At 56.1% G+C, this 57,671-nt stretch carries 54 protein-coding genes and 1 riboswitch (1 of these 55 running past the window's edge); of the genes, 37 read left to right on the forward strand and 17 right to left on the reverse strand.

Annotated features, from left to right (window positions below):
• Positions 1–347 precede the first annotated feature (347 nt).
• Both K8V32_RS08915 and K8V32_RS08920 read left to right on the forward strand, forming a co-directional pair.
• Positions 348–644: a hypothetical protein gene (locus tag K8V32_RS08915; protein WP_303906033.1), complete on the forward strand. Its 297-nt coding sequence runs from the start codon at positions 348–350 to the stop codon at positions 642–644.
• Between the two features lie 53 nt (positions 645–697).
• Positions 698–2,140, forward strand: coding sequence for an aldehyde dehydrogenase family protein (locus K8V32_RS08920; protein ID WP_303906036.1), 1,443 nt, complete (start codon positions 698–700; stop codon positions 2,138–2,140).
• A 494-nt stretch (positions 2,141–2,634) separates the two neighbouring features.
• Here the strand turns inward: K8V32_RS08920 and K8V32_RS08925 are convergent, their stop codons facing one another.
• Together K8V32_RS08925 and K8V32_RS08930 are read right to left on the reverse strand one after the other, a co-directional pair.
• On the reverse strand, positions 2,635–3,411 hold the full coding sequence (locus K8V32_RS08925) for an amino acid ABC transporter ATP-binding protein (RefSeq protein ID WP_303906039.1): 777 nt from the start codon (positions 3,409–3,411) through the stop codon (positions 2,635–2,637).
• Complete coding sequence (locus K8V32_RS08930; RefSeq protein ID WP_303906043.1) at positions 3,411–4,871, reverse strand: ABC transporter substrate-binding protein/permease; 1,461 nt, start codon at positions 4,869–4,871, stop codon at positions 3,411–3,413. Before K8V32_RS08930 ends, K8V32_RS08925 begins: the two co-directional genes overlap by 1 nt.
• Positions 4,872–5,594: 723 nt before the next feature.
• Between K8V32_RS08930 and glmM the strand changes: the two genes are divergently transcribed.
• Together glmM and K8V32_RS08940 are read left to right on the forward strand one after the other, a co-directional pair.
• Positions 5,595–6,938: a phosphoglucosamine mutase gene (glmM, locus tag K8V32_RS08935; RefSeq protein WP_303906045.1), complete on the forward strand. Its 1,344-nt coding sequence runs from the start codon at positions 5,595–5,597 to the stop codon at positions 6,936–6,938.
• Entirely contained in the window at positions 6,935–7,222 is a 288-nt protein-coding gene (locus K8V32_RS08940; protein ID WP_303906047.1) for a hypothetical protein, read from the forward strand. The genes glmM and K8V32_RS08940 overlap by 4 nt, the downstream gene beginning before the upstream one ends.
• A 67-nt stretch (positions 7,223–7,289) precedes the next feature.
• Here K8V32_RS08940 and mscL read toward each other — a convergent pair whose 3' ends face one another.
• Genes mscL through coaA form a run of 3 tightly spaced genes read right to left on the reverse strand, consistent with a single transcriptional unit; the run spans position 7,290 to position 9,894 of the window.
• Positions 7,290–7,679, reverse strand: coding sequence for a large conductance mechanosensitive channel protein MscL (gene mscL / locus K8V32_RS08945; RefSeq protein ID WP_303906050.1), 390 nt, complete (start codon positions 7,677–7,679; stop codon positions 7,290–7,292).
• Between the two features lie 59 nt (positions 7,680–7,738).
• The gene (locus K8V32_RS08950) at positions 7,739–8,788 is read right to left on the reverse strand and encodes a M15 family metallopeptidase (RefSeq protein ID WP_303906052.1); all 1,050 of its coding nucleotides are present in this window, start codon (positions 8,786–8,788) and stop codon (positions 7,739–7,741) included.
• A gap of 2 nt (positions 8,789–8,790) precedes the next feature.
• Positions 8,791–9,894, reverse strand: coding sequence for a type I pantothenate kinase (gene coaA, locus K8V32_RS08955; RefSeq protein ID WP_303906054.1), 1,104 nt, complete (start codon positions 9,892–9,894; stop codon positions 8,791–8,793).
• Positions 9,895–9,948: 54 nt separating this feature from the next.
• Between coaA and rarD the strand changes: the two genes are divergently transcribed.
• Genes rarD through tsaD form a run of 8 tightly spaced genes read left to right on the forward strand, consistent with a single transcriptional unit; the run spans position 9,949 to position 16,711 of the window.
• Positions 9,949–10,941 (forward strand): EamA family transporter RarD, encoded by a 993-nt coding sequence (rarD, locus tag K8V32_RS08960; protein WP_303906057.1) that lies wholly within the window; start codon positions 9,949–9,951, stop codon positions 10,939–10,941.
• A complete protein-coding gene (locus K8V32_RS08965) occupies positions 10,938–11,288 on the forward strand; it encodes a holo-ACP synthase (RefSeq protein WP_043058709.1) in 351 nt (116 codons plus the stop codon). Before rarD ends, K8V32_RS08965 begins: the two co-directional genes overlap by 4 nt.
• Positions 11,288–12,784: a bifunctional ADP-dependent NAD(P)H-hydrate dehydratase/NAD(P)H-hydrate epimerase gene (locus K8V32_RS08970; RefSeq protein ID WP_303906062.1), complete on the forward strand. Its 1,497-nt coding sequence runs from the start codon at positions 11,288–11,290 to the stop codon at positions 12,782–12,784. Before K8V32_RS08965 ends, K8V32_RS08970 begins: the two co-directional genes overlap by 1 nt.
• A gap of 47 nt (positions 12,785–12,831) precedes the next feature.
• On the forward strand, positions 12,832–13,947 hold the full coding sequence (gene alr / locus K8V32_RS08975) for an alanine racemase (RefSeq protein WP_303906065.1): 1,116 nt from the start codon (positions 12,832–12,834) through the stop codon (positions 13,945–13,947).
• A complete protein-coding gene (gene tsaE, locus K8V32_RS08980) occupies positions 13,947–14,450 on the forward strand; it encodes a tRNA (adenosine(37)-N6)-threonylcarbamoyltransferase complex ATPase subunit type 1 TsaE (RefSeq protein WP_303906068.1) in 504 nt (167 codons plus the stop codon). Before alr ends, tsaE begins: the two co-directional genes overlap by 1 nt.
• On the forward strand, positions 14,447–15,121 hold the full coding sequence (gene tsaB / locus K8V32_RS08985) for a tRNA (adenosine(37)-N6)-threonylcarbamoyltransferase complex dimerization subunit type 1 TsaB (protein WP_303906071.1): 675 nt from the start codon (positions 14,447–14,449) through the stop codon (positions 15,119–15,121). The genes tsaE and tsaB overlap by 4 nt, the downstream gene beginning before the upstream one ends.
• Positions 15,118–15,636 carry a GNAT family N-acetyltransferase gene (locus tag K8V32_RS08990; protein ID WP_303906074.1) on the forward strand — a complete coding sequence of 173 codons (519 nt, stop codon included), beginning with the start codon at positions 15,118–15,120 and terminating at the stop codon, positions 15,634–15,636. The genes tsaB and K8V32_RS08990 overlap by 4 nt, the downstream gene beginning before the upstream one ends.
• Position 15,637: 1 nt before the next feature.
• The gene (gene tsaD / locus K8V32_RS08995) at positions 15,638–16,711 is read left to right on the forward strand and encodes a tRNA (adenosine(37)-N6)-threonylcarbamoyltransferase complex transferase subunit TsaD (RefSeq protein ID WP_303906077.1); all 1,074 of its coding nucleotides are present in this window, start codon (positions 15,638–15,640) and stop codon (positions 16,709–16,711) included.
• Positions 16,712–16,752: 41 nt separating this feature from the next.
• Here the strand turns inward: tsaD and K8V32_RS09000 are convergent, their stop codons facing one another.
• The gene (locus K8V32_RS09000) at positions 16,753–17,928 is read right to left on the reverse strand and encodes a glutamate--cysteine ligase (protein ID WP_303906080.1); all 1,176 of its coding nucleotides are present in this window, start codon (positions 17,926–17,928) and stop codon (positions 16,753–16,755) included.
• A gap of 482 nt (positions 17,929–18,410) precedes the next feature.
• Between K8V32_RS09000 and K8V32_RS09005 the strand changes: the two genes are divergently transcribed.
• Genes K8V32_RS09005 through K8V32_RS09020 form a run of 4 tightly spaced genes read left to right on the forward strand, consistent with a single transcriptional unit; the run spans position 18,411 to position 22,223 of the window.
• The gene (locus K8V32_RS09005; RefSeq protein WP_303906082.1) at positions 18,411–19,421 is read left to right on the forward strand and encodes a siderophore ABC transporter substrate-binding protein; all 1,011 of its coding nucleotides are present in this window, start codon (positions 18,411–18,413) and stop codon (positions 19,419–19,421) included.
• A 54-nt stretch (positions 19,422–19,475) separates the two neighbouring features.
• On the forward strand, positions 19,476–20,453 hold the full coding sequence (locus K8V32_RS09010) for an ABC transporter permease (RefSeq protein ID WP_524536724.1): 978 nt from the start codon (positions 19,476–19,478) through the stop codon (positions 20,451–20,453).
• Positions 20,446–21,471, forward strand: a complete 1,026-nt coding sequence (locus K8V32_RS09015) for an iron chelate uptake ABC transporter family permease subunit (protein WP_303906085.1) — start codon at positions 20,446–20,448, stop codon at positions 21,469–21,471. Before K8V32_RS09010 ends, K8V32_RS09015 begins: the two co-directional genes overlap by 8 nt.
• Positions 21,468–22,223 (forward strand): iron ABC transporter ATP-binding protein, encoded by a 756-nt coding sequence (locus tag K8V32_RS09020; protein ID WP_303906089.1) that lies wholly within the window; start codon positions 21,468–21,470, stop codon positions 22,221–22,223. The genes K8V32_RS09015 and K8V32_RS09020 overlap by 4 nt, the downstream gene beginning before the upstream one ends.
• Before the next feature lie 38 nt (positions 22,224–22,261).
• Here K8V32_RS09020 and K8V32_RS09025 read toward each other — a convergent pair whose 3' ends face one another.
• Genes K8V32_RS09025 through K8V32_RS09045 form a run of 5 tightly spaced genes read right to left on the reverse strand, consistent with a single transcriptional unit; the run spans position 22,262 to position 26,374 of the window.
• Entirely contained in the window at positions 22,262–23,245 is a 984-nt protein-coding gene (locus K8V32_RS09025; protein ID WP_303906093.1) for a universal stress protein, read from the reverse strand.
• A gap of 29 nt (positions 23,246–23,274) precedes the next feature.
• Entirely contained in the window at positions 23,275–24,567 is a 1,293-nt protein-coding gene (locus tag K8V32_RS09030) for a THUMP-like domain-containing protein (protein ID WP_303906096.1), read from the reverse strand.
• Positions 24,568–24,588: 21 nt separating this feature from the next.
• Positions 24,589–25,326, reverse strand: a complete 738-nt coding sequence (locus K8V32_RS09035; RefSeq protein ID WP_303906099.1) for an MFS transporter — start codon at positions 25,324–25,326, stop codon at positions 24,589–24,591.
• Positions 25,326–25,850 (reverse strand): MFS transporter, encoded by a 525-nt coding sequence (locus tag K8V32_RS09040; RefSeq protein WP_303906102.1) that lies wholly within the window; start codon positions 25,848–25,850, stop codon positions 25,326–25,328. Before K8V32_RS09040 ends, K8V32_RS09035 begins: the two co-directional genes overlap by 1 nt.
• Positions 25,851–25,873: 23 nt before the next feature.
• Positions 25,874–26,374, reverse strand: a complete 501-nt coding sequence (locus K8V32_RS09045) for a MarR family winged helix-turn-helix transcriptional regulator (protein ID WP_303906105.1) — start codon at positions 26,372–26,374, stop codon at positions 25,874–25,876.
• Between the two features lie 215 nt (positions 26,375–26,589).
• On the opposite strand from K8V32_RS09045, the gene groES reads away from it, so the two are divergent.
• The 4 genes from groES (at position 26,590) to K8V32_RS09065 (ending at position 30,083) form a co-directional block, all read left to right on the forward strand.
• A complete protein-coding gene (gene groES / locus K8V32_RS09050) occupies positions 26,590–26,886 on the forward strand; it encodes a co-chaperone GroES (RefSeq protein WP_303906107.1) in 297 nt (98 codons plus the stop codon).
• A gap of 50 nt (positions 26,887–26,936) precedes the next feature.
• On the forward strand, positions 26,937–28,529 hold the full coding sequence (gene groL, locus K8V32_RS09055; RefSeq protein ID WP_303906108.1) for a chaperonin GroEL: 1,593 nt from the start codon (positions 26,937–26,939) through the stop codon (positions 28,527–28,529).
• 138 nt (positions 28,530–28,667) lie between these two features.
• A complete protein-coding gene (locus tag K8V32_RS09060) occupies positions 28,668–29,138 on the forward strand; it encodes a Cpe/LpqF family protein (protein ID WP_303906111.1) in 471 nt (156 codons plus the stop codon).
• Between the two features lie 108 nt (positions 29,139–29,246).
• On the forward strand, positions 29,247–30,083 hold the full coding sequence (locus tag K8V32_RS09065; RefSeq protein WP_303906114.1) for a serine hydrolase: 837 nt from the start codon (positions 29,247–29,249) through the stop codon (positions 30,081–30,083).
• Positions 30,084–30,256: 173 nt separating this feature from the next.
• Here the strand turns inward: K8V32_RS09065 and K8V32_RS09070 are convergent, their stop codons facing one another.
• Complete coding sequence (locus K8V32_RS09070) at positions 30,257–31,576, reverse strand: HNH endonuclease (RefSeq protein WP_303906117.1); 1,320 nt, start codon at positions 31,574–31,576, stop codon at positions 30,257–30,259.
• 365 nt (positions 31,577–31,941) lie between these two features.
• Positions 31,942–32,033: riboswitch (glycine riboswitch) on the forward strand.
• 130 nt (positions 32,034–32,163) lie between these two features.
• On the opposite strand from K8V32_RS09070, the gene gcvP reads away from it, so the two are divergent.
• The 10 genes from gcvP to K8V32_RS09120 all read left to right on the forward strand — a co-directional run bounded on the left by gcvP (position 32,164) and on the right by K8V32_RS09120 (position 46,812).
• The gene (gene gcvP / locus K8V32_RS09075; protein WP_303906120.1) at positions 32,164–34,998 is read left to right on the forward strand and encodes an aminomethyl-transferring glycine dehydrogenase; all 2,835 of its coding nucleotides are present in this window, start codon (positions 32,164–32,166) and stop codon (positions 34,996–34,998) included.
• Between the two features lie 12 nt (positions 34,999–35,010).
• On the forward strand, positions 35,011–36,111 hold the full coding sequence (gcvT, locus tag K8V32_RS09080) for a glycine cleavage system aminomethyltransferase GcvT (protein WP_303906122.1): 1,101 nt from the start codon (positions 35,011–35,013) through the stop codon (positions 36,109–36,111).
• 21 nt (positions 36,112–36,132) lie between these two features.
• Positions 36,133–36,513 (forward strand): glycine cleavage system protein GcvH, encoded by a 381-nt coding sequence (gcvH, locus tag K8V32_RS09085; RefSeq protein ID WP_303906125.1) that lies wholly within the window; start codon positions 36,133–36,135, stop codon positions 36,511–36,513.
• Positions 36,514–36,643: 130 nt separating this feature from the next.
• Positions 36,644–38,185, forward strand: a complete 1,542-nt coding sequence (gene guaB / locus K8V32_RS09090) for an IMP dehydrogenase (protein ID WP_303906128.1) — start codon at positions 36,644–36,646, stop codon at positions 38,183–38,185.
• A 64-nt stretch (positions 38,186–38,249) separates the two neighbouring features.
• Complete coding sequence (locus K8V32_RS09095; RefSeq protein ID WP_303906132.1) at positions 38,250–39,386, forward strand: GuaB3 family IMP dehydrogenase-related protein; 1,137 nt, start codon at positions 38,250–38,252, stop codon at positions 39,384–39,386.
• A gap of 7 nt (positions 39,387–39,393) precedes the next feature.
• On the forward strand, positions 39,394–40,326 hold the full coding sequence (locus tag K8V32_RS09100) for an SURF1 family protein (RefSeq protein WP_303906135.1): 933 nt from the start codon (positions 39,394–39,396) through the stop codon (positions 40,324–40,326).
• Positions 40,327–40,332: 6 nt separating this feature from the next.
• Entirely contained in the window at positions 40,333–40,881 is a 549-nt protein-coding gene (locus K8V32_RS09105; protein WP_303906138.1) for a DUF3817 domain-containing protein, read from the forward strand.
• A gap of 54 nt (positions 40,882–40,935) precedes the next feature.
• Positions 40,936–42,528: a glutamine-hydrolyzing GMP synthase gene (guaA, locus tag K8V32_RS09110; RefSeq protein WP_303906223.1), complete on the forward strand. Its 1,593-nt coding sequence runs from the start codon at positions 40,936–40,938 to the stop codon at positions 42,526–42,528.
• Between the two features lie 152 nt (positions 42,529–42,680).
• Positions 42,681–46,595, forward strand: a complete 3,915-nt coding sequence (locus K8V32_RS09115; RefSeq protein ID WP_303906141.1) for a DUF4011 domain-containing protein — start codon at positions 42,681–42,683, stop codon at positions 46,593–46,595.
• Complete coding sequence (locus K8V32_RS09120; RefSeq protein ID WP_303906144.1) at positions 46,588–46,812, forward strand: hypothetical protein; 225 nt, start codon at positions 46,588–46,590, stop codon at positions 46,810–46,812. Before K8V32_RS09115 ends, K8V32_RS09120 begins: the two co-directional genes overlap by 8 nt.
• Here the strand turns inward: K8V32_RS09120 and K8V32_RS09125 are convergent.
• Positions 46,809–47,426: a 5-formyltetrahydrofolate cyclo-ligase gene (locus K8V32_RS09125; protein WP_303906147.1), complete on the reverse strand. Its 618-nt coding sequence runs from the start codon at positions 47,424–47,426 to the stop codon at positions 46,809–46,811. The genes K8V32_RS09120 and K8V32_RS09125 overlap by 4 nt on opposite strands.
• Before the next feature lie 74 nt (positions 47,427–47,500).
• Here K8V32_RS09125 and K8V32_RS09130 point away from each other — a divergent pair, with 74 nt between their 5' ends.
• From K8V32_RS09130 to K8V32_RS09140, 3 genes are all read left to right on the forward strand, one after another.
• Positions 47,501–48,121: a GNAT family N-acetyltransferase gene (locus K8V32_RS09130; protein ID WP_303906150.1), complete on the forward strand. Its 621-nt coding sequence runs from the start codon at positions 47,501–47,503 to the stop codon at positions 48,119–48,121.
• A 78-nt stretch (positions 48,122–48,199) separates the two neighbouring features.
• Positions 48,200–49,033: a hypothetical protein gene (locus K8V32_RS09135; protein ID WP_303906153.1), complete on the forward strand. Its 834-nt coding sequence runs from the start codon at positions 48,200–48,202 to the stop codon at positions 49,031–49,033.
• Positions 49,034–49,047: 14 nt separating this feature from the next.
• A complete protein-coding gene (locus K8V32_RS09140; RefSeq protein WP_303906156.1) occupies positions 49,048–50,241 on the forward strand; it encodes a phosphotransferase in 1,194 nt (397 codons plus the stop codon).
• On the opposite strand, the gene K8V32_RS09145 is transcribed toward K8V32_RS09140, so the two are convergent.
• Positions 50,238–52,088: a tetratricopeptide repeat protein gene (locus K8V32_RS09145; protein WP_303906159.1), complete on the reverse strand. Its 1,851-nt coding sequence runs from the start codon at positions 52,086–52,088 to the stop codon at positions 50,238–50,240. The two genes, K8V32_RS09140 and K8V32_RS09145, sit on opposite strands and share 4 nt — an antisense overlap.
• 55 nt (positions 52,089–52,143) lie before the next feature.
• On the opposite strand from K8V32_RS09145, the gene K8V32_RS09150 reads away from it, so the two are divergent.
• From K8V32_RS09150 to K8V32_RS09160, 3 genes are read left to right on the forward strand one after another with little or no spacing between them, the layout of a single operon-like run.
• Positions 52,144–52,608 (forward strand): NUDIX hydrolase, encoded by a 465-nt coding sequence (locus K8V32_RS09150; protein WP_303906161.1) that lies wholly within the window; start codon positions 52,144–52,146, stop codon positions 52,606–52,608.
• Positions 52,609–52,612: 4 nt separating this feature from the next.
• Positions 52,613–53,554 (forward strand): hypothetical protein, encoded by a 942-nt coding sequence (locus tag K8V32_RS09155; RefSeq protein ID WP_303906162.1) that lies wholly within the window; start codon positions 52,613–52,615, stop codon positions 53,552–53,554.
• A 44-nt stretch (positions 53,555–53,598) separates the two neighbouring features.
• Positions 53,599–54,840 carry a pyridoxal phosphate-dependent aminotransferase gene (locus tag K8V32_RS09160; protein WP_303906165.1) on the forward strand — a complete coding sequence of 414 codons (1,242 nt, stop codon included), beginning with the start codon at positions 53,599–53,601 and terminating at the stop codon, positions 54,838–54,840.
• Positions 54,841–54,936: 96 nt separating this feature from the next.
• Here K8V32_RS09160 and K8V32_RS09165 read toward each other — a convergent pair whose 3' ends face one another.
• Together K8V32_RS09165 and xseA are read right to left on the reverse strand one after the other, a co-directional pair.
• Positions 54,937–55,224 (reverse strand): exodeoxyribonuclease VII small subunit, encoded by a 288-nt coding sequence (locus tag K8V32_RS09165; RefSeq protein WP_303906168.1) that lies wholly within the window; start codon positions 55,222–55,224, stop codon positions 54,937–54,939.
• A gap of 4 nt (positions 55,225–55,228) precedes the next feature.
• A complete protein-coding gene (gene xseA, locus K8V32_RS09170; RefSeq protein WP_303906172.1) occupies positions 55,229–56,497 on the reverse strand; it encodes an exodeoxyribonuclease VII large subunit in 1,269 nt (422 codons plus the stop codon).
• 77 nt (positions 56,498–56,574) lie between these two features.
• Here xseA and K8V32_RS09175 point away from each other — a divergent pair, with 77 nt between their 5' ends.
• On the forward strand, positions 56,575–57,501 hold the full coding sequence (locus K8V32_RS09175; protein ID WP_303906175.1) for a Link domain-containing protein: 927 nt from the start codon (positions 56,575–56,577) through the stop codon (positions 57,499–57,501).
• Here K8V32_RS09175 and K8V32_RS09180 read toward each other — a convergent pair.
• Positions 57,498–57,671: the end of an SgcJ/EcaC family oxidoreductase gene (locus tag K8V32_RS09180; RefSeq protein WP_303906179.1), read on the reverse strand. The gene runs 297 nt beyond the window's last position; the window shows 174 of its 471 coding nt (coding positions 298–471); its start codon lies off the right edge, out of view; it ends in the stop codon at positions 57,498–57,500. The two genes, K8V32_RS09175 and K8V32_RS09180, sit on opposite strands and share 4 nt — an antisense overlap.

A 57,671-nucleotide genomic window follows, 5' to 3' on the forward strand; every position in this document is an offset into this window, starting at 1 on the left:
CACGCCAGGCCATGTTGTCCGCCATGGTGCCGACGGCGATGAACCACGAGCATCCATGACCAGGTTCGAAGTCCATGCCGGTGAAGGCATCACCATTCAAACCGCCGGTGGTGGCGGTTACGGGAAACCACAGTAGCTGCGATTTGACCCTCCCGTAACGGGAGGCTGGATCATGGAGATACCGTCACCTATGAAAGGATCAAATCCATGATGACTATCGGCGAATTTCCGCAGCCGACCAGGCAGCATTTCATGATGTCATACAAGACCTTGTCCACCAGGATATTCAGGTCACCGGTCCACTGTGGACCGAATTTCGGATTCATCCAGACTCAGCAATGCCACTGATGTGCCAAGCAGCCGGGATCAGTGCTGCGGTGGCACCCACGTTGCACCGACCCGAGTGCATTGAAACCGGGACCCTGGCACCACGGATCGAAAAATATATTCGGCTTGCCCCAGTGTTTGCGATGAGCTCCGAACTGTCCGCACCACACCCTGCGGTCGTAGCATTATTTAGCAACGTCAACGCACACCAGGTGCAACGCTACCGGCAGGTCAGACCGGTAACCTTTGAAGATTCCGAGATGGAGCTGGTCGTCGATCTACCTCTGGCTACCGACAGCACGGCACCAGCGCATTGATTGTTGTTACCGTAGAGTAACAGTAGGGTGCCAGATGATCAGAAAGGTAGGCCATGACCGCTGCACAGACCCTTGCCGAAGTCCAACACGTCTACAGAACCGGACGAACCCGCAGCGTCGAATGGCGCTTAGGCCAGCTCTCCGCACTACAACAACTGTTGGAAGACCACACCGACGCCATCGAAATAGCCCTGCAAACCGACCTTGGCAAGAACGGTTTTGAATCCTGGGTAGCTGAAATTGGTCAGGTCCTCCACGAAATCAAAGTCCTGCGGAAACAGGTCTCCTCCTGGGCCAAACCGCAACGCGTCCGAACACCGGTTGCCCTCTGGCCCGCGTCATCAAAGATTCAACACGAACCCCGTGGCACCGTGCTGGTCATCTCCCCGTGGAACTATCCGATCCTGCTCAGTCTGTCCCCGCTGGCCGGGGCGGTGGCCGCAGGCAACGCGGTGGTAATGAAACCCTCTGAGATCGCCACCGCGGTCGAAACCCTCCTGGCCGAACTCATTCCGCAATATCTCGATCCACACGCCGTTCGGGTCGTGACAGGCGGCCCCAACGTCGTCCACCAGATGCTCAGCGCCGGCCCAGACTACGTGTTTTTCACCGGCTCACCACGCGTAGGATCCATCATCGCCCAGACTTGTGCGCAACACCATATTGATTACACGCTCGAGCTTGGTGGCCAATCCCCGGTCTATGTGCACGACGACGCCAATATTGACACGACCGCGACCCGATTAGTCTGGGGAAAATTTTTCAACGCCGGGCAGACCTGCGTGGCGCCCAACCACATCTATGTCCATCAAGCGGTCGCTGAGAAATTCCAAGTTGCAGTGCTGGCTAAGCTCTCTGAGCAATTCGGGCCAGATCCGCAGAACCATCCAGACTATCCACGCATGATCACCCCCGATCACACCGCCAGCCTCGCTGAGCTACTCGCAGCCTCTACCGGCACAACACTGCACGGCGGAACCATTGACGCCGAACAACGCTTCATCGAACCGACAATCATCACCGACATCTCTGAAGACGACGCCTTGATGTCACGAGAACTCTTCGGCCCGGTTCTACCTATCATCCAGGTCACCGGGATCGACGACGCCGTGCACCGCATCAATCAACGAGCCCACCCACTGGCCGCATACGTATTCACAGAGTCCAATGCCATCAAAGACACCTTTTGCGATCATGTCGTCGCCGGAGCCATCGGCATCAACATTGCGGTCCTGCACGTTGCCAACCCACACCTGCCATTCGGTGGGGTAGGAGCATCAGGTCGCGGCCAATACCACGGCCGGTGGTCACTAGAAAGATTCACCCACCAACGCGCGGTCTTCGACAAGCCCACGAACTATGACACGATCAAATTTCTGGCACAACCGGTACCGGGTTGGGCCAATCGACTGGTTCGACGGCTCTTGTCGGCGGGCAAGAATCCACCCGCCGACAAACGAGCGGCGCAGTACTACCGTACCCGGCCACCGCAATAACCTTCGCCACGGACACCAGTTTGCAATTTCTTCCACGCGGGGAGCCACTAGTTGGGCAACAACATCACAGGCTCGATGTCCCCGGCCACGTCTTTGACGCCCCGCTGGCCTTCCACAGGTGAGGTCTTGGCCAATTGGCAAGCATGAAACGACCGGGACTTCGTCGTGTTCTGGTGTGGTGCGATGCGAAGGTCAGACCAAAACTTCCCAGCGATTCCCGAGTTAAGTTCGCAGCCCATCGCTGGTGCAGTGCGCCCAAAATTTGGCCACTGACGAGCTGGTGTCAAACGGCGGTCTGACGCGCTGATCAGTCAGCTCGGACGCGGCTACCGTGGCTGGCCCCCGGCACGCAACCAAAACAAGACCTGAGCGTGGGCAGTGCTTCTCCGTTCGAGAGTCGATCGGTGGTGTGTCTGAAGATTGAAGTGCTTAAACCTGATGCGGGGTGCACACCGGAATCGATGTGCACCCCGCTGAGTCAAGCACCAAGGTTCTCAGAGTACCTTGGACAAGAAGTCCTTGAGCCGATCTGATGTCGGGTTGCCAAAGATCTGCTCTGGCGGACCGTATTCTTGGATCACGCCGGCATCGATGAAGGCCACTCGGTCAGCCACTTCCCGAGCAAAACCCATTTCGTGTGTCACCAACACCATGGTCATGCCCTCATCGGCAAGACTGCGAATAACACCCAGCACTTCACCGACCATTTCGGGATCCAGCGCTGAGGTCGCTTCATCAAAAAGCATAATCTCAGGATTCATCGCCAGAGCCCTGGCGATGGCCACACGCTGTTTCTGTCCGCCCGACAGGGATGCTGGTCGTGCGTCAGCTTTTTCTTCGAGACCAACGCGGCGTAGTAATTCCAGAGCTTCTGTGCGTGCTCGTTCTTGAGTATATTTTTTAACCTGGGTCGGCGCTAACGTAATGTTTTCAGCCACGGTCATGTTGGGGAACAAGTTGAAGTGCTGGAACACCATGCCAACGTGTTTACGGACTTCATTGAGGTCAATCTTTTCGTCGGACAGGTTGAAGCCACCCAACCAAATATTGCCTGAGGTAATGGACTCCAACCCGTTGATGCAGCGTAGCAGGGTAGATTTTCCCGAGCCGGATGGGCCAATAATACACACGACCTCACCGGTTTTGACATTGGCATTGATCCCGCGCAGTACCTCATGTTCGCCGAATGATTTGTGGAGATCCTCGATACGAATGACGTTGGTCTCGTCATCGGAGATCAATGGGATTGTGGAAGTTTCTGGACTCGACATTAATTATTCACCCTTCTATCCACAAAGTTTGCCAGAGCGGTCAACAACCAGACCGCCACGAAGTAGATGGCCGCAACGATCAACAACACCTCGGTGGTACGGAAATTCGCCGCATAGATTTGCTGAGCCTGGTACAGCAACTCGCCAAAACCAATGGCCAGCAGCAATGAGGAGTCCTTGAGCATGATGACCAACTGGTTGATCAGCGACGGTGTCATGATCTTGAACGCTTGGGGGAGGACGACCTTACGCATGGCCTGACCTTGTGTCAGTGCCAGGGACCGGGCCGCTTCGGTTTGTCCGGGATCGACTGATTGCACAGAACCACGGACGATTTCCGCGATGTACGCCGCTCCGTTGAGTGACAAGGTTAAAGCACCAGCGACCCAGATGGAGATTGGGACGCTGATCAACTGTGGCAGACCGAAATAAAAGAAGAACGCCCAGACCAGAATTGGTGTGCCACGGAAGACGGCGATAAAGGCTGTGGAAATCCCACGCAGCACAATATTCGACGAGATCTTCATGAAACCAAACATCAAGCCCAGTGCCATGGCAATGGCAAATGAGACGCCGGTGATGAGCAAAGTATTGCGCAGTCCCACCATCAACGCTGGCATCGAGGTTGCTAACAAACCGAAGAAGGTTGACGGATCCGGACCGGATTCCCCACCGATGTAATGGTCAAGAATCTCTTGGTATTCACCGGATTCCTGCAGGTTGGCCAGGCCCTCGTTAAACATTGCTAACAGTTCTCGGTTCTGGTCCTTATTCACCAGAAAACCGTAGTCACCGGTTGGCTCGGGTTCTGATACCAGCTCCAGCCCCGAGCCTTGTTGGATCCCGTAGGCAATAATTGGCAGGTCATCAACAAGTGCTGCATCGTGCCCAGACTTGACCGATTCCACCATGGTGGTAGTTTGATCAAGCGCGTTGATCTCGAAGTCGTAGTCTTGTTGCATCTCGCGAGCCCACTCTTCGGAAAGTGACCCGGTCTTGACCGCCACGGATTCGCCCTCAAGGTCTTCCCAACCAGAAATGCCGGAGTCTTCCAGGGTTGCGATGGTCAATTCACCAGTGAAATATGGTTCTGAGAAGTCATAGACTTGTTGACGTTCTTCCGTGATCCCTGCACCGGCAATCACCCCGTCCACCTGATTGGCGGTCAATGCCTGCAGCGCCGCATTGAACCCCATGGACCGAAATTCGACACGGAAGCCTTGATCCTCGGCGATAGCCTTCATCAGGTCGATATCGATCCCCACCAGTTCGCCGGCAGGGTCGCGAAATTCAAATGGCGCAAATGTTGTGTCTGTACCAATGACATACAGCTGGCCTTCTGGATCGCCGCCTTCAGCATCGGGTGCAGTATCTGCTAGTGCAGATGGCACCATCAAGAAGCTGAAGAGTGCCACGAGCCCGGCGAAGACCCATGACACAAAGGTCTTATTTTGCCTCATCTCATCACTCCAATTAGTTAGTCAGGCATAAAATCATAGCTAATCAGAGCACGATACAGTTGTACAATCTTCGTCTGCGCTAAGTTACTGAAGTACAAGACGAATCTTCGATATCAAGCTGTTATGGGTAATATAGGAGAATCTTCGTACTGTCATAGGAGAAGGGGCGCGACGAAATATGCGCATCGACAACGATTCTCAGCGCTGGTTGCAACACCACCATCAGACTCAGGCCGTTCCATGACAGATCCACATAACCACAGTGTGCCATATCGAGTGAATGCTGATGTCGGCAATCATTGGAGAAATATTTTTCAACGAGAACATCCTGACGATTTGCCTATGCGAGCTGTCAATTCACTTCGGCCGCGGCAAGACCCAAGGATCCTCTCAGCTGCAATCGCCAAACGCATATATTCAGCCGGATGCCCCAAACGTATTGCAGCCATTAAGTGGCATGCCGCATGAACGCCAGGGCGATCGCATGATAAATCTCGGGCTGGCAATGTATCAATGCAAGATGTCTAGAACATCGTGTTTTACCCTAGTAAGAACACTTTCTCGGCGCACACTCCGGAATCGCGCATTTTGTGGCCCGGGGTCTGTGCTCAGGGAGTATAGCGACGACTTAGGCGGTAGCTCCCCGCTTGTTCGATAAGATCTATAACTGAATCATCCCGATCCCGCACCGGGTGATTCGCCGGTCACACAGAATTGGTAACAATGTCACAATTATTTGGTACTGACGGTGTTCGAGGCATAGCCAACGAAAAAATTACCGTCGAACTCGCAATTGAACTTGCCCAAGCCGGGGCAGCTGTCCTCGGATTCGAGAATTCCAACGGAGCACGCCCCAAAGCCGTGGTGGCAAGGGACCCGCGTATTTCTTCGGAATTTATCACCGCCGCCGTGTCAGCCGGTCTGGCATCATCGGGCGTTGACGTCTATGACGCCGGTGTCATGCCAACCCCAGCAGCCGCCTATCTGGTAGATGACATCAATGCTGATTTTGGTGTCATGATCTCCGCGTCACACAACCCAGCTCCAGACAACGGCATCAAATTTCTAGCACGCGGTGGCGATAAACTCACCGATGCACAAGAAGCCCGTATTGAAGCGCAACTGAGCCAACCTCCCTTACGTCCCATTGGTGCCGAAGTCGGCCGTGTGCGCAGGTTTTCCGATGCGGAAGACCGTTATGTCATCCATCTACTGAAATCACTGCCGAACCGACTGGATGGGCTCAAAGTCGTCATCGACGCCGCCCACGGAGCAGGTTCTGCAGTGGCACCGCAGGTTTTTGCAGACGCTGGCGCCGAGGTCGCACTGATCGGGGCCGACCCAGATGGTCTGAATATTAACCAAAACTATGGCTCCACCCATATGGAAAACCTTCAGGCTGCCGTACTTGAACACGGTGCTGATCTTGGCATCGCATTGGACGGGGACGCTGACCGGTTCTTAGCTGTAGATCACAGCGGCACCGTCGTCGACGGCGATCAGATCATGGCGATCATGGCGTTGGCTCTGAAAGAACAAGGCAAACTCAAAGATGACACCTTGGTTGTCACGGTTATGAGTAATCTCGGGTTGAAGCTGGCAATGCAAGCACACGGGGTCAATGTCGTGGAAACCAAGGTGGGAGATCGGTACGTGCTAGAGGCTATGCACCAGAAAGACTATTCTCTGGGTGGCGAGCAATCCGGCCATATCATCTTCTCTGAATGGGCCACGACCGGCGACGGGATTTTGACCGGGCTACACCTTGCCGCGCGATTAAAAGAAACCAAGAAGACCCTGGCTGAGATGTCAGAAGTCATGACGCGACTGCCACAAGTGTTGATCAACGTCAAAGACGTCGATAAAGATGGGGTCGGCAAGAACGGTATCGTTGCCGAGGCGGTTGCCAAAGTCGAGACCCAACTTGGCGAAACGGGACGCGTACTGCTACGCCCATCGGGCACCGAGCCAGTGGTTCGCGTCATGGTCGAAGCAGCTGACAAAGACACCGCAGAATCCCAGGCCCAACTGCTGGCGAGTGTGGTGTCGGAAAACCTCTCACTGTGAGTGCACCTAACGAGCACCCCGCCGAGGAAGAGTCACCGAAAGCCGAAGGATATTTCCGTCGCGACGTCGATGAGTTCCATCGGGAAGCCAACGTGCTTGCCGGGCATGACCCGCAGGATGTTTCAGCAGACCCACCAAAAAACCTGACAACTCGACGGCTCCTAGTCTTTGGCATTCTAGTAGTAGCTGGTGTGCTTGCCGCCGCATTAGCCATGGGTCTGATGGCTATTCCGGTCTGTGAAAATCCACCGTACAACTGGATGCCGTGCATCCCGAATTTCTAGGGGACGATACATCAGCCCTCCGATAAGGCACCGGAGGGCTGATGTGTCTTTTTTCGTGTGAGAAGTTTTAGACGCGTGGCCGATTTGTCAAAGCATCGCGAATTTCACGCAGCAGCGCAATTTCTTCTGGAGTTTCTTCTTCGTCTTCTTCTTCGCGCTTACGCATTGCGATGAGCTTATTCATCGGGGTCACGATGAAGAAATACACGGCAGCTGCAACCAGTAAGAAGTTCACCAGGGCGGTGAGCAGGACACCAAATGCGATTTCGTTGCCGTTGAGGGTGATTTTGGCGAAATCGTCGAAATTCGGCGAACCGACGAGCGCGGAGATCAGCGGCATTAAGACTGAGTCTGTTAGAGCCGTCACGACCTGTGTAAAGGCGGCACCAATAATTACAGCAACGGCAAGGTCCATAACATTACCCTGCGCTAAGAAGTCTCTAAATCCCTTGAACATAACTCATAGTATAAGGTCAAACCCCATCATTACAGTATGAGATATGCGTCACGATGGGTCTATTCTTGGTAATCTGGCGCTGGATCTAATTCAAATTCGCGTTCTGCAACGCCAGAATGCTCGACAATATGCTGTGCATATTGTTCACCGAAGTAGCGTAAGTGCCATGGTTCGTAGGAAAAACCCGTGTATTCGTCCTCGTCTTCAGGGTAGCGAATAACAAACCCAAACTCGTGAGCCCGCTCAACCAGCCACTGTCCGGCTGGGGTATCACCAAAGCTTTGTTTTAGGGTGTGCTGACCTCCTGGTGTATCAACATCAAGTGCCAATCCCGTTTGGTGCTCGGAAAATCCTGGTCGAGCCGACATTTCATCGGTATTCGTCGTGCCGTATCGGCGAACGTAGTTGTCATACAGTTGGGTCTGGTAATCATACGATCGATACGCTGAGATGACCGTCAGGTTGATGCCGTCCTGATGGGCAGCTTCAAACATCGCTTGTGTTGCTTCGGCGGCTTCTTTTCGCAGCATGGGAGCACTTGTCCCGAACTGGCTGGGTAACTCCACCAGATCTGTCGGTTCGTAGTCAGCCGGCAGGGGGCGTAGTTTATTGACGATAACCGTTATCGAATCCGGGGACTCCAGATCCTCGGGGATGTGCGATGCATCCTGCGTCTCCTGGTCTGTTGAGTCAGGCGTCGTTGACTCGGGCAGGGCTACTTCAATTTTGGGTAGAGCAGGTGTGCTCATGGTCGGCGACGGCGTGCTGTTCGTGTTTGCGCGTTCCTCCTGGGCCGTCACCGGGGTGAGTGTGACCTCATCGACCTGCCGGGGGACAGGCTCTGATGACTGTGGTGATGACGGTAACGACTCCGAAGACGTTGAAGACTTGGTGGCACTTGACTGTTTTCGACCAGGGGCAACTGTCAGCTTCATATCGCTGTCATCGCTTGAAGTCACTGGATACGTTTCTGGTTTCAGCGGCGAAAATTCTTGCACCTGGCGTCCCATGGTCTCAGCAACAACGGGCGGGGAGACATAAATACTTGCTCCAAGACACGCCAACGTGACCGCAGCAGCGGTCACAGTCACCGTTGTGTTTCGTGGCATGCTCAGATTTTCCTCATCAGGACGCGTCTGACGTAGTGGTCTGCGTTCTTGGTCAATACTAGTTTAGCTCTGCCCCGAGTAGGCAAGACGTTTTGGATCAGATTCGGTCCGTTGATCCGATCCCAAATACCGGTGGCAGTTTTAATGGCTTCCGTATCGGTCAGGGCCGCATAGCGGTGAAAGTAGGAATCTGGGTTGGCAAAGGCCCCCGAACGCAGTTTCATAAAGCGCTTGACATACCAGTTGCGAACTGCTTCGTGCGGGGCATCAACATAGATGGAATAGTCGAAAAAGTCAGACACCGATAGACCAGAGGTGCCATCGGAACGTGGCCGCGGCGGGGCCAACACGTTGAGCCCTTCGACAATCAACACATCTGGACGCCGCACCACAATTTGTTGATTGGGCACAATGTCATAGGTCAGATGCGAATACATCGGGGCCCGCACTTCCGGGACCCCAGCTTTGACATCTGAGACAAAACGCAGCAAACGGCGGCGGTCGAATGACTCGGGAAAGCCTTTGCGCTCCATCAGACCCCGCCGTCGCAGCTCAGCATTGGGATAGAGGAAACCATCGGTGGTCACCAACTCCACCCGTGGGGTGTTGGGCCAGCGACGCAACATTTCCTGCAACACGCGGGCAATCGTCGACTTGCCGACTGCCACCGAACCTGCAACACCAATGACAAATGGGGTGCGGCGCGTGGTCTCACCCAGAAATTTATTGGAAGCTTCCCGGAGTTTGGCAGAGGCTTCGACGTAGATGCTCAGCAGGCGGGATAGCGGCAGATAGACCTCAGCCACTTCGGTTAGGGACAGTTGATCTCCCAGCCCCCGCAGCCTCTCGACGTCAGACTGGTCGAAAGGTTGTTCTAGCTCGTGGGCTAGTCTTGACCATGTAGCACGGTCAAGTTCAATAAATGGCGAGTACGACTGCTGTGGCTCGACCGGGGGTGAGCCCACGAAATTGATGGGCTCAGTTACCGGACTCACCGGAGTGTTTGGTGAATCGGGGGCTCCTGCAGCAGAGCTGGTCGCATCACGAATGTGGAAATTCACCTCCTCATTATGGCTCATCAAACCGGACAGAAGACAATTATTCATACCCAGCTTAGCTACCGGCAAGGGTAATTAACAGAGTTTAGAATCAGGAGATCGGTGAAACAGCCACAAGAGCAGCCGACCATACCCACGGGCAACAGCGGATATATCCAAGCGTTCTTGGCATATTTGCTGTGGGGCGTTCTGCCGATCGTGTTCGCCTATTACATGACAAGCCATCCGGTTGACCTACTGGCATGGCGCATTATTTTTGCGCTCGGCGTCACACTGGCTGCTATCTCGTGTATGCGTGGGGCATGGAAACGGTTGGGTACCGCGATGAAGACCCGACGTGACCATTTATTGCTCATCTTGGCCGGACACCTCATCTTGATTAACTGGGCCATATATATTTATGCGGTGGCAACCAACCGCGTGCTGGAAGCCTCGTTAGGCTATTTTATCAACCCCGTGGTGACTATCGTGCTGGGGGTTGTGCTTCTCAAAGAACGGTTGCGAGGCTTGCAGTGGACAGCGGTGATCGTGTCATGTATCGCCGTGATCGTGTTGACCGTAGAACATGGCCACTTGCCGTGGATTTCCCTGACACTGGCCTGCTCATTTGCGCTTTATAGCCTGGTCAAAAATAAAACCGGCCCGTCGGTAGACTCGCTGACCGGACTGACCGTCGAAACCCTATGGTTAGCAGTGCCATCAACGGTGTGGTTGGTCTTGGCTTCAATGGGACTACTGGGTACCGCCGCAGGTATAGGCGTCTTTGAAACATTCGATACCGTACAAAGTGTCACTCTGCCGGTGGTGGGGTTCGTCACCGTTATCCCGTTGGTGTTATTTGCCGCAGCTGCCGCACGATTGCCGCTATCAACGGTGGGCATGTTCCAATACATTGCACCTATTGCGCAATTCCTCTTTGGGTATTTCGTATTCCATGAGGCCATGTCAACGGGCCGTTGGATCGGGTTTATTTTGGTCTGGGTGGCGGTGATTATTCTTATTGCAGATGTTCTACGACAGATACGACAGAACCCGAAGTTACGAATCACAACATCGCAAACTGCCCGAGAAGAACCGGTAGACTACACATCATGATCATTGGCATAGGTGTGGACATGGTTGACATTGCGCGCTTTGAGCGACAGCTGGAACGGACTCCGAAACTTCGTGAGCGTCTATTTACTCCGGCTGAACGCGAATTAAGCCTGCAGTCGCTGGCGGCCCGATTCGCCGCCAAAGAGGCCGTTGCCAAAGCCCTTTCCGCTCCAGCCGGCATGAACTGGCAGCACTGCCAAATCGGTCGCGAAGCATCCGGTGTGCCCTACGTGGTGGTCACTGGAACCGTTGCCGACATCGCCGAAGCCAAAGGTGTCCGACGCTGGCATCTGTCCTTATCCCACGACGGCGGCTGGGCCACCGCCATGGTTGTGGCCGAGGGCTAATGCGTCGCTGCTATACCGGAACCCAGATTCGCGCGGCCGAGACGCCGCGACTGGAAGCTGGTGACGGTCCGGTCCTGATGCGTCGCGCCGCATGGGGACTCGCACACCACACCCTTCAACTATTGGCAACCCGCGGCCGAACCTACGGCAGCCGAGTCATCGGACTGATCGGGAAAGGCAATAACGGCGGCGATACACTGTGGGCACTCAGTTTTCTCGCCAAACGCGGCATTGCCATTGCGGCCATCCCCATCAATACGACCACAACCGATCTGCATCCGGAGGGCCTGGTCGCATTTCGCCGTGCAGGTGGTCGCATCGTCGATGAGATTGCTCCCGATACTGCCGCCATCCTAGACGGGGTGTTCGGTACCGGATTTTCTGGCAGCTTTGATCTGCCCGGCTACCTAGCGACGAATGATCTTAGCCTTCCGACAACGGCCGCCGTCATTGCCTGTGACATTCCATCGGGCATCTTGGCCGATACCGGCCAGATACCCGGGGCAGCGTTGGCAGCTGATTTGACTGTGACCTTTGCCGCACCCAAGGTGGGACTGTTGGCTGAAGCCGGAAGTCAACACAGCGGTATGATCCGCGTCGTCGACATCGGCATTAACGACCACCTGACAGCCATTGAGCACCCATGGTGGATTGCAGAAATCCCTGACGTAGCTCAAAGCTATGGGACACCTGCCTGGGATGTGCATAAATATTCGCGCGGTGTGCTCGGTGTAGTGGCCGGATCAGCAGAATATCCTGGCGCGGCCGTACTGGTGGTCAATGCTGCAGCCGCGACCGGGGTCGGGTACATTAGCCTGGTTGCTGAACCGCCACGTGGCAAAACGGTTGCAGATAAAGTTATCAGCGCCAACCCGCAGGCTGTTGTTGCAGACCACCTTACGGATAAAGCGACCTGCGTTGTGGTTGGGCCTGGGCTTGGGCAAACCAGACGAGCCAAAGAGGCCACCGGTGCAGCACTCCAAGCAGCACTACGACTACAAATTCCAGTCTTAGTCGACGCCTCAGCACTCGACGTCTTGCAAGCCGAGGTATTCGAGCGGGGATTTGCGGCCCTGGTGTTGACGCCCCACGTAGGGGAGATGCGACGTCTCACACAACGACTAGCCCCGGATCTTGCTGAGCATTCGGTTGTCGACCAGGCTGAAGAATTCGCGCGACGCTTTGGAGCGTGGATCGTGTTGAAATCAGCCACCACTTATGTGTTTGGTCCCCACGGCGTCCGCGGTCTGCACCCGGGGCGCACCGCAGAACTGGCGACCGCAGGAACCGGCGACACGTTGGCAGGAATACTGGGGGCCGGGCTGTCGCGACTGCGACCCGAAGACCACGACTTTAGCCAACAGCTCTTTAACACGCTCAGTGCCGGCGTGCGATTACACTCAATGGCCGGTGAACTGGCAGCCCGCGACGGCGGCGTCGTCGTGAGCACGCTGGAAGATTACATTCGTCAAGCAAAACGTCAAGGTCTGGAATAATAAACGTCACTATGGCTACATGTTGGAGTTCAGAACCGGAACGCTGGGTGACCATCGATCACTCGGCGTTGGCGCATAATATTCACACCATCGCCCAGTGGGTCAAACCTGCCCAGGTGATGGCCGTGGTCAAAGCCGATGGCTACGGCCACGGCGCGGTAGAAGTCGCCCAAACTGCAATAGCCGCCGGAGCCACCTGGCTGGGCACCGCCCATATTACCGAAGCCCTGAGGTTGCGCGAAGCCGGTATTACCGCGCCCCTGCTGGCCTGGTTGCACACGATTAACACACCATTTCAAGCGGCCATCGAACACAACATTGACATTGGGGTCTCTGGCCCAGAACTTGAAGCCGTGGCGGAGGCCGCGGGCAATGCCGATCTGCCTGCTCGCGTTCACCTGAAAATTGACACCGGCCTATCCCGCAACGGGGCGGTACCAGAAATCTGGGATGACCTGTGCAAGCGTGCCTCCGAACTTCAACAAGCCGGAACCCTGCGGGTTGTGGGCGTCTTCACCCACTTTGCCAACGCCGATGACCCAGAAGGCGACGCCGACGTCGATGCTCAACTGAGCCTCTACCATGAGTCAGTAGAAATCGCTCGCAAGCACGGTCTGACCGTTGATGTGCGACACGTGGCCAACTCACCGGCCTTGCTATCACGCCCCGATACCCACCTGGACATGGTCCGGGCCGGGGTGGCCATCTACGGGCTGAGCCCATTTCCCGACCGTACTGCCCAGGACCTCGGGCTGCGCCCGGTCATGAGCTTTGGGACCACCGTAGCCAATAATAAACCCGCCGATGTGGGCACCGGGGTGTCCTATGGTTATGCTTACCGTTGCGAACTGCCCACCCGACTGGCCCTGATACCCGCCGGATATGCCGACGGAGTGCCGCGTACCGCCGTGGGAGCACCGGTATGGATTCAGGGCAAGTTCTACCGCGTTGCCGGTACGATCGCCATGGACCAATTTGTCGTCGATCTACAAACCGAGCGCAATGATGTAACCACCGCACCCGTTGGTGCTGAAGTCGAATTATTCGGCGAAAAATCTGGGATCTCTTCGGACGCCTGGGCTCTTGCCGCCGGCACCATCAACTACGAGCTGGTCACTCGCATCGGGTGCAGGGTGCCCCGGGTGCATAAACAGTGGGTGTAATGATGCACCAGGAAATAGAACTTGCCGACCTTGCAGCCACCCAACGCCTAGCCGTTGCCGTTGGCCAACAGGTACGCGCCGGTGACGTCATTATTTTGACCGGCGAACTCGGCGCCGGTAAAACCACTTTCACTCAGTCACTGGCCAGGGCACTGGGCATCACCGCGCCTATTACGTCGCCAACCTTTGTCCTGGCCCGTCACCATCATCATCCCGACGACGGCCTGAACCTCGTTCACGTCGATGCCTACCGCATCACCGGCGCCGACGAACTCGCCAGCCTCGATTTAGAATCTTGGCTAGCAGACTCCGTGGTCGTCGTGGAATGGGGCCGCGGCACTGCCGAAGCCCTGACCGATGCCTACCTGGACATTGAACTCCTTCGCCCCGATGCGCCCTACGACGAACTCATCACGGATTTTTCAGACGACGACATCCAAGAGCCCCGCACGGCGATTATCACCGGGCACGGGCAACGTTGGGAAGGAATCCAGCTGATATGAGCCAAATATTCTTAGCGCTCGATACCTCCGCCACCGCCTCGGCGGCCATCCTGCGCGACGAGCAGATCGTGGCACACCGGGCCACCGATTCCCAACGGAACCACTCAGAAGTCTTAGCCGGCTTTATCACCCGGGTGCTCACCGACGCCGGACTCGACCCGACGGCACCACAGGGCCTGGACGGCTTATTCGTTGGTGTCGGCCCCGGCCCCTTTACCGGACTACGCGCAGGGATTGTCACCGCCCAAACCCTGGCCCACACCTGGGATATCCCGGCCCACGGCGTCCTCAGCCTGGATGGGCTGGCCCACCGAGTGGCGCCAGAAGCCTTGCGCAGCGGGGTCGATGAATTCATCGTCGCCACCGATGCCCGCCGCAAAGAGGTCTATTGGGCCCACTATGACAACATCGGCGGCCAGCCCCAACGCCTCCACGGGCCCTTTGTTACCGCTCCATCCGAAGTCACCGAACTGCCCGTCTACGGCGCCGGCGCAGGCCTATATCCACAACACCTCTACGGTATGACCAACTTCACCGACGCCGTACCGGATGCCGCAGATATCGCAGCCTATGGCGCTCTGGTACTCCGTCGCGGCCAGGCACTGCTGCCAGTGGAACCGCAGTACTTGCGCGGCCACGATGCCCAAATCCCAAAACAATTACGTAAATGAACGCGCCAGCACCACTGCAGTTGCCACCCGGCTACACCCAGCGTACCTGGACGGCCGCGGATCTCACCGAGATCACCAAACTCGATGCCCTGATCTTTGGTCCGGACGCCTGGTCCTACCAACTCTTTGAAGCCGAATACCAGGCATCCAATGCCGCCAACCCGCACACGTTCTATCAGGTCATCACCCATAACCACGACCTTGTCGGTTTTGCCGGGATCATATTTGGCCCACCATTCGCTGACATCACCACCATCGGCATTCACCCCGACCACGTCGGCAAAAAACTCGGTGCTGCCCTGCTCATCTGGTGCATCCGCATCGCCTGCGCACTGGGCGCCAAAGACATTTTGTTAGAGGTTCGGGCCGACAACCACACCGCCCAACGGCTTTATGCCGACAACGGATTCACTCATATCCACACCAGACCTAAGTATTATCCTGGCGGAATAGACGCCTGGATCATGCGTAAACACCTGCGCGAACCAGAAACATCCAGCAGGACCAAGGAGTAACATGACATCCCCGATCGTAATAGGGATCGAAACCTCGTGCGATGAAACCGGCATCGGCATCGTATCTGGGACCACCCTGCTGGCTCACCAGGTTGCATCATCCATGGATGAACACGTGGCCTTTGGCGGGGTCATCCCCGAAATCGCCGCCCGCGCACACGTCACCGAATTTCTACCCGTACTGGAAGCGGCCCTGGCCGAAGCCAACATCACCCTCGACGACGTTGATGCCATCGCAGTCACCGCCGGCCCCGGACTCGCCGGCGCTCTGATGGTCGGAGTTGCCGGTGCCAAAGCTCTGGCAGTAGCCACCGGCAAACCGCTCTATGGGATCAACCACCTCATTGCCCACATCGGCGTGGGCTTTCTCGACGACGTCGGCGCTGACCTCCACAACGTCAACCAACTCGGTGCGCTGCTCGTGTCCGGTGGGCACACTGAAATGTTGAAGATCAACTCGCTCACCTCCGACGTCGAACTCCTGGGTTCCACAATCGACGACGCAGCAGGCGAGGCCTACGATAAAGTCGCCCGACTGATCGGCGCAGGATACCCCGGTGGACCGGTGATCGACACGATGGCACGCCAGGGCAATCCCACCGCCTTCAAATTTCCCCGCGGACTCACGGCCCCCAAGTTCATGGGTAACGCCCAGGAACCCGGCAAAGATCGATACAACTGGTCATTTTCTGGACTCAAAACCGCGGTGTCTCGTGCCGTGGAACAATTTCAACGACGCGACATGGATATTCCGGTCAACGACATCGCAGCGTCCTTCCAGGAAGCGGTGGCTGACGTCATTACGCATAAGGCAGTCTTGGCAGCAACCGAGCACGGTATCGACCACATTCTGCTGGGCGGGGGAGTTGCTGCAAATTCTCGGTTGCGCGCCTTGCTCACCGAACGCACTGCGGCCGCAGGCATTGGCTTGACCATTCCACCGATCAATCTGTGCACGGATAACGGTGCGATGGTTGCCGCCCTGGGTGCGCAACTCGTCGCGGATGCAGTAGAACCATCGCCGATGAATTTTTCCGCTGATCCGACCCAATCGGTCAACCTGGTCAGCGTCTAAACCGCATACCAACTGCAAGGCTGCGAACACGGCCAAGAAGTTTACCAGTTGCGGATCGAACGAACGGTCTCCGCGGCAGAGCTCAACACCAGGTTTGTCGCCTGCTGCTGAGACAGTCTATCGCCGAACTTCGACTGCGTCTCAGCACGCTGTTGGGCCGCGGAGTTATCCGCGCGCAACATGTCTTCGACCCACTGCAGCTCCTTGGCACACCCTAGATGATCGGCGATAGGTTCAAGGCGGTTTAACACCAGTTCCAGATGATCCGTCACCAACATCTCTGTGCCTGCCGTATCGATAATAGCGATGGTGTCCAGACCATAGCGGGCTGCGCGCCACTTATTTTCTTGTACATACCAAGGGGGCAAAATATCGACGTGTTCCAGTGCATCGACGTCGCCGCCGACAACTTCGTGTACCAAACATTGGGTCAACGCGGTAATAGCTCCCACCTGCTGCAGAGTGGACACTCCATCGCACACCCGCTGTTCGATGGTGCCGTATCGGGGTACCGGCCGGACATCCCAACGAATCTCGCTGACGTCATCAATGACCCCGACGGTGGACAACTGCTCGACGACGTTTTCGTAGTCAGCCCAGTCATAGTACTGAAACGGCAACCCGCTGGTAGGTAACTGCTGGAACAGCAATGTACGCTGTGAAGCATAGCCGGTATCGTAACCAACCCAGTATGGACTAGAGGCACTCAGTGCCAGCATGTGTGGATAGTACTGAATAAGATAATTCAGCGCCGGCATTGCTTTGTTAATGTGGTCTAGCCCGATGTGCGCGTGTACCCCATAGATCAGCATTTGCTGGCCCCAGTACTGGGTGCGGTCCAACAGCTTCCGGTAACGATACCCGGAGGAGACTCGTTCCTGGAACGGGTTGGCAAAAGGGTGCGTGCCTTGTGAAAACAAGGTCAGATCGTCATCTGCGATCAAATCAAGAATATGTTGTCCCGCGGTGGCCAGCTGGTCTAGTCCGTCTCCGACCCTTTGACATACCCCGGTGACCAATTCCAATGTGTTGAGCATAAACTCGCCAACAATCTGAAATGGCGCATCCGAAGGGACATTCAGATTTGCCAAAATGTTATCGCTAACATTGCGTAACTCGCCGGTGGCACTATCGACAAGCCCAAGCTCCCATTCGATACCAACGGTCGACTGGGAAGACTTTGCAAATTCCAAACGCACCTTGAAGCCTTTCGTCATGATCTTTTCGTCAATAGTACCGGGCACCAGAGTGCGGCAAAGCTGTCGGATGTCGTGAGTCAGCCCCATATTTCCCAATGGCTGTCCAAGTCTCATATCTGAAACAGCAAAAATGGTCTACTTCGGCTTCGGTAAGATCTGCGCACGCGTAATATTGCAGCAGAAAATTTGTCGTGCATCGTCGGACAACAACCAACATTACCCAATTGTGTCGAGCGTTAGATCACACTTGAATGAGATCGCCAGCATGAATAACAGTCAATAACTTCCACTCAATCAAAGATATCTCATTGATTCCGAGTACTTTATTGGATTCCGGTGCCTCTTGTAGAGCTGCGCTTTTGAGTGTGACCTGAATAACAGCATCTCACCTTGCGCTAATTGACGCAGGCTGCCTAAACTGATCAATTGTTAGCTTAGGCGTGCCTAAGTGCACAAGAGTGCTAATCTGTTATTTTACTCTGTCATTTTGGAGACTGAACGTGAAAAATTTTGGACTGACACGTTATCGTGTAGCCGCCCTGCTTGCGGTTGGTGCCCTCGGGCTATCCGCTTGCGGGACCGCAAATTCAGACGATACTGCGGAAGCTGAAAGCAATGGTGGCGACGCTGCAACTGTTGAAGTAACCGATATGGCCGGTACCACCCATACTGTTCCAACAGAACCGGAGTCGGTTATTGCTACTGATAACCGGGTATTCCGCACCCTTGCCGAGTGGGATATTGATCTGTCTGCTGCACCAGTTGACCTGATGGCTGATGACCTACCAGTGTTAGAGAAATACACTCAGAATGAAGACATTCTCAACCTCGGAAACCACCGTGAACCAGACATGGAATTGGTCACCGCGGCTCAGCCTGACCTGGTGATCAACGGCCAGCGCTTCAGCCAGCACGCCGAAGCCATCGCTGAAGCCAGCGATGAGGGTGTCCCAATTGTCGACACCAACATCGACACTGAATCTGGTGCTATCGACCAAGAGTTCCGCGATCAAATCACTCTGCTCGGCGAAGTTTTCGGACACCAGGATGACGCCGAAACCCTGATCGCTGATTTCGACGAGGCGCTCGACCGTGCCAAAGAAGCATATGATTCTGAGGTCTCAGTAACCGGACTGGTCACCTCCGGTGGCGATATCAACTACGCCGCTCCAACCACCGGTCGCGCAATCGGCCCACTCTATGACATTCTTGACATGACCCCGGCGCTTGAAGATGAAGGTTCAAGCGACCACCAGGGTGATGACATCTCGGTTGAAGCCATCGCCTCGGCTAACCCAGAATTCTTGATTGTTATGGACCGCGACGCTGCCGTCGGTGACGGCACCTCCGCTGGTGCCAAAGAACTCATTGAAGAATCTGAAGCACTGCAGGATGTACCTGCGGTAGCAAACGATAATATCTACTACATGCCAGCTGATTTCTATGTAGCTGAGGACATTCAGAACTACACCACTGTCCTCAACGAACTGGCTGATATGTGGTCGGAATAATATAAAAGGCTCTGCTGCGTGACGAAAATTTCCCAAACTCGCCCCACCGGGCTCGTGCCATCGATCGACGTATCGAAAAAACCAGGAATCTGGTCACGCACATGGCCGTTGCTGATCGGGCTGATGGTTACCATCAGCCTGGTCATAGCATCATTATTTATCGGGGTTTATGATCTGAACTCCGAGGGCGGACGCGAGATGTTCTTTATCACTCGCGTCCCCCGCACCCTTGCCCTGATACTCTCCGGGGCATCCATGGCGGTCGTCGGACTGATTATGCAGTTAATGACCCAAAACCGGTTCGTGGAACCCTCCACCACCGGGACCATTGAATGGGCCGGACTCGGCCTCATCCTGGCCTATATCTTCGTTCCGCAGCCCTCGCTGTTGCTGCGTATGGTCATCGCGATAGTTTTTGCCCTGGTCGGGACCTTAATCTTCTTCGCTTTCTTACAGCGCGTGGCCCTGAAATCCTCGCTGGTTGTACCAATCGTGGGGCTCATGTTAGGCGCAGTCGTCGGGTCGGTATCAACATTTGTTGCCCTACAGACCGATATGCTGCAAAATCTCGGCATCTGGTTTGCTGGTTCCTTTACCGGAGTCACCCGAGGACGATATGAGCTGCTATGGATCGTGGCGATCACCACGATCATCGTTTACTTTATTGCCGATCGATTCACCGTTGCCGGACTGGGCGAGGAAATCGCCACCTCGGTTGGATTGAACTATCGCACAGTGATGATCGTGGGTATTTCGATCATCGCCGTGACCACCGGCGTTGTCTCAGTGGTTGTGGGCTCACTGCCATTTTTAGGATTAGTCGTTCCCAACATCGTGTCAATGTTTCGAGGCGATAACTTACGCACAAACCTGCCCTGGGTCGTGATGGTGGGCATCGTGGTGATTACGCTGACCGACATCATCGGCCGAACGATCATTATGCCTTTTGAAGTTCCTGTGTCGATGATTCTGGGAGTACTCGGTGCTACCGTATTCGTCTTCCTCATCGTTAGAAGGGGGCGTCGTGGCTAGCACAACCGCTATAACTGTTGATCGCACTTCAAATTTTGTCAATACCAAACACCACCGCCGGTGGCTGTTTTCACTCATCGGCTTGATTATTGCCGCCATTGGGTTGACGATCGCCACAATCGTTTACGGAAACCCCATGCCATTTGGCAGTACAGGATTCTGGAAGATCGCCGAATCCCGTGTGGTCTCGGTTGTGGTTATTGCAGTGGTCGCGCTAGCCCATTCATTTGCTACCGTCGCATTCCACACCGTCACGGCAAACCGGATTGTCACCCCTTCGATCCTTGGATTCGAGGCACTGTATGGCCTGATCAATACGGCCGCAGTGTTCTTTTTCGGTGCCGTCGGTGCAACCCTGACCCGCGGGATTGTCTCCTACTTCTTCCAGGTCGTAGTTATGGTCGCCTTTGCCACGTTGCTTTACACCTGGCTGCTGGGATCAAAATTCACTAACGTACACACCATGCTGCTGGTCGGGGTGGTGATGGGAGCTGGACTGGCATCGCTGACCACATTCATGCAGCGTATGCTTGACCCCAACGAATTCGACATCCTCACCGCCCGACTGATGGGCAACATTTCCAATGCCAGCACCGAATACTTACCGTATGCGGTGCCAGTCGTTGGGATTGTGGCTATTTGGTTGGGACTGAATTCTCGGCGTCTGGATGCACTGTCTTTGGGCTCGGCCGTCTCAACCAACCTGGGTTTGACGCACCGCAGAGAGTTGGTCAAAGTACTCATCGCGGTGTCCATTCTTATGGCCATGACCACCTCGCTGGTCGGCCCCATGACCTTCCTGGGCTTCTTGGTCGCAACGATGGCCTATTCGATCGCTGACACCTACAGCCATAAAGCAGTGTTTCCGCTGGCGTTTCTGCTCGGGTATGTTCTGCTGACTGGCGCATATTTTGTCTTGCGGCACATTTTTTACGCCCAGGGTGCGGTTACCATCATCGTTGAGTTGATCGGTGGGCTAGTATTTCTTATCGTCATCATGCGGAAGGGGCGGCTATGATTACCCTGGAAAACGTTACAAAAACCTATGGAACCGAAACCACCATCGGACCTATCAGCGTGGAGATCCCGTCCGGGGGCATTACCTCGTTGGTCGGCCCCAACGGTGCAGGAAAATCCACGGTATTGACGATGATGGGTCGCCTCCTGAACCCGGATACTGGACGCATCACCGTTGGTGGGTTGGATGTGGCCAAAGCCAGATCCAACGACGTCGCCAAGAAACTGGCTATTCTGCGTCAGGAAAACCACTTCGTCACTCGACTCACCGTCCGTCAGCTAATCGGTTTTGGCCGCTACCCGCATTCGCGTGGACGTCTCACAGTCGAAGACGAGCGCCACATCAATGAGGCCCTAGATTTCTTAAACCTTGGGGCGCTGCAGGACAGATATTTAGATGAACTCTCCGGCGGACAGCGACAGCGGGCTTATGTTGCGATGGTGCTGGCACAAGACACTGAATATGTGTTCTTAGACGAACCGCTAAATAACCTGGATATGAGCCACTCGGTACAGATGATGCGCCAGTTGCGTGCCGCAGCCGATGAGCTGGGTCGCACCGTGATCGTCGTGATGCACGACATTAACTTCGCGTCCCGGTACTCAGACAATATCTTGGCCATGAATGACGGCCAGGTCACGCATTTCGACACGTGTGCAGACACCATGAAGTCCTCGGTTCTGACCGAAATTTTCGGCACCTCGGTGCGTATTATCGACGACGTCGATGGACCACTTGCCGTCTACTTCTAATCGCGCGTGACGTCATGGCATCAGTAACACTTCTTTGCCTACGGGACGATCATCACGGTTCCGCGCGCATGCGATAGTGTGGTTCGAGAAACCGACCCCAGCAAAAGACTGGCGAAGCCGCCATGACCACGCGTGCCCAGTACGGTCAGCTGGGCGCGTTGTGTGCAATCGATCATGGCCTCGGCCGGCAGTTTCCGCTCGACCACCGGTGATATCTCGACCCCGGGAACCTCGTGTTGCAAGACCTGCACTTCGGCCATCAACGAGCTCATCATGTCCTCGTGAATCTGTTGTTCCATTTTCTCGTTGGACGCCAAATACCAGACGGTCGAGGTGCCTGTGAAATGGGGTTGAGCCTGGATCAGTTCCAGCGTGACGCCCAGCCGCTTGGCCTCCTGGGCGGCCACCAGTGCTGCATTACGAGCGAGGTCGGAACCATCTACCCCCACCGCAACCGGCCGGGTATCCGGAGTGGTTGCGATGCCCTTGGTTTCTGCTTCATCACCGGAGTCTGCACTGTAGACGATCACGGTGGGGCAATGTGCGTGAGCGGGCAAGGCTGAAGCAACCGAACCCAGTACACTACCCCAGAATTTGCCCAGGCCACGGCGACCCACCACAATGAGTTGGGCATCGGCAGATAATTTGACCAACCAATCGGTTGCATCCCCGATCAGTGCTCGATAAGAGACCTCACCCGGGTAACGCTGCTCTGCTAGCAGTTTCTCAGCCTCAGCGAGTTTGTCTTCGGCCAGCCGGCGAGCCGGATCTTCGACCTGGGCGCCGGACATGCTGCGAATGTAATCGCTATATGGAAACACAAATGCTGAGGCGACCGTCAACGGTGCATTGCGCAAGGCAGCTGTTTGAGCAGCCCAGTACAGTGCATCAATGGCATGGGGTGAACCGTCGAATCCAACGACGACGCCCGGGTTCTTGTGCTCAGATGATGATGGGATGCTCATGCCGAAGACCTCCATGACTAGGATCGTGATTGCTTCCATGGTAGACCACGGCGTCATACCACGCATCACAACGACCATGGGGTGCGTTAGATTGGTTGGACAACCATTGCATATCGGGCATCGCCGACACGTGTCAGCACCAGGGTCAGGTGTTCACCGGATGCCGGTTTTTTGGTATTGCGTCCCTGCATCAGTGTGCGTCGCAACTCTTCCGGTGAGACATCGACGCCACGCTTTTTAATATCGAGCCGAGTGACATTGTGTTCTTTGACGTACCCACGCAATGTCTTGATCTTATAGGGCAGCACTTCGATGATCCGATAGCCGGTGGCAAACGGCGTCTCCTGATACACATCAGAACAGAAATAGGCGATGTGCTCATCGAGTTGCCGTCCGGCGGCAGCATTGGTTGGATCGTCGTTCATAAAGCGTTCCACCATCAGGTCGGTGACCAGTCCGGAACGAATTACTGCGCCGTTGGGTTCATAGAGATACCCGGTGGCGCCGGCGATTCCAGTAACCGGAACCTGTGGGGAGCTACCAAAATTGGTTGACGACGTGAGCTCTGCGGCACCGGAGGCGTCAATGACCAGTGCTGCCCGGCGAATATCGGAACGTTGGGCCAGGTTGAACCACAACACGGCTTCGACCACGCTGCCGTGTAAGGAAACCCACTGGGCTTCAGCAGTGTCAGGAATGACGTTGTGCGCCAGAGCCGGACCGAGTTTAACCCCCAACGGGTAGCCGGCGTCGGCCAGTTCCTCAACGAAGGACAGGGGAGGGGAGAACGCCTCGGGATCAAAAATCCGCACGGTGCCCGACGAGAGGGTCTCACGACGTGCCGGATCCAGCCAGTAACCGCGAGCGGTTCCTTCGGCGGCGGGGTGGTCGGTAACCCATTGCATCGCATCAGCAACTTCGACACTGGCATGTGGGAACGGCATGAGGTTGATCGTGGTTGCTGCGGCGGTGGTCTCATCAATTTCGACGGCGGTTACGGCAATGTCCAATCCGGCGATGGCCAGCGAATCTGCTCCCAGCCCCGAACCCAGGTCGATAACCTCATCGACTCCGGCACGAGCAAAACGCCGTGCATGATGTGCGGCAACTTGTAACGAGGTGGCCTGTTGTAGACCGGCGTCGGTAAAGAGCATCTGTTCAACGAAGGGCCCAAATTTTGCGGCAGCTTGAGTCCGTAATTTCAGTTGTGTCAACACTGAATTCACGATGGGTGGCGCATAACCCTGGCCACGAAGTCGTTCAGCAAGCGCGAGCGTATCAGCGCTGGCATACTCACCGCTGCGCCATAACTCGTTGAGTAGCTTAAACCCCTTCGGGGTCAGGACGCCGGCAAGTTCAGAAGCAGTTGAATCAGACACAACCTCCAGCGTACCCGGTTCTTAGCGGCCGGGTGTATCCACGAAGTGGCGCCGTCGGGCGATGATCTTGGCCAATAGTGCACCCGGACGACGCTGGGCTAACGGCAAGACCCGATAGCCCGCGCTCAAGGCCACAAACGCTAACAGCGCTGCGATCAGACTGGCCCAAAATGGTCCCGGTGCGCCCCAGAGGGCAAGACACGGGGCAGAAACCAGCGGGAAGATCGCGCCACCAAAGAATCGAAATGCAGAAAACGCTGACGACGAAATATGCCGTGGCAGCTCCGTGGCGTTCAGGGCCCCTTCGGTAAAGATCGTATTGGCTGCGCCTTGGACGCCACCTAAGAAAATGATGCCGATGATGACGACCGTCAAATTGTGTGTATTCAGTGCCAGAACCACAAAGCCCACGGCTATCATCGTCAGGGTGATCAGGATAGCGGGGAGCATACCGAGGTATTTGATCATCGGTGCCGGCAGGGTCAACGAAAAGATCGCCAGTGCGGTACCCCAGCCGAAGAATACGGCGCCCAGCATCAACGACGAGTGCCCGACCCCGGATGCTTGCGCGGCAGTGGCCACGGCGTGCGGGGCATAGGCCAGTAGACATATGATCGTAAAGTTGCCCATGAACGAGGCGGTTGACCACAACAACAGTGGCTTCATACTCAGGGCTCGCAAGCCTGCTGTCACCGGGGCCGCGGAGGTTTTTGGTAGCGGCTTGACGAATACCAGGACGGTGGTGGCCGCGATCGTCATCAGCACTGCGGTGCCCAGAAATGGGGCACGCCAGGAAATGGTCCCCAGTGTGCCCCTACCAGTGGGCCAAGCGCCATCCCGAACCCAACGGCTGCCTCATATAAAATGATCGCCGGGGCAGACCCGCCGGACGATGCGCCAACAATTCCGGCCAGTGCCATCGTGACGAATAAGGCGTTGCCGAACCCCCAGCCAGCACGCAGTCCGATGACCTGCCCGATGGTGTCAGAGAGTCCGGCCATGCTGGCAAAGACCACGATGATGATTAACCCGGTGACCAGGGTGGTTCGAATACCGAGGCGTGCCGAGATCGCTGCGGCAAAGAACATCGTGCAGGCGGTGACAAATAAATAGGAGGTGAACAGCAGCATGGATTCCAGGGCTGTGGCGTCCAGGGAATCAGCAATTGTCGGCAGAATCGGAGACACCAACCCAATGCCGACAAACGAGACGGCTGTTGCAAAGGTGATAGCCCAGACGCTGGCGGGCTGGTGGATCAAGCGGCCAGTGGTCGCACTGGACATGACTAATCAGCTGCTTTCGACAATTAGGCGTTCCCTGTCAGATCATTGGCCAAGGTCTCTAGTAACTCCACGGCATGCTCAATGACGGCATAGTCGGCTGCGGAGAAGTTTTCTAGCATCGGTTGCAGGACCGTGGCTACCTGGCTGCGATACTCATCCAACATGTGCTGCCCCTGATCGGTGAGCTCGACCAGTTGGGCTCGCGCATCGGCTGGATCGGGTGCACGTACGACCAAGCCGCCATCCGCCAACCGGTTAACCGCAGAAGTCATCGCCGGCTGCGAAATGGATTCATAACTTGCCATGTGTGAGATCCGCTGTGGTCCGTGGCGTTCGATATAGCCCAGCGCTCGCATTGAGACCGCAGAAATTTCAATGTTGGCTACCTGGGTGACAACTCGGGCAAAACGTGACGAGGCTGAGACGATTTGATTAGCCAGCGGCCGCTGATCGGCTGAGGTGCCCTGCTGTTGTTCGGTGTGATGATTTGCGTCAGGCTGGTCCGCGTCATCAGAAGAATGCATAAATAGATTATATAAATGTTTTATACATATTTGCAAGCGTCGAAGAAATTAGCACTCTATTTGACCAAGTGCTAAACGGCGAATACAGTTGGAAATTGGCACCCGCGGCATGCGAGTGCTAAGCCTTTAGGTTCCAGCCATCCGGCACCCGCGACGACGGTTGGCTTGCCCGGCACATTGAACAATATTTACCTTTTACTTAGTAGGAGAGATTCATGGCTGTCTCCATCAAGCCTCTAGAGGACCGTATCGTAGTTGAACCACTGGCCGCCGAGCAGACCACTGCTTCGGGCCTTGTTATTCCTGACACCGCTCAGGAAAAACCACAGGAAGGCAAAGTTGTCGCAGTAGGCCCGGGCCGCGTTGCTGACAACGGCGAACGTATCACCGTTGACGTTGCTGAAGGCGACGTCGTGCTGTTCTCCAAATACGGTGGCACCGAAGTCAAATACGGTGGCCAGGAATTCTTAGTCCTGTCCGCTCGTGACGTGCTGGCCGTCATCGAAAAATAAGTCTGACACTTCGCTAAGCATTTTTCGAAACGAACTACGAAGGAGAACAGTTGGCTAAACAACTGCTATTCAACGACGATGCTCGTCGCGCACTGCAAGCCGGTGTGGACAAGTTGGCTGACACAGTCAAAGTCACTCTTGGTCCAAAAGGTCGAAACGTTGTCCTCGATAAGGCATGGGGCGCACCGTCGATCACCAATGACGGCGTGACCATCGCTCGCGACGTCGAGCTGGAAGACCCATTCGAAGATATGGGCGCACAGCTGGCTAAAGAAGTTGCCACCAAAACTCAGGATATCGCCGGTGACGGTACCACCACCGCAACCGTTCTTGCCCAGGCTCTGGTCAATGAAGGTCTGCGCCTGGTTGCTGCCGGTGCTGCACCTGGTGAAGTCAAAAAAGGTGTCGAAGCTGCAGTAGAAGTTCTGCAGCAACGCCTGCTGGATAACGCCGTGGAAGTTTCCGGTGACATGGTCTCCCACGTGGCGGCTATTTCCTCGGGTGAAGACGAAATTGGTGAACTGCTCGCCAAAGCCTTCGACACCGTGGGTGTCAACGGTGTGATTACCGTTGAAGAATCCTCGACCACCCAGACCGAACTGGAAATCACCGAAGGTATGGAATTCGACAAGGGCTACCTGTCGCCATACATGGTTACCGACGCTGAGCGTCAGGAAGCCATTCTGGAAGATCCATATATTCTGCTGACCCAGTCGAAGATCTCCAACGTCCAGGATTTCTTGCCACTGCTGGAAAAAGTCCTGCAGGAAAAGAAACCGCTGTTCATCGTTGCTGAAGACGTTGACGGTGAAGCCCTATCGACCCTGGTCGTCAACAAACTGCGCGGCACCCTCAACGCTGTTGCCGTCAAAGCCCCAGGCTTTGGCGACCGCCGCAAAGCCATGTTGCAGGACATCGCCACCCTGACCGGTGCACAGGTCGTCTCCGAAGACCTGGGCATGAAACTGGATCAGGTTGGTCTGGAAGTTCTGGGTACCGCTCGTCGCGTGACCGTGACCAAGGAAGTAACCACCATTGTTGATGGTGCAGGCGAAGCCCAGGACGTGGCTGATCGCGTTGCCCAGATCAAATCTGAAATCGAAGCAACCGACTCCGATTGGGATCGTGAAAAACTGCAGGAACGTCTGGCCAAACTGGCCGGTGGCGTATCCGTGATCAAGGTCGGTGCCGCAACCGAAGTTGAGCTCAAAGAGCGCAAGGGCCGCATCGAAGATGCCGTCGCTTCGACCCGCGCAGCACTGGAAGAAGGCATCGTCGCCGGTGGTGGTACCGCGTTGATCAACGCAGCCTCCGCACTTGACGAAGCCGATACCCTGAAAGACCTGTCATCGGATCAGCAGGCAGGTGTGAACGTGGTTCGCCGCGCAATTGTCCAGCCAACTCGCTGGATTGCGCTAAACGCTGGCGAAGACGGTTCGGTTGTTGTCTCTCGCGTTGCTGAACTGAAACCAAATGAGGGCTTCAACGCCGCAACCGGTGAATACGGCAACCTGGTGGATGCCGGCATCATCGACCCGGTCAAGGTGACCCGTTCTGCGCTGTGGAACGCTGCCTCAATCGCTGGCATGGTCTTGACCACCGAAACCCTCGTTGCTGACAAAGTAGAAGAAGACGAAGACTAAGTCCTCCTACGTCTTAGCGATCAGTCAAAACCTCCGCTCGATTTTCGGGCGGAGGTTTTGTTGTCAAACCAGACTGTTTGACCATGTAGGATCGAGCATGCCAAAGATCTGTGCGAACTTCAAAGGAGATTGTTGACGTTGTCTATTCGCAGCTGGAAAACCGTACTCGCGAGTGTCTTCGCGGCAAGTCTGACCGTAACTGGTTGCTCGAATGCGGATGACTCGACCACATCCTCTGATGAAACACAATCCACACCTCAAGAAGCCGCAACTGAGGTGGTTGACATTGCCACGGAGACTCCGGCTGGCGAAGAATCCCAACGTATCGTTGATCTGTTGAATGCCGAAGAAGATACCACCGCCGAAGACTGGGAAGCAACATTGCACCCAAGCTTCACCGAAGAAGTCTCTGTTGCAGAGCTGGTGGAGCTTTTCAACCAGAATCTTCGCCCAGCTCAACCATTCACTGTGACCAACTACGACGGCGGTGACCGCCAGGCTGTGACCACCCTGACCAGTCCAATATCCGATCCAATCGAAATGACAGTCTCCGTGGATACGGATTCGCTCATTACGGGCCTCTTCTTTGGCCCAAGTACTGACGGTTGAAGAGCTCCGGCGTCGCTGGAGGACTGGAGCGAACTTCTCGATGATTTTCCTGCCACAGTCCATGCGTTAATCACGCCAGCGGATGCCATAGATTCTCCAGAGGCCGCCGTGCTGGCACACGGTGCTGATGAACCCGCCCCGCTAGGTTCCATCTTTAAGCTCTATGTCCTGCTGGCTGTAGCCGACGCCGTCGAAGGCGGCGATCTTGACTGGGGGACGGTACTGACGGTGTCGCCCCAGAATCGCAGCTTGCCATCCGGTGAACTCCAAGACGCCCCCGATGGTACACAGGTGACAGTGATAGAAGCCGCTACGAAGATGATCGAGATCAGCGACAACACCGCGACCGATGTGCTCATCCAGGCGGTCGGGAGACAAGCCGTTGAGGATGCCGTTGTTCAAGCTGGTCACCACGACCCTGCGTTGATGTGGCCCTTTGTCTCGACTCGAGAACTCTTTCAAATCGGTTGGGGCGATCCCGCATATTTAGAAATCTGGCAAAACGGAAACCAGGACGAACAGTACGCGTTATTGGAGCAGCTGGAACATCAGTCGATCAGTCCCCATGATATTGCTGTCGGTGGTGACCCACTGTGGCCACAGGGTGTGGATTGGTACGCTTCGGCGCGAGATATCGCCTCGGTGCACGTGGCATTACAACAACACGACGACGCCACAGTGCGTGAGATTCTAAGCCAGAACCCCGGTGTAAACCAGGATGCATGGGATTATGTGGGATATAAAGGCGGATCATCCTTAGGGGTGCTTACCGGCAGTTGGTATCTGGAAGATGCCGACGGTGAGGGATATGTGGTGGTCATCCAGGCCAACACCGATGAGCCTGCCGGAATCAGTACGAAATCCCACGCGCAGTTCTTTCAGCTCGCATCTTCGGCTATTGAATTGACGTATGACCCCAGGCCAGCTGGAATTAGCCAGGACTGAGCCTTGAGTTCCATATCCTATTCGCATACCCAGAGTTCTTCCCGGAGATCGTGTTGGGGTGGTGCGCCACCGTTAAGTGATGACGCACCACGTGCCTGGTGTCCAGGATGTTTTCGCAGCGTGACCACGAGAGGTTCACTTCCCAGCGCTAGGTCGGCGAGGGCAGGTTGAGATCAGGCCGCGGTGGCCCAGGCGATGTCGATTGCGCCGAGTGGTGGTGGGTCGCTGTTCCAGTGTTTGATCTCGGCTAATGGTGGCCGGGTCTCCACGGTGTAGGAGTGTCCGGTTGGGGTGGTGACGGTGAGTTCATCTGGGGTGCCGGTGTAGGTCCATCCGCGGTTTTCTTTGCGCTGGTTACAGCGTCGACAGAGCCCGGTGGCATTGGTCCAACCGGTAGCCCCTCCGTCAGCCCAACGGATGCGATGATCAGATTCTTGGCACGGGCCGTTACACCATGGGGTGGCACAGGTGTCCTCACGAATTTTCAGCATCTTGGCCAGCCCGTCGGGGAAGCGGCGGGCTCGGGAGTCCATGGCCACCAGCTGCCCATCGGTGGGCCGGGTGTAGAGCCGGCGGAAAAACTTTGCCGCGTGGGGATCAGCTAGCCAGTCTTTAACCGTGCCGGCTGGCAGGGGGCCTTCGCCCAGTAACCAGGCGGGCAGATCATCAACGCCGAAGAATGTGGTGTCGTGCATGACCACAACAACTTCGGCTCTGACCCCATCGGCGGTGGTTTGACCGGTGAGCAGCTCGACGAAGAGATCGGCCATGACCTGATCCCGGGTCAAGGGTTCCCCGTGCTCATCGAGGGCCGCACCCGCGGAGATGCGTTTGTCCGTGAGTTGTTTGATCGTGTCCATCACCGCTAGGCCTTGGTGGGTGGGCAGTTCGGCGGTGACATACACCAACCCATCGCCGGCCGGATCCAGACAGACGCGCCGCTTGCGTTTATTCTCTGCTGCCCGGGCCTCAGCGGCCGCCCGGTCTAACCGGTAGGCGTGGCCTTGGATAAGTCGACGCAACTGGGAAGTGGAGGCCTTACCCAACCGGTGGGCAATGGCCGCATCAATCTCGCGACGATGGGCTTCGGCAAGATGGCTGGTTTGTTCGGCGACCACCCGGGCGTGGTATTCACTGACCCGGCCCGCGTTCAACGCCGCGAAGGTCTGCGGTAACACGGTGGTCAATGCCGTGGCCGTATAGGTCAGGGCTGCCCCCACATACGGGGATTCCCCGCGAGCCAACCCCACTTCTGCTTCAATGCCTTTGAGGCGATCGGAGGTCGGGACCCGCAAGGCGGCCTCATCAGCTTCGCGGTAGTCCACAAACCTGGACGTGGTCTGTGCTTTATCGCCGGCCAGCATCCTGGTGGCTTGCTCCACCAACTGGAGCCGATCAATACAAGACTCCTGGGAATCAGGATCCGGCAACGAACTCAGCAGCGCCATCGCCCGCTGCACCGCGTTTCCTGCTGCCACATCCTGTGTATCCATATCCCCATCCTAGTCAGAGGGTAGGACATGGTAAGCCCCAATCACCCACAATGTGGACAACCGCCCCTCACCACCACAGCTGTGGAAACCGCTACTATTGGCTATCCCGAAATTGTTGTTATAGAACAGGATCTTGTGGCGCTAAGAGTGAATTCAGACATGTGGGAGATGGCCGTCGATAGGTTAAATACTTGCTTATACGTCGGGATGACGTCTGCTAAGGATGTAAGAGTCAATGACCTCGTTGTTTGCCGATATTGTTTCGGAGGTGATCAATGCCTCTTGATCCTAAGGCTCCTAAAGTTCTCAAACACTATGCTTCGGGCTATACTGTGACCCGAAGCATAAAAGAATACATAGGCCGTAGACAGTAAGCGGGAGAGCCCACGTCAAGTGGGCACCGACGGTGCAACATCCTCCCCAGGAATCTCTCAGGTATCCCAACCGCTTGCTTCAGGCAGATCTGGAAAGTAGTCGAAATATCGACTCACCGACGGGGCAACCAGGAGACTGGCAAACTCTCAGGTCAGTAACAGATGGGGAGGGGTACAGCGGATTCATCTATCCACACACACCCAAGGAGACCCATGACCGTTTACGATCTTTCCAAATTCGGCCATCGACATCTCGGCCCCCGTCAATCCGGTGTCGAGGAGATGCTGGAAGCTCTAGGCTATGACAGCCTGGATGCATTGACCACTGCGGCAATGCCGGCAAATATTGTTCAAGAAGAGCCGTTGGACCTGCCCGAGCCATTGACTGAAACTCAAACCCAGGCTCGCCTGCGTGAACTCGCTTCAAAGAACACACTGAAACGATCCATGATCGGTCAGGGGTTCTATGACACGATCACTCCGGCAGTTATCCGTCGCAATGTCACCGAAAATCCCGGGTGGTACACCGCTTACACGCCCTACCAGCCAGAGATTTCTCAGGGACGACTCGAAGCCCTACTGAACTTCCAGACGATGGTTTCGGATCTGACCGGCATGGAAATCGCCAACGCGTCGTTGCTGGATGAATCATCTGCAGCAGCCGAAGCCGTCCTGATGATGCGCCGCGCCAACCGCAAACATGCCAACGATCCCGTTGTGATCGATAAGAATATTTTCCCGCAGACCCTGGCCGTCGTCCTGGGCCACACTCGTCCACTGGGGATTGAAACTATCCTGGTGGATCTGGCAACCGAAGGACTACCCGAAGGTGACATCTGTGGTGTCATTGTCCAGCAACCCGGTAACGATGGTGCCATTGCCAACCACCAGAGGGTCTTTGACGAAGCCAAAGAACGCGGCGCGATGATCAGCGTGATCGCCGATCTGTTGTCGCTGACCATGATCACCCCACCCGGTGAACAAGGTGCCGATATCGCCGTAGGAACGACGCAGCGATTCGGGGTTCCGTTATTCTACGGTGGACCCCACGCCGCCTACATGGCAACCCATGAACGCCTGGTCCGTCAGATGCCAGGTCGTCTGGTTGGTGTTTCAAAAGACGCCAACGGCATGCCAGCCTACCGACTGGCCCTGCAAACTCGTGAACAACACATCCGCCGTGAAAAGGCGACCTCAAATATCTGTACCGCCCAGGCGTTGCTGGCAGTCATGGCCGGTATGTATGGGGTCTACCACGGCCCAGAAGGTGTCACCGAGATCGCCAACCGTACGCACACGATGGCCGCCCGACTGGCCGCATCACTGCGCGACGCCGGCTACGAACTAGCAGCCGAACACTTCTTCGACACGGTTGTCGTGACCGTCAAAGACGTTGAGGGGACCATGGCCAAAGCGGTGGGTGCCGGATACAACCTGCGTCGCTTCTCTAACAACCAGGTTGGTATCTCAACCGATGAGACCACAACCGAAGCAGACATTAAGGCGGTGGCTGAGGTCTTTGGCGCCACCCTGGTCGAAACAGCTGATTCAGCCATCCAAGCCGAGCTGGTGCGTGAATCTGAGTTCATGACCCATGAAATTTTCAACACCATCCGATCCGAAACCGCCATGATGCGTTACTGTCGTCGTCTGGCAGATCGCGATTTGGCGCTGGATCGCACGATGATTCCACTTGGGTCCTGCACTATGAAACTCAACGCGGCCGCCGAGATGGAAGCTATTACCTGGCCGGAACTGGCCGGTATTCACCCGTATGCGCCAAATGATCAGGCCACCGGTTGGATTGAACTGATCAAGGATCTGGAATCCAAATTGGAAGCCATTACCGGTTATGCGGCCGTATCACTGCAGCCCAATGCCGGCTCGGTTGGTGAATATGCTGGCCTGCTGGCCATCCGCCACTACCTGTTGGACAAGGGCGAAGACGACCGCGATATCTGCATCATCCCGGCCTCGGCCCACGGCACTAACGCCGCATCGGCTGTACTTGCCGGACTACAAGTCATCGTGGTCAAAACAGCCGAGGACGGTTCGATTGACTCGACCCATCTTGATGAGGTCCTCGACAAGCACGGTGACCGCATCGCCGCGATTATGGTCACCTATCCCTCTACTGCGGGCATCTACGACACCGACGTCGTCGAGATTTGCGAAAAAGTCCACAACGTTGGCGGACAAGTCTACATCGACGGGGCAAACCTCAACGCGCTGGTTGGGTTGGCACAACCGGGTAAATTCGGAGGCGACGTTTCGCACCTGAACCTGCACAAGACCTTCGCGATCCCACACGGTGGTGGCGGTCCAGGCGTTGGCCCGGTCTGTGTTGCCGAACATCTGGCACCATATTTGCCAGCTGACCCCAATCACGAACTGTCACAGAGCGCGACCCCGGTTGCCTCAACCCGATACGGTTCGGCAGGCGTACTGCCGATCACCTGGGCTTACATCACCATGATGGGTGCTGACGCGCTGAAAGAGGCCACCCAGGTTGCCGTGGCTTCAGCAAACTACCTGGCCCATCGACTGAAAGATCACTACCCGGTGCTCTACACCGGCTTGAATGATCTGGTGGCCCACGAGTGCATTCTGGATCTGCGTGAGATCACCAAAAATACCGGGGTTACCGCAGAAGATGTGGCCAAACGTCTGATGGACTTTGGATTCCATGCGCCAACTATGGCCTTCCCGGTACCCGGGACTCTGATGGTGGAGCCGACCGAATCTGAAGACATGGACGAACTAGAACGGTTTATTACCGCGATGGTGACCATCCGTGAAGAAATTGCGGAAATTGAACACGGCAAGATCGCCGTCGAAGACTCCGCACTGCGCTACGCACCACACCCGGTGGCTGATGTGGTCAGCTCCGACTGGGACCGTGCTTACTCGGTAGAACAAGCTGCCTTCCCGGTACCTGAATTGCAAGTGGATAAATATTTCACCCCGGTTTCACGTATCGACCAGGCCGGTGGCGACCGCAACCTGGTGTGCTCGTGCCCGCCACCAGAAGCTTTTGAATTGCAGTAGGAGTCTGACCAGATGACGTTGAAAACCACGCCATTATTTGAAGCACATGAGGCACTGGGTGCCAGCTTTACCGATTTCAATGGCTGGAATATGCCGCTGAAATATTCTTCCGAGATGACCGAGCACAAAGCGGTTCGCGAGGCCGTAGGTATCTTTGATCTCTCCCACATGGGCGAAGTGTTTATTTCCGGTACCGACGCCGTCAAAGGCCTCAACACGGCTCTGGCTGGAGACTTCTCCAAGATGAGCATTGGCCGTGCCAAATACACGGTCATGCTCACTGAAGAAGGCACCATTCTGGATGACTTGATTGTCTACCGGCTGGGCGAAGACCGCTATCTGATGGTTCCAAACGCGGGCAATGCACAAGCTGTCTCCGATGCGGTGGTGGCTCGTACCGAGGGTATGGAGGTGACAATTGTCGATGCCACCGCAGATCTTTCCCTGGTTGGTATTCAGGGCCCCAAAGCAGCTGATGTGGTAGCCGCTCTGGGGGAAGATTTCGCGGCGGCAGCCACCTCGTTGACAAACTATCGGGTTACCGAAATCCTGGTCAATGGCAATGACTGGATCCTCGCTCGCACCGGCTACACCGGGGAAGATGGTTTTGAAATCATCACCCCTAATGCCGACATCGCCCAACTCTGGGAGCGGATCTTTAGCCTGGACATTGGTGTGGAGATCACCCCGTGCGGGCTGGCCAGCCGTGACTCGCTGCGGTTGGAAGCCGGTATGCCACTCTACGGTAATGAGCTGTCGACCGAACGCACGCCGTTTGATGCCGGCATGGGTCGCATCGTGTCATTTGAGAAACCGGAACACTTCGTTGGTCGCACCGCCCTGGAACCGCTGCGGGAACAGACCCCACGGCAGGTTCTCATCGGTCTGACCAGTGATCAACGCCGTGCAGCTCGTAGCGGCTCCGAAATCCTGGTAGATGGCAAGACCGTGGGTGTTATCACCTCCGGTATTCCATCGCCCACCCTGTCCAAACCGGTAGCGCTGGGTTATATTGATGCAGCCCACGCGGACCTCGACACGCAAGTCGATGTTGATGTCCGTGGCAAAGCGCTTCCGTTTGTCATCACCAAAACGCCCTTTTACTCTCGCTAACACCAAACAGAAGGACACCTCATGACCGTTGTAAAATCTGATCTGCGCTACTCAGCCGAACACGAATGGCTCAATGACGAAGACCCGGTTCGTATTGGCATTACCGCATATGCCGCCGACCAACTCGGCGACGTCGTCTTTGCCGAACTTCCCGAAGCCGGCGACACTGTTACCGCCGGTGAAGTCTGCGGCGAACTGGAATCGACCAAATCAGTCTCAGAACTGTACTCACCGGTTACCGGAACTGTCGTTGAAGTCAACGAAGATGTCATCCAGAACCCGGAACGTATTAACGAAGAGCCATACGGGGCAGGCTGGTTGTTTACCGTCGATGTCACCGAAGAAGGCGAGCTCCTCACCCCGGAGCAATACGCTGAACAAACCGGAGCCTCTGTAGAATAATCTGCACTGAAATGGCCCGGGAGTGTTCACGGTCTGCGATGAAATGCCGCCCACGGCGACGTTCGGAATAATCGCACCGGTAGAGCCCTTATTATAGAAAGCAACGGCTTTCTTGAAAGGGTAGTATCCAGTGACCGACCACACTTCCGGGCCATCATCTGCACCTGTTACTTCCGCCCACGACCCGTTCGGGTTTGTAGGGCTGACTTATGACGACGTTTTGTTACTACCGAACATGACCGATGTCATCCCCGCCGATGCCGACGTCTCCACTCAACTGACCAAACGCGTGCGCATCAACACCCCGATCATCTCTGCGGCCATGGATACCGTGACCGAATCCCCGCTGGCCATCGCCATGGCACGCTACGGCGGACTCGGGGTCATCCACCGCAACTTGTCCATCGAAGACCAAGCCTCCGAGATCGACAAGGTCAAGCGCAACGAGTCCGGCATGGTCACCGACCCGGTCACCATCTTGCCGGATGCCAGTCTGGCCGAATGGGATGAACTCTGTGGCCGCTACCGGATCTCAGGCCTACCCGTTGTCGATGAAAACGACATTTTGCAGGGCATCATCACCAACCGCGATACTCGCTTTATTCCTCGCGCAGAATACGCAACCACCAAGGTCAATGAGATTATGACCCAGATGCCGCTGATCACGGCACCCTTCAACGTGCAACGCGATGAAGTCATGCGTCTGCTGCAGGAACACCGCATCGAAAAACTGCCCCTCGTTGACAAGAACAACAAACTTGAAGGCCTCATCACCGTCAAAGACTTTGACAAAGCCCAAGAATTCCCCCACGCCGCCAAAGACGCCGAAGGCCGCCTGCTGGTTGGTGGCGCCGTGGGCTTTTTCGGCGACGGCTACGAACGCGCCATGACCATGGTGGAAGCCGGCGTCGATGTGCTCGTCGTTGACACCGCTAACGGCCACACCCAGGGTGTGCTGGATATGGTCGCAAAACTTAAAGCCGAACCAGCAGCTGAACACGTTGACATCATCGGCGGACAAGCCGCCACCTACCAGGGTGCCAAAGCCCTCGTGGACGCCGGGGTGGATGCTGTGAAAGTTGGCGTGGGCCCCGGCTCGATCTGTACGACTCGCGTCGTCGCCGGTGTTGGCGTCCCACAGATCACCGCGATCTATGAATCCGCCAAAGCCGCGATCCCCGCCGGCGTCCCAGTGATTGCCGACGGCGGTCTACAACACTCCGGCGACATCGGCAAAGCCATTGTGGCCGGTGCCAACTCCGTTATGCTGGGCTCCCTGCTGGCCGGAACCGCCGAATCACCCGGTGACCTGGTGTTCTACCAGGGTAAACAGTTCAAAACTTACCGCGGCATGGGCTCACTGGGTGCCATGCAAACCCGAGACGGTTCGCGCTCCTATTCCAAGGACCGCTACTTCCAAGCCGATGTGCCCGATGACGAAAAACTCATCCCAGAAGGCATCGAAGGCCAGGTCCCATACCGCGGCCCACTGGGTGCGGTCTTGCACCAATTAGAAGGTGGTCTTCGCCAGACCATGTTCTACACGGGTTCCCCAGACATCGCTGCCCTGCAGCGCGATGGCCGTTTTGTTCGCATTACCGCCGCCGGGTTGAAAGAATCCCACCCGCACGACATCATGATGACCGTTGAAGCACCAAACTACCGAGCCTAGCTAAGCTGACAGTGGACCGTTCCCACACCCTGACCATCCGATCCCGGATAGAAATTGGATAACCGTGACGTACCAAGTTGAAATTGGCCGAGGCAAGCGCGGCAGACACGCCAGACCCCTGGACGCCGTGTCGATCGTGCCAACCCGGAGAACCCGAGACCCCGAAGACGTCTCGCTCGACTGGCAAATCGATGCCTTCAAATTCTCCATGCCCGTCATCGGCGCACCCATGGACTCGGTCATGTCACCGGCCACCGCCATCCAACTCGGCAAGCTCGGCGGCATGGGCGTCCTGAACCTGGAGGGCCTGTGGACCCGCTATGCAGACCCCCAGCCAGTGCTAGATGAAATCGCGACGCTTGAAGCACAGTCGTTTTCACCAGAAAATACCGCACGCCTCCAGCAGCTATACGCAGCACCCATCCAACCGGAACTCATTTCGGCACGCTTAGAAGAAATCCGTGAGGCCGGCGTCGTCGTCGCCGGAGCACTGACACCCCAACGGACCCAAGAGTTCTACAAGACGGTTGTTGACGCCGGTGTAGACATGTTCGTCATCCGTGGCACAACGGTTTCGGCACAACACGTCTCCGAAACCAAAGAACCACTGGATTTGAAAAAGTTTATCTACGAACTCGATGTTCCAGTGATCGTCGGGGGAGTGGCCGGTTACACCCCGGCACTACACCTGATGCGTACCGGTGCAGCCGGTGTGCTCGTAGGTTTTGGTGGGGGAGCATCCTCGACCACACGCCGGGCCCTGGGTATTCGCGTGCCCATGGCCACTGCCATCTCTGACATCGCCGAAGCACGCCGCGACTACATGGACGAATCCGGTGGTCGTTACGTCCACGTCATTGCCGACGGCGGACTGGGTAACTCGGGCGATATTGTCAAAGCCATCGGCATGGGTGCCGACGCCGTCATGCTGGGCACGACCCTAGCGCGCGCTGAAGAAGCACCCGGTAGGGGCTGGCACTGGGGGCTGGAAGCAGCCCACCCGGAATTCCCGCGCGGCAATCGCACGCATGTGGGTACCGTGGCCCCCATGGAACAACTGCTCATCGGCCCATCCCGTCACACCAACGGCACCGCGAACCTCATGGGCGCTCTGCGTCGTGCGATGGCATCGACCGGCTACACAGAGCTCAAAGACTTCCAGAAGGTTGAAGTCCACATCTCTGAAACCTACGCGGGATGATGCCCACTTGCTGAAAACAGCCCTCAAGCCCCGGTGGATCGGATTCTTGCTGCTGACCCTAGCGGTCGCATCCGTGTTCGTCCTGCTCACGAAATGGCAATTTGAACAATCCACTTCGAACCAACCCCGCGCCCACGAGGTCACCGAAACACCTGTGGAGTTGACGGACCACTTCCAGCCGGGAGTGCCGATGATGTCTGATCAGGCTGACCAGATGGTCACCTTCACCGGGCAGCTGGATCCGCGCAAATCAGTCCAGGTCGAATCTCGGCTTCATGACGGCGTCCAAGGACTCTGGCTGGTGTCCAGCGCCAGCGTACAAGGCGCTGCAGACAACAACCGGATTCCCGTGGTGTGGGGTTGGATTGCAGAAGAAATCCAAGCCACCGGCGACGAGCTCACCCAACTATTTGAAGACTCCACGGGTCTGTCAGCCACCGACACCATCCAATTTACCGGCCGCCTGATTCCGGGTGAGGGGCCCACGCCCAATACCAACCACTTCATTGAACCTCAGCGCACCCAGATGTTAGCCACGGCTGAATTGGTGAACTTGTGGAATGAACCGCTGTATGCCGGCTATGTGGTAGCTGAAACTTTTGCGGTCAACGGCACCGAACACGTGGTATCCGGGGCCGGAGTTGAGGGTGTAGAAACCGCACCGCAACCCGAAGAAGCCCAAGTTGCCTGGCTTAATGTGTTCTATGCAATCGAATGGTTCACCTTCGCAATATTCTCGTTGTATCTGTGGTGGCGATTCGTACGTGATGACCACATGAAAGAGCTACGCGAGGCCGAACTCGATGAGCTGTGGGAAGAACATTGGAAAGCCAAAGAACTCCAACGCCTACGTGAGCAAGCACGCCAAGAAAAAGCTGCCGCCGAACGTGCCTACCGTGCATACCACGGACACGGCACCGATGAGCAGAAAGACGAGTGAAACGTTATGACACACGAAAACAACACCCCACCGGTTGACCCAGCCACCCTGCCAGATCCCGAAGACATCACGATCGACGACATCGGCCAAGCCCCACCGCGCCCTGAAAGTCAAAAGAAACGCCGCTTCGGTGGCACCCACCGTCAAATCCGCAGCGCCATGGGTCTGTATAAATTTACCTCCTGGCTCACCGGGATCTTCTTGCTGCTGCTGGTCCTGCAAATGATCGTCAAATACGGGTTCCAGCGTGAACTCTTTGCCGGCGGAACGACCGAAGACGGTACCGAGTTCGTCTTGGGGCTGTACCACGAACAAATGGTGGTCGAGGGCATCAACATTTCATTACTCGTGCTGATCGTGCACGGCTGGTTATATGTACTGTATCTGCTGGCCTGTTTCCGGTTATGGTCAATGATGCGCTGGGGCGGCGTCCGACTGCTGGCCATGGCCGGTGGTGGCGTTGTGCCCTTCCTATCGTTCTTTGTGGAAAAGAAAGTCAACCGCCAAGCCGAAGTGGAACTCGCAACCCACCCCGAAGCAGTCCTGCGGTATTAACCGCGCAACCTGTCTCGGCGCCCCAACTGATCGTCCTCTAGAATAAAGATCGTGATGACTACACCCCAGCATGCTCAAACTCCGGCTCCAAACACCGTCATCGTTGTCGACTACGGCTCCGACGACGCCCAACTACTGGCCCGCCGAATTCGCGAAGCCAAGGTCTATTCCGAAGTCCACTCCTACACAACAGGTGCAGAAGCTATCCTGGCGGCCCAACCAGCCGCCTTGGTGATTGCCGTCCGCTCGACGGCCACCGAAGATCTGCCGGTTATTGACCAGCGGCTACTCACCGCAGGCATCCCAGTACTTGCTGTTGGTGGCGGATTCATAGCGGTGACCAAAGCGTTGGGCGCAACCGTGGCGGAGTCCCCACAACACCACGTCGGCACCGTAGAAGTCGCCAACATTGATGACAACGCCGTGTTATTCTCCGGTCAAGACACCGTCCAAGACGTCGCAACCAATCACGCACATCACGTTGTAGACGCCCCCGAGGGCTTTGTGATCACCGCATCGCATGACACCATGCCGGTGGCTGCCGCCGAAAACCCAGAGACCAAGATCTATGGCACCGCCTGGAATCTCGCCTCCCAAGATTCCAGTAACGGATTTGCCGCGATCAAGAATTTCTTATTTATCGCCGCCGATCTGTCCCCTGACTGGTCGGTCGAGCAAGTGATCGAACAACAAGTCGCGGCTATTCGCCAGCAAATCGGCAACAAACGCGCAATCATCGGCTTATCGGGTGGTGTGGATTCCGCAGTTGCTGCAGCACTGGTACAGCGTGCCGTTGGTGATCAACTGACCGCCGTCTACGTCAACCACGGGCTCATGCGCAAAAACGAATCCGCTGAGATTCAACAGGCATTTGGGGATTCCAATGGTGCGCGGCTGATCATGATCGATGCCGAAGACGAATTTCTAACCGCACTTGAAGGCGTCTCGGATCCAGAACAAAAACGCAAGATCATTGGCGACCGTTTCATCCGAACTTTTGAACAAGCAGAAGCCGACATTGTGGCAGAATCGGCTCACGACCCCGAAGCCGCCGACGTCAAATTTCTGGTCCAGGGCACCATCTACCCGGACGTCATCGAATCGGGGGATGCCGATGGCTCGAAGGTCATCAAATCCCACCACAACGTGGGTGGGCTACCCGAAGATCTTGAGTTCGAACTCGTAGAACCCCTTCGTCAACTCTTCAAAGATGAAGTCCGTGAAGTTGGCTCCAAACTGGGCCTGCCCGATGAAATCGTCTGGCGTCAACCATTCCCGGGGCCCGGTCTCGGTATCCGAATTGTAGGAGCCATCACCAAACAACGCCTGGACCTGCTGCGTGAAGCCGACGCCATAGTGCGTGAAGAACTCACTGCAAATGGCCTGGATCGACAGATTTGGCAGTCACCGGTCGTATTATTGGCTGATGTACGCTCCGTTGGTGTCAGCGACGGCGGACGAACCTACGGCCACCCGATCGTGTTACGTCCGGTGCATTCCGAAGACGCGATGACCGCGACATTTGCCCGTATCCCGTATGACCTGCTGGATCATATTTCCCAGCGCATAACTTCCGAAGTCGAAGGCATCAACCGAGTGGTATTGGACATCACCGGCAAACCGCCCGGCACGATCGAATGGGAATAACAGGCTGGCCGGCCCGAATATCTGATCGGAGCCAGAGTCTTTGACGATCGGCGCGTTATCGGCGATTCGTGTGGTGTGGCAACGCCAAACTTGCGTCCGAAGGCATTAGAGTCATTAAGGTGCAACCTGTATCAATCACAGGAAGGATGAGCGTGAGCCGCGAGAACCATGACGTCGAGCTAGACGATGTAGCGCTGTCTGCCGACCAGGTCGACGAAAACATCGATGTGGCGGCAGGCGAGTCTGACCATGAAATTGAACCGGACGATCTCAGCGACGATAGTGTATCAGCGGATGAAAGCACCTCTGATGAAGATCACGACGCCGTCGATCCGGTTGCGGTTGCCGAACAAGACTTTTCCCGCTGGCTGTCCGAGATCGCCACGGGCACCGAAACCGACACGATGCTGCGCTATGCGCCCACAAGATCGAACTCGATTGACATCACTCATTCGCAACCCAGTGGGCTAACCCAGTTCTTATCTGCTCGACGCACCCGGTTAACCACGCTGCTACGGGATCAGCCCGGCATGCAGCATAGCATCGACACCGCAGAAGCCATTGACACGAAGGTTCAAGAACTGCTGGCTGATCGTGGCATTAATGTCGGCTACCTGGCAGCTGGGCTGGCAACCTGGCGGGTAACCGAAGACGGTATCAACCAACAACTGTCCGCACCGGTACTATTAGCCCCGATACGGTTAGCGGCTCGTCCTAACCATGATGACTACGACGTCCAAATTGTTGGGGCAGCCCGACTCAACCCAGCACTGGTACGCTACTTCGCGGATCAATATGGCATCGCGTTGGACCCACAAAGCCATGAGGAAGCCGCTTACACCACGGCCAAACTCGAACCACTGCCCGCCTTGGAACTCCTGCGCGCCCACACCACCAAAATCCGTGGACTCGTGGTGGAACACAGGCTGCTGATTTCCACGTTTGCTGATCTGTCCGACACCGCATCTCGCGAAGTCGTGGACCCTGATCATGAAGTCATCAGTCAACTCTATGAAGTCGGTGCCGGGACCGAAGACGCCGTCCAGCTGGATCAAGCCCCAGAGTTGGTGCACACCCCAACACCTTTGGATGAACGCGATCCGGCAGACGAAGTACTGGTGGTCGATCTAGATCAATCGCAGCAACAAGCTGTCGATCACATTCTGGCTGGCGAGTCGCTCGTCGTTTCAGCTCCACCGGGTACCGGTCAGACCCAAACCGCGGTGGCCGCGGCCGTTGGGCTAGCAGCGCAAGGCAAACGGACCCTGGTGATTGCGGAAAAAACCTCAACACTGACCGAATTTTCGAACCGGCTTGCTGGTTTACAACTTGACCCCCTGGTCTTGGGAGTACAGGCTGATACCGGTTCTAAAGAAGTTACCGAACAACTGATTCGCTCGCTGCTGTCTGCAGAACGCGCCAAAGAGCCCGCGGTACGACGGATTCACCAAACTCTGCGTGACGTGCGCAGCCAGCTGGTCGAACATACGAATTCGCTACACGAAGTACGTGAGCGCTGGCAATGCTCGCCAGTGCAAGCCATGAACGAACTGGTCACGTTGATGAATGCAGACCCGGCTCCGGCCACCTCGGTACGGCTGAAGCGTTCGGTACTGGATGCCACCGTGGACCGGAAAGAAGTCGCAGAACAGCTGCGCTATGCTGCTGAACTTGGTGCCTTTGACCAGTCGTCTACCGAATCACCCTGGTATGGTGCACGCTTGCGCAACGTACATGAGGCGGAAGCGGCACTTGAACTGGCCCAGCAAGTTCACGACGATCTTGGAGACGTCGCCCCCAGGTTAGAAAGCGCAACCTCACACGCGCAATTGACCATGGGCAGCAGCATCGAAGAGTGGACCAAACAAGTCGAATTGCTGCGCGAAGTGCGCGACACCCTGGATAAATTCACCCCCGATATTTTCGATCGACCCGTCACCGATCTCATTGCGGCCACTGCAACCGGCGCCTGGCGAAAAGAACACAACATCGATATGTCAGCTATGACGCGCACCAGATTGCGCTGGCTGGCTCGCGAATACATCCGCCCGGGTGTTGATGTGCCCAACCTCCACGAAGCGCTCATCAAAGTCCAAGACCAACTCACCGGTTGGAACCAGTGGACTACCTCAAAACGCAATCCGGTTATCCCGACCGGGGTTGAAGCCCTGGCCGAAGACACCCACCAGCTGTATGACAACCTCAACCGATTACAAGACATGCTCGCCCCGGCGACAACCGAAGCGCACCATCTGACCCGCATCGATGCCGGAGACCTCCACGATGTGCTCTCCCAGCTGGTAGACGATGCCCAAACGTTGCATACGCTGCCGGAACGTACCATCGTCATTGACCAGCTCACCGAACAAGGATTAGACGAGCTGCTTATCGATTTCCAGCAACGTGGTGTTACCGCAGACCAGGTCACCCTGGAGTTGGAAGTTGCCTGGTGGCAATCAGCGCTGGAAGCCATGATCTCGGCTGATGAACACCTTGCAGCAACCACTGGACGGCAGCTCTCCCGCCTGGAAGAAGAATTCCGCATCGCCGATACCGCGCACCTAGAATCCGGGCCCTCGCGCGTCCGGCACAAACTTGCTGTGTCCTGGGAGAAAGCAACCCGGGACTACCCAGACGCCGCAGATTCGCTGCGTCGCCTGCTGCGCACCGGTGCTGCAACGGTGGAAACCATACTGGGCATCAACCCTAAGCTGCTCCAACCCCTGGTGCCGATCTATACGACCTCGCCGTTGGCATTAGCCGATCTTGCCCCCGGGATCACTTTCGACACAGTACTCATCTTGGACTCCGAAACCATCGGTCTGGCCACCGGAATGGGCGCAATCTCACGCGCGGATCAAGTAGTTGCCTTTGGTGACGCCGTCTCTGGACGACCCGTAGGCTTTCACGTCTCCGTGGACCCCACGGCACGCGCTGCACAACCCCGCCAAGCCGAATCCGTCCATGCCGCACTCAGCAGGGTGTTACCATCGGTGCCGCTGAAAGTCATGCATCGCGGGGTCAACCAGTATTTGGCTCGAACCCTGGGCGATCAGCTCTACAACGGGGGACTAGACCGGGCTCCGACCCCGCAAGAAATCGCCACCAGCTCGCAAAGCGGCATCACGGTGGAATATCTCACAACTCCAGGCAGCCCAGGGATGGGTGACGACGGCGTGGAATCCACCACCGCAGAAGTTACCCGCACCGTTGATGCAGTCTTTGAACACTTCAAACACAAACCCGAAGAATCCCTGGTTGTGATTGCCGCCAACCCGGCACACGCCCGCAGGATCGCCGAATCGATCCGCTACAACCTGCCGAACCACCGGTGGGCTATGAAGTTCTTTAGCACCGAAACCTCCCCCAGTGGCCAGGGCTTCGTCGTAGCCCCGATGGAACGAGCTCACGGCCTGGTAGCAGATCATGTGATCTTCACCCTGGGTTACGGACGAACCTCGACCGGCAAAGTGGTGCATCACTTTGGCCCCCTGTCTGAACTCCATGGCGTGGAATACTACGCGACCGCATTTACCCGCGCCCGCCGTCAGATCACCGTATTTACGGCAATTCACCCACAAGAAATCAATACCAGAAATCTCATGTCGGGGGCCAAACACTTCTGGGACTTGCTCATCAACCTGCCCGCCACAGTTGGCCCGCCGGTCAAGGCACCCGAATCTGAACCCCTGGACCATCTCAGTCACGACTTCGTCCAACACCTGTCTGCACGCGGTGCCGCGTATCATTTCGACACCAAAGAGTTCACCGATCTATTGCTCTACACACCGCAACACCATCGGCCGGACTACTACTGTGAAAAATACCTGCCGGTGGCAGTCAGCTATGACGGTGCGACTCGCTACCGCCACACACCAGTACGCACCAGGACTCGCACCGTGCCAGCCCAGTTAGCCAAATTGGGGTGGCACAATGATGCGCTGTGGGCAATCGACGTCTTTACGGATCCACTGGGGGTCGCCAAAGCCTTCGCCGAGAAACTCCAGCTACCGGAACAAGCCGGCTACCTCGACTATGACGATCACGACCGGCATAACTATGGCTAAAACTCCTGAAGCTCACGACGACGCGGCCGCACACCAGAAGCAGCCGCGCAACAAGCGCAGACCACGTCGTGCCACCGCTGCAGGCACCGGTCCGACCTCAGCAGACGGCACGGAACCGCGCCTAGACGACGTCCTGCCCAGGGCAAAGCAGCTCAAAAAGACTCCGCTGTCAGCACGTGACCGCTGGATGCTGGGCGAAAAACCCCCGCACTATTAAACCCAGTGGAACCCTCTGGCAGCCGTCACCACGGCCTGCACCGCTAGATCATGTGCTTCAACCGGAAAAACGTTGTCTTCTGCGTCAAATACCTCGTGATCAAAAAGCGGCGTCACCAGCCACGGCATGCGATCAGTCAGCTGGGGGAGTTGCGCTAAGAACCGATCATAATAACCTCCACCTTTGCCCAGACGATACCCGGCGGTATCTGCGACCAGGGCAGGCACCAAGACGACATCGGCATCCGCAACCTGTTCTGGTCCGAAACGCTCACCAACCGGCTCCTGAATTGGCCCAAAATCGGAGGTGACCATCTCCACATCCGGGCTCCAACGAACCCACGACATCGAACGATCACCGTGAGAAATAGGGACCCACACCTCCACCCCATCATCGTAGAGGGCATGCATGACCGGATCCGTATCGGGCTCGGTACCAAACTTGATCGTCATCGTCACCTTGCCAGAAGGACGCTGTGCAGGCTCTAAACCGCGATACCAGCCCAGCAAATGCTCGTTGAGCACCGCCGATTGACGCTGACGTTCCTGAGCGCCTAATTGGGTGCGCTGGGCAAAAAATTGCTTACGAAGTGCATCTTTTGAATCCTGAGTCATGATCTCATTCTGACACCCGTATCCAGCCAAGCAAACACACCGTCGACGACGCAGACCTCCTAGAATGGTGCATCATGAGTCGTTTTTCTGCGCTACCTATCAGCTGGCCGGTCATTCTGGAACATGAAGATCTCATCCTGGCCCCACTGCGCTACACCCATCGCAAACAGTGGTTTGAGGTTCGCAGACGCAACCACGATTGGTTACAACCCTGGGAGGCCACTGACCCCACTGGCAACCACCAGGCCATGTCCTATCCGGCAATGGTGCGCGCCCACAACCGAGATGGTGCAGCCGGCGTTTCCTATCCCTGGGCGATATTTAAGAACTCAAGATCAGATAAGAAAGACCAACTCGTCGGCCAAATGATTGCAGCACCCGTGTTGTGGGGGTCCATGCGTACCACGACGTTAGGGTACTGGGTCGATCAGACCTATGCAGGACAGAATATTGTGCCACGGTCGGTTGCCTTAGCCACTGACTACCTATTAACACGAGTGGGCCTACACCGCATTGAAATTAATATTGTGCCGGACAACGCCGCTTCCCTACGGGTGGTAGAGAAACTCGGACTCCGGTCAGAAGGAATCCGAAAAGACTATATCCACATCAATGGAACCTGGCGTGATCACGAATCATTTGCTATAACGCGAGACGAATTACCACCCGGAGGGCTCTTATCCCGGCTGACATAACCATTTCTCTGGGCCAACCTGGCAACACACGACCATGAAATCGACCACTTTCAGATCCCGCAGTATATCGTAATAGGCGTGGATACTCGCATCCGAGAGCTTGAAGAGTCGCTGGCCGCTACGCTCGGATTTCTTCCTGAAATCGATATCGCCAGCTCGATAGTGGTGCTGGTTGTAGTCGTAGCCGGCGTGACTTTGCTTGCGCGACGCCCGGATGTGGTTCTGCGCACCCGTCAACGACGTGAATCCCGCCAACGAAGGAAAGCAATGCATTCTTCCCCCACTTCTACGCACTCCGGCGGCACTGGATTCTCAATTCGCTGGGGCCGATTAAGCATTTTTGCACTCGGAGCCCTCTCACTGACCACCATGCTGATTGCCGGCATCGCCGGAATCTTTGGTGCAGGAACCTGGCTACTGGCCGGGATCTGTCTGCTCATTACCGCAGGATGCTACGGTATCCTGCGCGGTCTGGTCATCTTGGACTCCAAAAAGCGCGCCCGAGAACGCGAACAACTCACCATTTCTGAAGGCCTTGAGACCTCCATTGCTACCTACACCACCCACCAACAGCGACGAGCCTCGCTGGCGCACCGCAATGATGAAGTCTTTGACTTTGCTGATGAACCAGAACGTCAGCAACAGGCTATCGAAGAAGATACCGAAGAACCCGTAGCGGATGCCCCGGCGCCGATCCCCGCCCGGATCCCGCTGCCACGCCCCATGTACTTGGATGCTCCTGAGGTGACTCGTGAAGCACCGCAGCCACTGGAAACACCGCAGAAGCCCACTCCATCGCGCGATGTGCAGCTTTCGGAAGGCGTCTCAAGCGAATACCAAGAAAAGATCGCCGAAAAAGCCAATACCCGTTTAGATCTTGATAAAGTTCTCAACCGTCGTCGGGCGATCTAAGGGGCTAGCGCACAATGTTCACCGGTGGGTTTGGGCCATTTCGTGCTACCCAACTCACTGAGTTGCTCAGTGACGTCCTGAACCGCTCTGGCCGTCAATTGCACCATGCCGTACTGCATGACGTCCAATACCGCAGGGGTCACTACTATGCCATTATGGAAGCCAACGTTCGGCTGCCCGGGGGAGAGCCGAGCCAAGCTTTCTACGGTATAACAACCGCACAAGTACCCTTTGACGCCGTCGGCTATTTCGCCACCATTGCGGACATCGACATTTTCGTCTGGCAGCACCCCGCCGATCCGTTGCTGCCGGGTTTACGATTAGCAGCCACCCCGGCACAGGTCCGTGAGCACTTTGTTCCCGATCGAGAATTAACTGCGTTGAGCGCGGTGATTTACCGGCCACTGAACCGCGCGGTGTTTCAAGCTCGGCTGGCACCTACGACTGCCGGTGGACTCAGCGATACGCTCTTTCTGAAAGTCCTGCGCTCCGGGACCGCCCAACCGGTCTATGCAATGCATCAGCTGCTGGCTGCAGCACACGTGCCAGTGGTGACTCCGGTTGCGGAACCGATCTCGGATGTCCTGGCGCTGCCAGGCGGCAGGGGCATGCCGCTGGGCGAATATACCCGGGCCGAAGGGGCACATAACCGTTTCGACTCCCTGGAGCTGATCGATATGTTAGATCGGTTCCCCGCTGAGATCATGCAACGACCCCAACACGCCTCCTGGGCGGATCGTCACCAGGAATTCATAAGCTCCGCACGGCGCACGATGCCACAAGAAAGCGAACGGATCACCCGGTTGGGTGCCAGACTCCAACGCGCGCACGAACATATCCGGCTTGGACCGATTGTGCCCACCCATGGTGATCTATATGAGGCGCACATTTTGGTGGATCCCATCACCGGTAAAATACAGCAACTCCTGGACGTGGACGGGGCTGGTCCAGGCTACCGGGTGGATGATTATGCGTGCTTGATCGGACACCTAGCAGTCTTGGGATACAACGATCCGCAACCCTGGGGCTGGCAAACCGCTATGGTCACCTTCCAACGCCTGGCTGAGCATACAGATCCTAGAACCCTGGCGGTGCGAGCCACCACGGTTGTCATCAGTCTTATCCCGGCATATCAACCCGATGCCGAAACTCAGTCCAGAGGTAGAGCCTATCTGACAATTGCTGAAGCCCTCATGCAGCTGGCCTAGTCTTCGAAAAATGCCTCTGCGATGAATTCATATTCCGGTTCCAGCGGCGCATCGATGCGAATCCGTTCGGCTTGCCGGCTTACTCGCTGGGCTTCAGTCTCATCGCCTTGACCCCGCAGTGCGGCAGCAAGCCCCAGCAGAGCCGCCTTGCGCAGTTGCGACTTGATACCTTCGGCATCAGCGATCGTAGAAAACAAGGTGATAGCCTCAACCCATTTATGCTTTTCGACCAGGAATTTCCCGGCCAATAACTCACAGCAGTGGCCCATAGCCAGCTCGGCTTCATCCTCAAACATGTCGGCGGCAGTCAGCGCGGTGGCCACAGCTTTATTCGTTTTGCCAAACATCGCATAGGCCCGGGCCTTTAACCGGGTCAGATCTGCGGCCACATACCGCACCTCGTCGTTACTGGCCAGCGTGATCGCCTGATCATAGAGTTGTAGACCCTCGGGCTTGGTCTGTTCGCACAATAATTTGGCAAGTTCGCGCAACCCTTGGGTTTCGACAACCGGATCCTCGGAGGCCTTGCCCATCTCAACGGCCTGACGCAGCAGCTCCTCGGCCTGGGGGTAGACCTCGTTATCCCCGGTTTCGGCCAGCTTCATTCCGGCGGCCAGACTGGTCCGGGCGGCCTCGTGAACACGATCGACCTTGAGAAACGCATCAATGGAATCCCGCCAGTGTTTCACCGCTTCCTGATACCGCTGCTGACGGGACACCGAATTGCCCAAATCAATCAGGGCATGCGCTAGAACATGGTGGTTGCCGTTGAGCCGTTCACGAGTCACCAATCCGGACAACACCTCTTCGGCCTCTGTGACCTCGCCGGCCTCCAGCAGTTGATGTCCCAGGGCAGCCACCAGGCCGGAGGCTTCTTCGACCTCACCTTGTTCTGCTTGATCCACTGCAACCCGCCATGCCAGCACAGACAGCTGATGCTTCTCGGCGCGGCGGGCAACCGATGCCACCAGTGACGCCGCCGAAGCAGCACCAGGGCGAATTTGCAGGCGCGCATAGAGTTCCAGGGCGCGCATGCCAAAAGTGGCGGCTTGTTTCATATCATTGCGGTGATGAGCGATAACCGCCTGCATCATCCACATCGCGGCACGCACAGCCCGGTTGCAACCGGAATCTAAAATTGTCTGTGACAGTTCATCGGCGTCATCCACTTCTTCATTCATCAATTTCAGGTGGGCCAAAAACATTTCAGTATTCGCCAACGAACCAGCCGAGAGACGGTAACCGGCTTCAGCACGACGACGTTGCAATGCCACGGCTTCTTCGATCGAGACCAGCGCCTCATGGGCTCGCATCTGGCTCATCTGATGCACAGCGAGCCCAATGAGAACATCGGTCAGTACCGTATCGATGGAGTCTAAAGAACGCTCTTGCTCGGCAACGCCTTGTAACACAGTGGCCGCGAAACCATCAGCTTCGGCAAATAAAATCGAACCGAGCTGATCTTCCATCTCGGCCTGATGGGTCTGACCGAGCGAACGCAACAACTTGGTGCGCTGTTGGATGGCCTGATGCATGCCGGTTTCGTCTTCAAGTTTATGATGCACAGACGACAGCAGCCGATATAGACCGAGTTTGATATCAGGATTAGTTCCGGCACTGGCTAGACCGTGCGTGGCGCAAGCCAAGGCGCGGTCTAAGTCATCGGCGTATGCGGCTTCGTGTGCCAAATCTAACCAGCCACGAGCAGTGTGTGCGGATTCTTGGTTTAAATCCGCTACCGTCGATCGATTGCCCAGTAGTGCTCGAAGTTTCGGTTCGACAACTGAGGGGAGATGAGATTGGCTGTCTGGTCCATCAAATTCAGCCGACGACGACGAGAATTCCATGACTCATAGTCTAGTGATCACTTTGAGGAGGTTGCGACCACTAGACTGAGAAAATATGGATTTTCAGTGGCGACCCGCGTCTTATGCGCTAATTACGAAACAGGATGACGTTTTGCTGAGCTTATGGGAAAGCTCAGTTGGTTCTTTCTGGACTTTGCCCGGCGGCGGTATCGAATTTAACGAACAACCCGAGACCGCATGCGTTCGTGAAGTATGGGAGGAAACCGGCTACAACGTTGCTCTCACAAGGTTTTTGTCAGTATCTACACACGTTATTCCCAGGGAGAAACGGGTACCTGGACAACATCTTCCGCTGCAAATTTTACGGCTGTTATACAGTGCTCAGATCGTGTCTGGAACACTGCGTCCAGAGGTCGGCGGGTCCTCTACAGACGCCGCCTGGATCCCAATCAGCCAGCTGCATAATCGACAAGAAACCAAGGGACATCGGGTCTCGGAATGGGTTGAAGAAGCCTTGAAGATTTCGGAGCAACTTCGTCGCACACCACAGGAGTCATAACCACGTGAGGAAACCACATAGCTTGCGCTTGGCAGGTCTGGCAGCGGCCACGTTAGTAGTCATTGGGTGTTCCGGACAGGCTGCTGTTGAGACGAATCAGTTGACGATCATAACCACATCAATGGCCCTGGATGAAGCCACCTCGTTAGCGGTGGCCGAATACTTACAAACACACGGTGTCGAGGTAGACGTCCAACAGCACAATGCCCCAGCGCAGGTGTTTGACGCCCTCGAGGCAGAAACCCCAGAAGATCAAACTGTTGTGGGGATCGTCTCGGCGCCTCAAGATCAGCAGGTGGAAGAACGCTCCGTTGAAGTACCCGATAACGTCGAGCTCATCGCTCAAGCACCGGCAGAACTCGGCTTCGTGGCCAGTACCTCATCGATTACGGCGGCAAATTTTGCACGCACCGTGGTGAATGCTGAAGATCCCGAAAAGCCGATGGCCGATGCCTGTGCACAACAGACCTGGTTTCACCCGCAACTGCCCGAAGAATCTCTGCGGGTCATCAGCGATGCACTCGCCGAAGAAGGCTGTGAACCCAGGTTTGAAACCGTGGAAACTCTTGACACCGAAACTTATGGTGCACTGATCGAACAGTTGATAGTGAAGCCGGACACGGTGGTCATGCTACGCGGTCTGGACCCGGCCATCAGTGATCAAGGGTTGGAGACCTTGGACGTTGAGACACAACAGTGGCCCAATAGCAATATTGTGGCCGTGTCTGGCACCGAAGTCGACGACGCCCTAGTAGACCAGATCACTGACGTGCTCGACGTGCTCGACAGTGAAGCCGCAACCACCTTATTGCGCGGTTACTACAATGCTCAGACGTCTGTTTCGGATCTGCAATTTGAGGTCGATGATGCGATTCGGTATTGGCTTGCCCAGTCGGAGCTGAGCGATCCGGACACGGTGATCAATATCACCGGTGACAATGAATAATTGTCATCTACAATCGACCTAAGTTCCAAGCTCAGGAGGACCCGGTGCCCCGCACATACCGTGACATTCGTCAATCATCCAAATTACTCAACGTGCGTTATGACGTGCGTGGTCCCATCCTGGAAGAGGCGCAACGTTTGGAAGCCGCCGGTCAACGCATCATGCGACTCAACATTGGCAACCCGGCCCCATTTGGTTTCGAAGCGCCCAACGAGATCCTCAAAGATATGATCGCCAACCTGCCAGATGCGCAGGGATATTCTGATTCCAAGGGCATCACCTCTGCTCGCCGTGCGGTGTCGCAATACTATGAAACCGAAGGCGTCATGGATATCCGCAGCGATGACGTGTATATCGGCAATGGCGTTTCCGAAATGATTACCATGGTGCTACAAGCACTTCTGGATGACGGCGACGAAGTGCTCATTCCAGCTCCTGACTACCCGTTGTGGACTGGAGCAACCACGTTGTCGGGTGGTCAGGCCCTGCACTACCGGACCGTGGAAGAAGAAGGCTGGGTACCGGATTTAGAGCACATTGAATCCCGGGTCTCGGAACGCACTAAAGCCATTGTGATTATCAACCCGAATAACCCAACCGGGGCAGTTTATGATCGCGAAACCCTCGAAGGCATTTTTGAAATCGCTCGCCGTTATGGGCTCGTGGTCCTGTCAGATGAGATCTACGAAAAGATCCTGTATGAAGATGCCAAGCACATTCACGCAGCCTCTATTGCCGACGACGTTTTAGTCCTGACATTCTCCGGGCTGTCGAAGGCCTATCGGGTAGCTGGTTATCGCGCCGGCTGGGTCGCTGTGTCCGGGGCAAAACACCGTGCCACCGATTTTTTGGAGGGTCTGACCCTGCTGGCCAATATGCGCATGTGTGCCAATGTGCCAGCCCAGCACGTGATCCAAACTGCTTTGGGCGGATACCAATCGATCAATGATCTGATTCTGCCGGGCGGTCGGCTCTTAGAGCAGCGCAACGTGGCAATGAAACTGCTGCGCGAGATTCCGGGTGTCACAGTCCAAGAACCGCACGGGGCACTCTATCTTTTTCCAAAACTGGACCAAGAGCTGTACCCGATCGAAGATGACGAAAGTTTCGTGATTGAGTTGCTGCGCCAGCAACAAATCTTGGTGTCACATGGTGGGGCGTTTAACTACGCGGACACCGATCACTTCCGACTGGTTACTTTGCCTTCGGTGCGTCAACTGACCGATGGTATTGGCCGGATCGCGGAGTTCTTAGAGGATTACCGTTACCGGCACGCTGCACTGTAGCTCTTTGGCGCGGCCGGTAGCTGTCAGGCTAGCAGGTCAGACCGGCAGCGCCACCGTGTCGGTCATTCCTGTTCACAGCAATACATGCGATGCGAACTAGCCGGCGTTATTCGTGTCTGGATCTTGCTGATCGGGGTGGGTTTGGGTTCGGACTTCTTCAAGCCGTGATCGGGCACCTTCCAACCACGCCTCACAACGGCGGGCCAGTGCCTCGCCACGCTCCCACAAAGCCAACGATTCTTCTAGCCCGGCACCTCCGGCTTCAAGCCGTTCCACGGTTTGAATCAGCTCGGTGCGGGCTTGTTCGTAGCTCATCGTATCGACATCGGAAACATCCGCGGATGAGAAGCCTTCAACGGCAGGTTGTGGTTGTTGTTCGGTCATGGAGTTACTCCTTAGATGTTTCAGTTACTGAAGTCGTGGTGGCAGTCAGCCGGCCGGCTGCAACCAAAATATCAAGTTCATCGCCAACTGTGACTCTCGACGCGTCACGCAGAATCGAGTTGTCGTGCTGGACCACCGCGTAGCCGCGATTCAGGGTCTGTTGGGGCGACAATGAACGGACCCGGGCTTTGAGCTGTTCGATGTGGTCGGTGGCCCGGTGCAGCTGGTACCCAAAGCTTGCCCGGGAACGGGTGCTCAGCTGGCTGATTTCTTCGGCCCGCAATTGGATCATAGTCTCGGGCTGCGCCATAACCGGTCGAGACCGCAGTTGGGCGATCTGTTGGTCTTGGACATCCACGAGTCGCTGCACTGCTTGAGCCATGCGGGCGCGCACATCGGTGATTGCTGCTAATTCAATGGCAGCATCGGGCACAATGTTTTTTGCCGCGTCAGTCGGTGTGGACGCCCGGAAATCTGCGACGTCATCTAGCACAGGCCGGTCGGCTTCGTGACCAATTGCTGAGACCACGGCAGTGGTCAGCTCAGATACCGTACGCACCAGGGCTTCATCAGAGAACGGCAGGATGACTTCTTCTAATGCCCCGCCACCGCGGGCGACCACAATGACATCGACATGAGGATTTTGGTCTAAGACATGTAGCGCTGCACTGACTTCATCGGAAACTCGGGGCCCTTGCATTGCCGCATGGATGACTTCGAAGCGGGCCTCCGGCCAGCGTAGCCAGACGTTGCGTTGCACATCGTGCATGGCATCTGAATCACGTCCGGTAATCAAACCAATGGTATTTGGTAGCACCGGAAGTGGTTTTTTGCGGTCTGGCGCAAAGAGCCCTTCATCGGCCAGTGCTCGGCGTAGTCGTTCAACGCGCGCTAAGAGTTCTCCGATGCCAACGGGTCGCATGTCATTGACGATCATGGTCAATCGACCGGTCTTGGTATAAAAGTTTGGCTTGACTAATGCCACCACCCGGGCACCTTCTTTGATCGATGGATCTAGACTATTGGCGGTGCGAGCCCATGCGACGACGGGCAGTGACATTTCAACGTCGAGATCACGCATTGTCATCCACGCGTGGCCGCGACTGACCCGGTGTTCGATGAGTTGGCCTTCAACCCAGGTGGGGGAGACCCGTTCAATGTAATTTTTCAGATTTTCCGATAGTCGCGCCAGTGGCCATGGATTATCTGGGGTGGTGTCGGCAGCAAGCTGGGGTTGAGCTGGCCCGTTGGGGGCTGGAATGTGTTCAGACATATCTACCACTTACACTAGATTTGGAACATCACGATGATGTCATAACCACGACATTGTGAAGAGAGCAGGCGTTAGGAATGCGTAACTTCTTGGCGGTTATATTAGCCATCATTGCCGGTATTACCGCTTCCTTTGGGCTGGTTTCGTGGAAATTGAGCGAACTGATTCATCAGCCCGAACCTATCCAAGCTATCCTAGGTTCTGGCCCGGGGGCTGAAGAATTTAAGGCTGCCGTACCCGGGGCGGTTGGGAATCTGGCCACCGATACCACCGGGATCGCCGTCGTGGATGACGCTTTGAAGCAGGCCATTTCGGAAGTTTCTGCTCGTATTGTGTCACATGAAGAGTTTGATGCAGCCTGGTCTGAGTCGTTGGAACAAACTCGTCTGGGATGGCTTGATGACATTACCGGGCTGCGTGAACGTTTGGAGGCCGGAGAGTCGTTTCCGGAAAACTCCACTGAAGCACAATTGGTTCTGCAATTGGGGCCGGTCACTGACCTCACCTTATCGATGATTGAAGATGCTGTGGCCGAAGCTACCGCTGACCTGCCGGGAGTTGAAGCCCCTTCATTGCAGTTGGACGGTGAATCAGAAACATCAGTTGCTACCTCAATTCCACCGGTGAGTTTTTTGACTGCTGAACAGGTGGTCATAGTCGAAGAAGTGATGACCTTGTGGCCGGCGACTTTGGCCTTGGCAGCGATGATCTTTGTGATGGCGTTAGTCGTTGCCTCCTGGGGTAGTCGTTGGATTGTCTGGTTGGTGACCGGTCTTGTCTCGGCGGTGTGCGGCGCAGCCGCCAAACTTGGGTACATGTGGATGCAAAATATCGTTCTGCAACGAACTGAAGACGACCCGAATCTGATTTTGGTCCGCGCGTTATTGGACACTGTTGAGAGTTGGGCGAATCCGCAGCTACTGGTCATGGTTGCCGTTGCCATTGGGATGGCACTGTTGGGTATTCTGGGCGGTTTTATTTCAGCGAATCGTCGTCGATCCTAGCGCTCGTCCCGATAGCGGACGGCTATGTGGCCAGCTGGTGAATTCACGTGGGTATCGGGACTACCTGGCACAACATCAGTGTTGTGGGCCGAGACGGCTCGCCAATAGTCTCCGTGATCATCGTGCAAGCGTGTGACGACAAAGCTCATGACCGTGCGTCGGTCTTGGGT

This window comes from Enteractinococcus helveticum (genome assembly GCF_020742345.1).
Taxonomy (GTDB): Bacteria; Actinomycetota; Actinomycetes; order Actinomycetales; family Micrococcaceae; genus Yaniella; species Yaniella helvetica_A.

Bases quoted from the DNA above. Each gene is read 5' to 3' on its own strand.
- K8V32_RS08915 (WP_303906033.1), top strand. From the start codon at position 348: ATGTGCCAAGCAGCCGGGATCAGTGCTGCGGTGGCACCCACGTTGCAC.
- K8V32_RS08920 (WP_303906036.1), top strand. From the start codon at position 698: ATGACCGCTGCACAGACCCTTGCCGAAGTCCAACACGTCTACAGAACC.
- K8V32_RS08925 (WP_303906039.1), bottom strand. From the start codon at position 3,411: ATGTCGAGTCCAGAAACTTCCACAATCCCATTGATCTCCGATGACGAG.
- K8V32_RS08930 (WP_303906043.1), bottom strand. From the start codon at position 4,871: ATGAGGCAAAATAAGACCTTTGTGTCATGGGTCTTCGCCGGGCTCGTG.
- glmM (WP_303906045.1), top strand. From the start codon at position 5,595: ATGTCACAATTATTTGGTACTGACGGTGTTCGAGGCATAGCCAACGAA.
- mscL (WP_303906050.1), bottom strand. From the start codon at position 7,679: ATGTTCAAGGGATTTAGAGACTTCTTAGCGCAGGGTAATGTTATGGAC.
- K8V32_RS08950 (WP_303906052.1), bottom strand. From the start codon at position 8,788: ATGCCACGAAACACAACGGTGACTGTGACCGCTGCTGCGGTCACGTTG.
- coaA (WP_303906054.1), bottom strand. From the start codon at position 9,894: ATGAATAATTGTCTTCTGTCCGGTTTGATGAGCCATAATGAGGAGGTG.
- K8V32_RS08965 (WP_043058709.1), top strand. From the start codon at position 10,938: ATGATCATTGGCATAGGTGTGGACATGGTTGACATTGCGCGCTTTGAG.
- K8V32_RS08970 (WP_303906062.1), top strand. From the start codon at position 11,288: ATGCGTCGCTGCTATACCGGAACCCAGATTCGCGCGGCCGAGACGCCG.
- tsaE (WP_303906068.1), top strand. From the start codon at position 13,947: ATGATGCACCAGGAAATAGAACTTGCCGACCTTGCAGCCACCCAACGC.
- tsaB (WP_303906071.1), top strand. From the start codon at position 14,447: ATGAGCCAAATATTCTTAGCGCTCGATACCTCCGCCACCGCCTCGGCG.
- K8V32_RS08990 (WP_303906074.1), top strand. From the start codon at position 15,118: ATGAACGCGCCAGCACCACTGCAGTTGCCACCCGGCTACACCCAGCGT.
- tsaD (WP_303906077.1), top strand. From the start codon at position 15,638: ATGACATCCCCGATCGTAATAGGGATCGAAACCTCGTGCGATGAAACC.
- K8V32_RS09000 (WP_303906080.1), bottom strand. From the start codon at position 17,928: ATGACGAAAGGCTTCAAGGTGCGTTTGGAATTTGCAAAGTCTTCCCAG.
- K8V32_RS09020 (WP_303906089.1), top strand. From the start codon at position 21,468: ATGATTACCCTGGAAAACGTTACAAAAACCTATGGAACCGAAACCACC.
- K8V32_RS09025 (WP_303906093.1), bottom strand. From the start codon at position 23,245: ATGACGCCGTGGTCTACCATGGAAGCAATCACGATCCTAGTCATGGAG.
- K8V32_RS09035 (WP_303906099.1), bottom strand. From the start codon at position 25,326: ATGACGATCGCGGCCACCACCGTCCTGGTATTCGTCAAGCCGCTACCA.
- K8V32_RS09040 (WP_303906102.1), bottom strand. From the start codon at position 25,850: ATGTCCAGTGCGACCACTGGCCGCTTGATCCACCAGCCCGCCAGCGTC.
- K8V32_RS09045 (WP_303906105.1), bottom strand. From the start codon at position 26,374: ATGCATTCTTCTGATGACGCGGACCAGCCTGACGCAAATCATCACACC.
- groES (WP_303906107.1), top strand. From the start codon at position 26,590: ATGGCTGTCTCCATCAAGCCTCTAGAGGACCGTATCGTAGTTGAACCA.
- K8V32_RS09070 (WP_303906117.1), bottom strand. From the start codon at position 31,576: ATGGATACACAGGATGTGGCAGCAGGAAACGCGGTGCAGCGGGCGATG.
- gcvP (WP_303906120.1), top strand. From the start codon at position 32,164: ATGACCGTTTACGATCTTTCCAAATTCGGCCATCGACATCTCGGCCCC.
- gcvT (WP_303906122.1), top strand. From the start codon at position 35,011: ATGACGTTGAAAACCACGCCATTATTTGAAGCACATGAGGCACTGGGT.
- gcvH (WP_303906125.1), top strand. From the start codon at position 36,133: ATGACCGTTGTAAAATCTGATCTGCGCTACTCAGCCGAACACGAATGG.
- K8V32_RS09105 (WP_303906138.1), top strand. From the start codon at position 40,333: ATGACACACGAAAACAACACCCCACCGGTTGACCCAGCCACCCTGCCA.
- guaA (WP_303906223.1), top strand. From the start codon at position 40,936: ATGACTACACCCCAGCATGCTCAAACTCCGGCTCCAAACACCGTCATC.
- K8V32_RS09120 (WP_303906144.1), top strand. From the start codon at position 46,588: ATGGCTAAAACTCCTGAAGCTCACGACGACGCGGCCGCACACCAGAAG.
- K8V32_RS09125 (WP_303906147.1), bottom strand. From the start codon at position 47,426: ATGACTCAGGATTCAAAAGATGCACTTCGTAAGCAATTTTTTGCCCAG.
- K8V32_RS09130 (WP_303906150.1), top strand. From the start codon at position 47,501: ATGAGTCGTTTTTCTGCGCTACCTATCAGCTGGCCGGTCATTCTGGAA.
- K8V32_RS09140 (WP_303906156.1), top strand. From the start codon at position 49,048: ATGTTCACCGGTGGGTTTGGGCCATTTCGTGCTACCCAACTCACTGAG.
- K8V32_RS09145 (WP_303906159.1), bottom strand. From the start codon at position 52,088: ATGGAATTCTCGTCGTCGTCGGCTGAATTTGATGGACCAGACAGCCAA.
- K8V32_RS09150 (WP_303906161.1), top strand. From the start codon at position 52,144: ATGGATTTTCAGTGGCGACCCGCGTCTTATGCGCTAATTACGAAACAG.
- K8V32_RS09165 (WP_303906168.1), bottom strand. From the start codon at position 55,224: ATGACCGAACAACAACCACAACCTGCCGTTGAAGGCTTCTCATCCGCG.
- xseA (WP_303906172.1), bottom strand. From the start codon at position 56,497: ATGTCTGAACACATTCCAGCCCCCAACGGGCCAGCTCAACCCCAGCTT.
- K8V32_RS09175 (WP_303906175.1), top strand. From the start codon at position 56,575: ATGCGTAACTTCTTGGCGGTTATATTAGCCATCATTGCCGGTATTACC.